Annotated in this window: 56 protein-coding genes, 2 pseudogenes and 1 other annotated feature (2 of these 59 running past the window's edge); of the genes and pseudogenes, 51 read left to right on the top strand and 7 right to left on the bottom strand. The window is 43.9% G+C overall.

Annotated elements, in window-relative coordinates; all coding sequences use genetic code 11:
- The 9 genes from K1J09_RS05535 to trpA form a co-directional block, all read left to right on the top strand.
- A protein-coding gene (locus tag K1J09_RS05535; RefSeq protein ID WP_223323279.1) for a VanZ family protein crosses the window boundary here: on the top strand, window positions 1-263 show its 3' portion. It extends 277 nt beyond the left edge of the window; the window shows 263 of its 540 coding nt (coding positions 278-540); its start codon lies beyond the left edge, outside the window; the stop codon is at window positions 261-263.
- 75 nt (window positions 264-338) lie between these two features.
- Window positions 339-568: a binding site (T-box leader), on the top strand.
- A 62-nt stretch (window positions 569-630) separates the two neighbouring features.
- Window positions 631-1812 carry a tryptophan synthase subunit beta gene (gene trpB, locus K1J09_RS05540; protein ID WP_223323281.1) on the top strand — a complete coding sequence of 394 codons (1182 nt, stop codon included), beginning with the start codon at window positions 631-633 and terminating at the stop codon, window positions 1810-1812.
- A 402-nt stretch (window positions 1813-2214) separates the two neighbouring features.
- Window positions 2215-3573 carry an anthranilate synthase component I gene (trpE, locus tag K1J09_RS05545; protein ID WP_223323283.1) on the top strand — a complete coding sequence of 453 codons (1359 nt, stop codon included), beginning with the start codon at window positions 2215-2217 and terminating at the stop codon, window positions 3571-3573.
- A complete protein-coding gene (locus K1J09_RS05550) occupies window positions 3570-4133 on the top strand; it encodes an aminodeoxychorismate/anthranilate synthase component II (protein WP_223323285.1) in 564 nt (187 codons plus the stop codon). Before trpE ends, K1J09_RS05550 begins: the two co-directional genes overlap by 4 nt.
- Window positions 4134-4143: 10 nt before the next feature.
- Window positions 4144-5148 carry an anthranilate phosphoribosyltransferase gene (gene trpD, locus K1J09_RS05555; RefSeq protein WP_223323287.1) on the top strand — a complete coding sequence of 335 codons (1005 nt, stop codon included), beginning with the start codon at window positions 4144-4146 and terminating at the stop codon, window positions 5146-5148.
- Window positions 5145-5912: an indole-3-glycerol phosphate synthase TrpC gene (gene trpC, locus K1J09_RS05560; protein ID WP_223323288.1), complete on the top strand. Its 768-nt coding sequence runs from the start codon at window positions 5145-5147 to the stop codon at window positions 5910-5912. Before trpD ends, trpC begins: the two co-directional genes overlap by 4 nt.
- The gene (locus K1J09_RS05565) at window positions 5899-6486 is read left to right on the top strand and encodes a phosphoribosylanthranilate isomerase (RefSeq protein WP_223323290.1); all 588 of its coding nucleotides are present in this window, start codon (window positions 5899-5901) and stop codon (window positions 6484-6486) included. Before trpC ends, K1J09_RS05565 begins: the two co-directional genes overlap by 14 nt.
- Window positions 6476-7699 carry a tryptophan synthase subunit beta gene (gene trpB, locus K1J09_RS05570; protein WP_002896202.1) on the top strand — a complete coding sequence of 408 codons (1224 nt, stop codon included), beginning with the start codon at window positions 6476-6478 and terminating at the stop codon, window positions 7697-7699. Before K1J09_RS05565 ends, trpB (K1J09_RS05570) begins: the two co-directional genes overlap by 11 nt.
- Window positions 7692-8471, top strand: coding sequence for a tryptophan synthase subunit alpha (gene trpA, locus K1J09_RS05575; protein WP_223323292.1), 780 nt, complete (start codon window positions 7692-7694; stop codon window positions 8469-8471). Before trpB (K1J09_RS05570) ends, trpA begins: the two co-directional genes overlap by 8 nt.
- 205 nt (window positions 8472-8676) lie before the next feature.
- Here the strand turns inward: trpA and K1J09_RS05585 are convergent, their stop codons facing one another.
- Window positions 8677-9576, bottom strand: coding sequence for a helix-turn-helix transcriptional regulator (locus K1J09_RS05585; protein ID WP_002911953.1), 900 nt, complete (start codon window positions 9574-9576; stop codon window positions 8677-8679).
- Window positions 9577-9654: 78 nt separating this feature from the next.
- Between K1J09_RS05585 and K1J09_RS05590 the strand changes: the two genes are divergently transcribed.
- A complete protein-coding gene (locus tag K1J09_RS05590) occupies window positions 9655-10104 on the top strand; it encodes an effector binding domain-containing protein (RefSeq protein WP_011836639.1) in 450 nt (149 codons plus the stop codon).
- On the opposite strand, the gene K1J09_RS05595 is transcribed toward K1J09_RS05590, so the two are convergent.
- Window positions 10098-10760 (bottom strand): prepilin peptidase, encoded by a 663-nt coding sequence (locus K1J09_RS05595; RefSeq protein ID WP_223323294.1) that lies wholly within the window; start codon window positions 10758-10760, stop codon window positions 10098-10100. The genes K1J09_RS05590 and K1J09_RS05595 overlap by 7 nt on opposite strands.
- A gap of 166 nt (window positions 10761-10926) precedes the next feature.
- Here K1J09_RS05595 and K1J09_RS05600 point away from each other — a divergent pair, with 166 nt between their 5' ends.
- The 4 genes from K1J09_RS05600 (at window position 10927) to K1J09_RS05615 (ending at window position 12452) form a co-directional block, all read left to right on the top strand.
- Window positions 10927-11442 (top strand): Dps family protein, encoded by a 516-nt coding sequence (locus K1J09_RS05600; RefSeq protein ID WP_125377714.1) that lies wholly within the window; start codon window positions 10927-10929, stop codon window positions 11440-11442.
- Between the two features lie 92 nt (window positions 11443-11534).
- The gene (locus tag K1J09_RS05605; RefSeq protein ID WP_002898045.1) at window positions 11535-11753 is read left to right on the top strand and encodes a YqgQ family protein; all 219 of its coding nucleotides are present in this window, start codon (window positions 11535-11537) and stop codon (window positions 11751-11753) included.
- A gap of 1 nt (window position 11754) precedes the next feature.
- The gene (locus tag K1J09_RS05610) at window positions 11755-12135 is read left to right on the top strand and encodes a rhodanese-like domain-containing protein (RefSeq protein ID WP_223323296.1); all 381 of its coding nucleotides are present in this window, start codon (window positions 11755-11757) and stop codon (window positions 12133-12135) included.
- A gap of 89 nt (window positions 12136-12224) precedes the next feature.
- Window positions 12225-12452 (top strand): hypothetical protein, encoded by a 228-nt coding sequence (locus K1J09_RS05615; RefSeq protein ID WP_011836642.1) that lies wholly within the window; start codon window positions 12225-12227, stop codon window positions 12450-12452.
- Between the two features lie 74 nt (window positions 12453-12526).
- On the opposite strand, the gene K1J09_RS05620 is transcribed toward K1J09_RS05615, so the two are convergent.
- Window positions 12527-13252 carry a 16S rRNA pseudouridine(516) synthase gene (locus tag K1J09_RS05620; protein ID WP_223323298.1) on the bottom strand — a complete coding sequence of 242 codons (726 nt, stop codon included), beginning with the start codon at window positions 13250-13252 and terminating at the stop codon, window positions 12527-12529.
- Window positions 13253-13432: 180 nt separating this feature from the next.
- Here K1J09_RS05620 and typA point away from each other — a divergent pair, with 180 nt between their 5' ends.
- The 13 genes from typA to ileS all read left to right on the top strand — a co-directional run bounded on the left by typA (window position 13433) and on the right by ileS (window position 28422).
- Window positions 13433-15280 carry a translational GTPase TypA gene (gene typA / locus K1J09_RS05625; protein WP_002932699.1) on the top strand — a complete coding sequence of 616 codons (1848 nt, stop codon included), beginning with the start codon at window positions 13433-13435 and terminating at the stop codon, window positions 15278-15280.
- A gap of 23 nt (window positions 15281-15303) precedes the next feature.
- Window positions 15304-15573: a DUF3165 family protein gene (locus K1J09_RS05630; protein ID WP_002898040.1), complete on the top strand. Its 270-nt coding sequence runs from the start codon at window positions 15304-15306 to the stop codon at window positions 15571-15573.
- A gap of 230 nt (window positions 15574-15803) precedes the next feature.
- Entirely contained in the window at window positions 15804-17156 is a 1353-nt protein-coding gene (murD, locus tag K1J09_RS05635; RefSeq protein ID WP_223323300.1) for a UDP-N-acetylmuramoyl-L-alanine--D-glutamate ligase, read from the top strand.
- A gap of 1 nt (window position 17157) precedes the next feature.
- Window positions 17158-18228 carry a UDP-N-acetylglucosamine--N-acetylmuramyl-(pentapeptide) pyrophosphoryl-undecaprenol N-acetylglucosamine transferase gene (locus tag K1J09_RS05640; RefSeq protein ID WP_223323302.1) on the top strand — a complete coding sequence of 357 codons (1071 nt, stop codon included), beginning with the start codon at window positions 17158-17160 and terminating at the stop codon, window positions 18226-18228.
- On the top strand, window positions 18225-19430 hold the full coding sequence (locus tag K1J09_RS05645) for a cell division protein FtsQ/DivIB (protein ID WP_223323304.1): 1206 nt from the start codon (window positions 18225-18227) through the stop codon (window positions 19428-19430). The genes K1J09_RS05640 and K1J09_RS05645 overlap by 4 nt, the downstream gene beginning before the upstream one ends.
- Before the next feature lie 121 nt (window positions 19431-19551).
- The gene (ftsA, locus tag K1J09_RS05650) at window positions 19552-20910 is read left to right on the top strand and encodes a cell division protein FtsA (protein ID WP_223323306.1); all 1359 of its coding nucleotides are present in this window, start codon (window positions 19552-19554) and stop codon (window positions 20908-20910) included.
- A gap of 16 nt (window positions 20911-20926) precedes the next feature.
- Window positions 20927-22204 carry a cell division protein FtsZ gene (gene ftsZ, locus K1J09_RS05655; protein ID WP_002900919.1) on the top strand — a complete coding sequence of 426 codons (1278 nt, stop codon included), beginning with the start codon at window positions 20927-20929 and terminating at the stop codon, window positions 22202-22204.
- Between the two features lie 8 nt (window positions 22205-22212).
- Window positions 22213-22884: a YggS family pyridoxal phosphate-dependent enzyme gene (locus K1J09_RS05660; RefSeq protein ID WP_002900917.1), complete on the top strand. Its 672-nt coding sequence runs from the start codon at window positions 22213-22215 to the stop codon at window positions 22882-22884.
- Window positions 22885-22893: 9 nt separating this feature from the next.
- The gene (locus K1J09_RS05665; protein WP_223323308.1) at window positions 22894-23481 is read left to right on the top strand and encodes a cell division protein SepF; all 588 of its coding nucleotides are present in this window, start codon (window positions 22894-22896) and stop codon (window positions 23479-23481) included.
- 5 nt (window positions 23482-23486) lie between these two features.
- The gene (locus K1J09_RS05670) at window positions 23487-23762 is read left to right on the top strand and encodes a YggT family protein (RefSeq protein WP_002896162.1); all 276 of its coding nucleotides are present in this window, start codon (window positions 23487-23489) and stop codon (window positions 23760-23762) included.
- Window positions 23759-24544 (top strand): YlmH family RNA-binding protein, encoded by a 786-nt coding sequence (locus K1J09_RS05675; RefSeq protein WP_223323310.1) that lies wholly within the window; start codon window positions 23759-23761, stop codon window positions 24542-24544. The genes K1J09_RS05670 and K1J09_RS05675 overlap by 4 nt, the downstream gene beginning before the upstream one ends.
- A gap of 9 nt (window positions 24545-24553) precedes the next feature.
- Window positions 24554-25348, top strand: a complete 795-nt coding sequence (locus K1J09_RS05680; protein WP_002907042.1) for a DivIVA domain-containing protein — start codon at window positions 24554-24556, stop codon at window positions 25346-25348.
- Between the two features lie 281 nt (window positions 25349-25629).
- Window positions 25630-28422, top strand: coding sequence for an isoleucine--tRNA ligase (gene ileS / locus K1J09_RS05685; RefSeq protein ID WP_223323312.1), 2793 nt, complete (start codon window positions 25630-25632; stop codon window positions 28420-28422).
- Window positions 28423-28562: 140 nt separating this feature from the next.
- On the opposite strand, the gene K1J09_RS05690 is transcribed toward ileS, so the two are convergent.
- Complete coding sequence (locus K1J09_RS05690) at window positions 28563-29018, bottom strand: MarR family winged helix-turn-helix transcriptional regulator (RefSeq protein WP_223323314.1); 456 nt, start codon at window positions 29016-29018, stop codon at window positions 28563-28565.
- A 22-nt stretch (window positions 29019-29040) separates the two neighbouring features.
- Here K1J09_RS05690 and K1J09_RS05695 point away from each other — a divergent pair, with 22 nt between their 5' ends.
- Window positions 29041-29475 carry a GNAT family N-acetyltransferase gene (locus K1J09_RS05695; protein ID WP_223323316.1) on the top strand — a complete coding sequence of 145 codons (435 nt, stop codon included), beginning with the start codon at window positions 29041-29043 and terminating at the stop codon, window positions 29473-29475.
- Between the two features lie 25 nt (window positions 29476-29500).
- Here the strand turns inward: K1J09_RS05695 and K1J09_RS05700 are convergent, their stop codons facing one another.
- Together K1J09_RS05700 and K1J09_RS05705 are read right to left on the bottom strand one after the other, a co-directional pair.
- Window positions 29501-29803, bottom strand: coding sequence for a DUF1827 family protein (locus tag K1J09_RS05700; RefSeq protein ID WP_002919443.1), 303 nt, complete (start codon window positions 29801-29803; stop codon window positions 29501-29503).
- 67 nt (window positions 29804-29870) lie between these two features.
- Window positions 29871-30320 (bottom strand): annotated as a pseudogene (locus tag K1J09_RS05705) (NUDIX domain-containing protein).
- Window positions 30321-30545: 225 nt separating this feature from the next.
- On the opposite strand from K1J09_RS05705, the gene K1J09_RS05710 reads away from it, so the two are divergent.
- Both K1J09_RS05710 and K1J09_RS05715 read left to right on the top strand, forming a co-directional pair.
- Entirely contained in the window at window positions 30546-31445 is a 900-nt protein-coding gene (locus tag K1J09_RS05710) for a helix-turn-helix transcriptional regulator (protein ID WP_223323317.1), read from the top strand.
- A gap of 59 nt (window positions 31446-31504) precedes the next feature.
- On the top strand, window positions 31505-32119 hold the full coding sequence (locus K1J09_RS05715) for a GyrI-like domain-containing protein (RefSeq protein ID WP_223323318.1): 615 nt from the start codon (window positions 31505-31507) through the stop codon (window positions 32117-32119).
- 48 nt (window positions 32120-32167) lie between these two features.
- Here K1J09_RS05715 and K1J09_RS05720 read toward each other — a convergent pair whose 3' ends face one another.
- A complete protein-coding gene (locus K1J09_RS05720) occupies window positions 32168-34438 on the bottom strand; it encodes an ATP-dependent Clp protease ATP-binding subunit (protein WP_223323319.1) in 2271 nt (756 codons plus the stop codon).
- Window positions 34439-34688: 250 nt separating this feature from the next.
- On the opposite strand from K1J09_RS05720, the gene K1J09_RS05725 reads away from it, so the two are divergent.
- The 21 genes and pseudogenes from K1J09_RS05725 to K1J09_RS05820 all read left to right on the top strand — a co-directional run.
- A complete protein-coding gene (locus K1J09_RS05725; RefSeq protein ID WP_002896146.1) occupies window positions 34689-34919 on the top strand; it encodes a DUF1797 family protein in 231 nt (76 codons plus the stop codon).
- Between the two features lie 189 nt (window positions 34920-35108).
- Window positions 35109-35963, top strand: a complete 855-nt coding sequence (locus K1J09_RS05730) for a bifunctional methylenetetrahydrofolate dehydrogenase/methenyltetrahydrofolate cyclohydrolase (RefSeq protein WP_223323320.1) — start codon at window positions 35109-35111, stop codon at window positions 35961-35963.
- Window positions 35960-36733 (top strand): HAD hydrolase family protein, encoded by a 774-nt coding sequence (locus K1J09_RS05735; RefSeq protein ID WP_223323321.1) that lies wholly within the window; start codon window positions 35960-35962, stop codon window positions 36731-36733. Before K1J09_RS05730 ends, K1J09_RS05735 begins: the two co-directional genes overlap by 4 nt.
- Before the next feature lie 107 nt (window positions 36734-36840).
- Window positions 36841-37683 (top strand): NAD(P)H-hydrate dehydratase, encoded by an 843-nt coding sequence (locus tag K1J09_RS05740; protein WP_223323322.1) that lies wholly within the window; start codon window positions 36841-36843, stop codon window positions 37681-37683.
- Window positions 37659-37896 (top strand): annotated as a pseudogene (locus K1J09_RS11850) (initiator RepB protein). The gene K1J09_RS05740 and the pseudogene K1J09_RS11850 overlap by 25 nt, the downstream one beginning before the upstream one ends.
- Window positions 37841-39181 carry an exodeoxyribonuclease VII large subunit gene (xseA, locus tag K1J09_RS05745; protein WP_223323323.1) on the top strand — a complete coding sequence of 447 codons (1341 nt, stop codon included), beginning with the start codon at window positions 37841-37843 and terminating at the stop codon, window positions 39179-39181. Before K1J09_RS11850 ends, xseA begins: the two are co-directional and overlap by 56 nt.
- Complete coding sequence (locus K1J09_RS05750; RefSeq protein ID WP_223323324.1) at window positions 39159-39371, top strand: exodeoxyribonuclease VII small subunit; 213 nt, start codon at window positions 39159-39161, stop codon at window positions 39369-39371. The genes xseA and K1J09_RS05750 overlap by 23 nt, the downstream gene beginning before the upstream one ends.
- Window positions 39368-40243 carry a polyprenyl synthetase family protein gene (locus tag K1J09_RS05755; RefSeq protein WP_223323325.1) on the top strand — a complete coding sequence of 292 codons (876 nt, stop codon included), beginning with the start codon at window positions 39368-39370 and terminating at the stop codon, window positions 40241-40243. Before K1J09_RS05750 ends, K1J09_RS05755 begins: the two co-directional genes overlap by 4 nt.
- Window positions 40236-41051: a TlyA family RNA methyltransferase gene (locus tag K1J09_RS05760; protein WP_223323326.1), complete on the top strand. Its 816-nt coding sequence runs from the start codon at window positions 40236-40238 to the stop codon at window positions 41049-41051. The genes K1J09_RS05755 and K1J09_RS05760 overlap by 8 nt, the downstream gene beginning before the upstream one ends.
- Entirely contained in the window at window positions 41044-41475 is a 432-nt protein-coding gene (locus K1J09_RS05765; protein WP_002915680.1) for an arginine repressor, read from the top strand. Before K1J09_RS05760 ends, K1J09_RS05765 begins: the two co-directional genes overlap by 8 nt.
- An 8-nt stretch (window positions 41476-41483) precedes the next feature.
- Window positions 41484-43142 carry a DNA repair protein RecN gene (recN, locus tag K1J09_RS05770; protein ID WP_223323327.1) on the top strand — a complete coding sequence of 553 codons (1659 nt, stop codon included), beginning with the start codon at window positions 41484-41486 and terminating at the stop codon, window positions 43140-43142.
- 52 nt (window positions 43143-43194) lie between these two features.
- A complete protein-coding gene (locus K1J09_RS05775) occupies window positions 43195-43923 on the top strand; it encodes a metallophosphoesterase (RefSeq protein WP_125330588.1) in 729 nt (242 codons plus the stop codon).
- Between the two features lie 282 nt (window positions 43924-44205).
- Window positions 44206-45039, top strand: coding sequence for a DegV family protein (locus tag K1J09_RS05780; RefSeq protein WP_223323328.1), 834 nt, complete (start codon window positions 44206-44208; stop codon window positions 45037-45039).
- 112 nt (window positions 45040-45151) lie between these two features.
- Entirely contained in the window at window positions 45152-45427 is a 276-nt protein-coding gene (locus K1J09_RS05785) for an HU family DNA-binding protein (RefSeq protein ID WP_002896125.1), read from the top strand.
- A gap of 332 nt (window positions 45428-45759) precedes the next feature.
- Window positions 45760-50331 (top strand): LPXTG-anchored SHIRT domain periscope protein, encoded by a 4572-nt coding sequence (locus tag K1J09_RS05790; RefSeq protein ID WP_223323329.1) that lies wholly within the window; start codon window positions 45760-45762, stop codon window positions 50329-50331.
- A gap of 223 nt (window positions 50332-50554) precedes the next feature.
- Window positions 50555-50998: a Fur family transcriptional regulator gene (locus tag K1J09_RS05795; protein ID WP_223323330.1), complete on the top strand. Its 444-nt coding sequence runs from the start codon at window positions 50555-50557 to the stop codon at window positions 50996-50998.
- A 467-nt stretch (window positions 50999-51465) separates the two neighbouring features.
- Window positions 51466-52206, top strand: coding sequence for a hypothetical protein (locus K1J09_RS05800; RefSeq protein ID WP_223323331.1), 741 nt, complete (start codon window positions 51466-51468; stop codon window positions 52204-52206).
- A gap of 149 nt (window positions 52207-52355) precedes the next feature.
- Window positions 52356-53048, top strand: a complete 693-nt coding sequence (locus K1J09_RS05805) for a phosphoglycerate mutase (protein WP_016466134.1) — start codon at window positions 52356-52358, stop codon at window positions 53046-53048.
- Window positions 53049-53257: 209 nt separating this feature from the next.
- Window positions 53258-55324: a penicillin-binding protein PBP2B gene (gene pbp2b / locus K1J09_RS05810; RefSeq protein ID WP_223323332.1), complete on the top strand. Its 2067-nt coding sequence runs from the start codon at window positions 53258-53260 to the stop codon at window positions 55322-55324.
- Window positions 55325-55427: 103 nt separating this feature from the next.
- Entirely contained in the window at window positions 55428-56024 is a 597-nt protein-coding gene (gene recR / locus K1J09_RS05815; protein ID WP_002897999.1) for a recombination mediator RecR, read from the top strand.
- Between the two features lie 218 nt (window positions 56025-56242).
- Window positions 56243-56594 carry the 5' end (the start) of a D-alanine--D-alanine ligase gene (locus K1J09_RS05820; protein WP_223323333.1) on the top strand. The gene runs 695 nt beyond the window's last position, so the window shows 352 of its 1047 coding nt (coding positions 1-352); the start codon lies at window positions 56243-56245; the stop codon falls past the right edge of the window.

Below are 56594 nucleotides of genomic sequence, written 5' to 3' on the forward strand. Positions count from 1 at the left end.
TGCTGTCGCCCTTAATTTTTCAATTGCTTTGGCTCTTTCCGAAATTGCGGAAGACAAAAAAGGTTGTCTGGCTGAGCTTTGGGATGAGTCTGTCTATTGAAGTGACTCAGATTCTGCTGGACCTTCTTATCAACGCCAATCGAGTCTTTGAGATTGATGATCTCTGGACCAATACTTTGGGTGGTTATCTGGCTTGGCGGGCTTTTCAGCTTGGTCAAAAAATCTGGAAAAATCGTCAAGACGACGTTTTCAAGGCAGATTAGTGAAGAAAACGTTCGGATTTAGAAGAAAAAAGGAAATTTTTTCTTGACAAGAAAAAAGGAAAGGCCTATAATAAAATAAATCATCAGAAAAGTAATAATTTTTTCTACTTTCAGGGAGCCTGTGGTTGGTGGAAACAGGTAGTGGAGGATTGTGAAGTGGGCTGATGCAAAAAATGAATTTGAAGCAATAAAAATTCGGTGAGCACACCTTACAGTGCAGCTTGTTGTTAGACAAGACAGAGATATGGAGGCAGTCTATACTTTTCTCCATAATTGAGGTGGCACCGCGATTTTACGCCCTCACACAGATTTTTTTCTGTGTGTGGGCTTTTATTTTGTTTGAAAATAAAGAAATGAGGAAATCAAGATGACAGAAACTAAAGGATATTTTGGACAATTCGGCGGCTCCTTTGTACCGGAGCCTATCCAAGCCTTGCTGGATGAATTGGAAGCTACTTTTGAGAAGTATAAGGATGATCCAGAATTTTTGAATGAATACCGGCATTATTTGGAGGATTATTCAGGCCGGGAAACTCCGCTCTACTTTGCAGAAAGCCTGACCCAGCACCTGGGCGGAGCGAAGATTTATCTGAAGCGGGAAGATCTCAATCATCTGGGCTCTCACAAGCTCAATAATGTTTTGGGGCAGATTCTTCTGGCTAAGCGCATGGGCAAGACCCGGGTCATTGCTGAAACTGGAGCTGGTCAGCATGGTGTGGCAACTGCGGCAGCTGCAGCTAAGTTTGGTATGAAGTGCGATGTTTACATGGGTGCAGAGGATGTAGAGCGCCAGCGCCTCAATGTCTTTCGCATGGAAATGATGGGTGCGACTGTTCATGCAGTGGAAACAGGCACCAAAACCCTTAAGGATGCTGTGGATGCAGCCTTTGGAGCTTGGATGAGCGATTTGGAAGCCTTCTATGTTTTGGGTTCGGCTGTCGGACCTCACCCCTATCCGACGATTGTCCATGAGTTCCAAAAGGTGATCAGTGAAGAATCTCGTCGGCAGATTTTGGATAAGGAAGGCCGCTTGCCAGACTATGTCATTGCCTGTGTAGGCGGTGGTTCCAATGCTATCGGTGCTTTCTCTCAGTATGTGGCGGATGAAGAAGTCAAGTTGGTTGGTGTTGAAGCGGCTGGACGGGGTCTTGACACAGACCAGCATGCGGCGACCATGACCAAGGGAAGTGTCGGAGTAGTGGATGGTATGAAGACTTACGCTGTCTTTGCTGAAGATGGTCAGGTGGCGCCGGTTTACTCTATTTCAGCAGGCTTGGACTATCCTGGAGTTGGTCCCGAACATGCTTTCTTTAAAGATTCTGGTCGAGTAGAATACGTAGCAGCGACAGATGATGAAGCTGTGGACGCTTTGCTTCTCTTGACACAAAAGGAAGGTATTTTGCCGGCAATCGAAAGTTCTCATGCTATTGCTGAAGCCATCAAGCGGGCTCCGCAATTGTCATCCGACCAAATCATCATTATCAGTGTATCTGGTCGTGGAGACAAGGATGTGGCAGCCATTGCCGACTATCTAGAAAAACGAAAATAAACTCCCCAGCAGAAGAGTAGTAACATCCCTCCTTTCAGAGAGTCTGTGGTTGCTGTAAACAGGCAGGAGAAGTTATGAAATGGACTGCTGGAGACAATATTTTGTCCTTTAGTTGATCTTTTATTACTTTGTTAGCTTATTTTGCTATGACTCGGTGTGCTGCCTTCTACTAAAAGGGATCTAAATGACTGTAAATAGGTAAATGAGATGTGGAGCCTAAAAACTCCATAACTGAGGTGGCACCGCGATAACACGCCCTCACAGGATGAACTGTGTGGGCGTTTTTCTGTAGTTCTGGGGCAAGTTATGACAGTGGACAGGTGCTATCTGTTCTTGTGAATACAGTCATGGCTAGCAGATCGCTCCTCCTTAAACGCTTCCAATTAAATAGAAAGAAACATTATGCAAAAGATTTTACCAGCTGATATTTTATCGCCGATTCTGGCTTACATGCGGATTCAGGGCGACCACAAGGTGATTTTGGAAAGTATTCCGAGAGATAGCGAGACGGCTCGCTTTTCTATCCTAGCCTATAATCCAGTCTTTGAAATCCGCTATGAAAATGGCCTGTTAACAAAGAACGGGCAAGTAATTGAGGCAGATCCATTGGACTATCTGCATGAGTTAGCCGTAAAAAAAGATCATCATTCAGACCTGCCTTTTGGAGGCGGAGCCATTGGTTTTGTCGGCTATGATATGATTTCCCTCTATGAAGAAATTGGCCAGATTCCAGCTGATGTGATTGGGACGCCGGATATGCACTTTTTCGTCTATGAGAGTTACATGGTTTTTGACCATAAAAAAGACAAGGTCTATATCCTTGAGGAGGCACTCTACAGTGATAGAAGCGAAGCTGATTTGGCTGCTAGTCTGGAGCGTATCATGGCAGAGTTGGCGCAGCCTGCGGCAGATGAATTTTCACCGCTGGAACTGTCCAGTTTGAACTTTCAGAGTCATATCGAGCAGACAGCTTTTGAAAAAATGGTGGAAGAAGCGCGCAGCTTGATTCGGCAGGGAGACATGTTCCAATGTGTGCTCAGTCAGCGTTTTTCAGCAGAGTATTCTGGTAGGCCACTGGATTACTATCGCAATCTGCGCGTGACCAATCCTTCCAACTATCTCTACTTTTATGACTTCGGGGATTATCAGATTATCGGAGCTAGCCCAGAAAGTTTGGTCTCTGTCAAGCAGGGTCAGGTTACGACCAATCCTATTGCTGGGACCAGACCGCGCGGGCAGGATGAAAGAGAAGATAAAGCCTTGGCAGAGGAGTTGCTGGCTGACGAGAAGGAAGTGGCGGAGCACCGTATGTTAGTTGATTTGGGGCGTAATGATATCGGTAAAATTGCTCAGAATAACAGCGTGGAAGTCACTAAATACATGGAAGTAGAGTATTTCCGCTATGTCATGCACCTGACCAGTGTGGTCCGTGGTCAGCTTCTGCCTCAACTGACAGCTATGGATGCGCTCAAGTCGACCTTGCCAGCCGGCACCGTCTCGGGTGCACCTAAGATTCGAGCTATGAACCGCATTTATGAGCTGGAGCAGGAAAAACGTGGCGTTTATGCGGGGGCTATTGGCTATCTGTCTGCGACAGGGGATATGGATTTTGCCATTGCTATTCGGACCATGGTTTTGAAAAATGGCAGAGCTTACGTTCAAGCTGGAGCGGGTATTGTTTATGATTCGATCCCTACTAATGAATACCAAGAAACCATCAACAAGGCCAAATCAATGACCAAGATAGGAGAAATGCAATGATTTTACTAATTGATAATTATGATTCTTTTACTTACAATCTAGCCCAGTATATTGGCAATTTCGCAGAAGTTAGGGTCTTGCGAAATGATGATGCAGACCTTTATCAAGCGGCAGAAGAAGCGGATGCTTTGGTGCTGTCTCCAGGTCCAGGCTGGCCAGCAGATGCAGGACAGATGGAAGATCTTATTCGCGATTTTGCTGGTAAGAAGCCGATTTTGGGGATTTGCTTAGGGCACCAAGCCATTGCAGAAGTATTTGGCGGAAAGTTAGGCTTGGCTCCCAAAGTCATGCATGGCAAGCAAAGTATTCTGCGCTTTGAGGGGAAATCTCCTATCTATGAAGGAATAGAGGATGGGCAGCCGGTCATGCGCTATCATTCGATTTTGATTGAAGAGATGCCAGAGGACTTTGAAGTGACAGCTCGGGCGGCTGATGATAACTCGATCATGGCTATCCAGCACAAGAGCCTGCCCATTTATGGTTTTCAGTATCATCCAGAAAGTATTGGCACGCCGGACGGCTTGTCGTCTATCAAGAATTTCATCGATTTAGTAAAATAAAGGAGGATGTATGAAAGAGATAATTGCAAAACTAGCTGATTTTAAGGATTTAAGCAGCGCTGAGATGACAGATGTTATTGAGCGTATTGTCACTGGACGGGTGACAGAGTCTCAAATTGTAGCTTTCTTGCTGGGGCTTAAGATGAAGGGGGAGACGATTGAGGAACGAACTGCTTTGGCTCAGGTAATGCGAGGCCATGCTAAGCAGATTCCAACCACTATTCGCACTGCAATGGACAATTGCGGTACCGGTGGAGACAAGTCTTTCAGCTTCAATATTTCGACTACGGCAGCTTTTATACTGGCAGGTGGCGGGATTAAGATGGCCAAGCACGGCAATCGCTCCATTTCTTCTAAGTCAGGCTCAGCTGATGTGTTAGAAGCTCTGGGTATCAATCTAGACTTGGACGCTGCTAGCTTGGGCAAGGTTTTTGAGCAGACAGGTATCGTCTTTCTCTTTGCAAAGAATATGCACCCAGCCATGAAATACATCATGCCAGCCCGTCTTAGCCTTGGCATTCCCACTATCATGAATCTAACTGGTCCGCTCATCCATCCCATGAGTCTAGAAACTCAGCTTTTGGGGACTAGCCGACCAGATATGCTAGAGAGCACGGCAGAGGTCTTGAAAAATATGGGCCGTAAGCGTGCAGTAGTCGTGTCGGGACCGGATGGTCTTGACGAGGCGGGTCTTCATGGTCGTACCCAGTATGCTCTGCTCTCAGATGGACAAATCAGCCTGCACAGCTTTCTGCCGTCAGATATTGGCATGGAAGAGATAGCTCTTGAAGCGATTCGTGGGGGCAATGCCAAGGAAAATGCAGAAATTCTGCTATCTGTCCTGCAAAATCAAGCCAGTCCCTATCTGGAAACGACAGTTCTGAATGCTGGATTGGGCTTCTACGCTAATGGAAAATCAGATAGCATAGAAGAAGGAATAGCTTTGGCCCGCCAAGTGATCGCTAGTGGCGCAGCCTATGAAAAACTCAAGCAACTACAGGAGTATCAAAAATGAGCAAAGAATTTCTCCCAACCATTCTTAAGCAAAAAGAGCAGGAAGTGGCGGCCATGTCTTATGAAGAGCTGCAACCCCTGCGCTCGACCTATTCCCTCTATGAGTATCTCAAAAGCCATCCTCAAGAGCTGCAGCTGATTGCTGAGGTTAAAAAAGCCAGTCCAAGTCTGGGAGATATTAATCTCGGTGTGGATATTGTGGAGCAGGCTCGCACCTATGAACGATGTGGTGCAGCCATGATTTCGGTCCTGACAGATGAGATTTTTTTCAAAGGACATCTGGATTACCTGAGAGAGATTTCCAGTCAAGTCACGATTCCGACCCTCAATAAGGACTTTATCATTGATAAAAAACAGATTGTTCGCGCCCGCAATGCAGGAGCGACGGTTATTCTTCTGATTGTAGCTGCCTTGCCTGAAAAGCGGCTGCAAGAACTTTATGATTTTGCGACAGGTTTAGGCTTAGAAGTTCTGGTCGAAACCCATAATCTGGCGGAGCTGGAAACTGCCCATAGAATAGGAGCTCGGATTATCGGTGTCAATAACCGCAATCTAGTCACTTTTGAGACAGATATCAATACAAGTCTCCAGCTGTCTGCCCATTTCAAAGATGACAGAGTTTACGTATCAGAGTCAGCGATTTTCAGCAAGGAAGATGCTGAGCTGGTAGCTCCTTATTTCCATGCGATTTTAGTTGGAACAGCCCTGATGCAGGCTGAGGATGTGGTAGAAAAAATTAAGGAGCTGAAAATTGACAAAGGTTAAGATTTGCGGCTTATCAACGGCCAGCGCTGTGGAAACGGCATGCCAGGCTGGTGCAGATTACATTGGATTTGTCTTTGCTGAGAGCCGTCGGAGGGTTAGTTTAGAGCAAGCTCAGGAGCTAGCTGCCTTGGTGCCGCCTGCTGTCCGAAAGGTAGGAGTTTTCGTCTCTCCGAGCTTGGCAGAGCTGCGGGAAGCTATTTCAGTGGCAAATCTAGATTTGGTGCAGATTCATGGCGATTTTAATGAAGATCTTCTGACTGAGATCGGCCGGCCGGTTATTCGAGCTTATCAGGTCAAGGGTGCGTTAAAAGGAGTCAGCCAACAAGCGGACTACCTGCTCTTTGATGCACCACTTGCTGGTAGTGGTCAGACCTTTGACTGGCAAGCTTTTGATAAAGGTCAAATCCATCAGCCCTTCTTTATCGCCGGTGGTTTGAATGCAGGAAATGTTCGAGAAGCTATTCAGCACTTCGCTCCTTACGCAGTTGATGTCTCAAGCGGGGTCGAAACTGACGGCCAGAAGGACTTAGAAAAGATAAAAGAATTTATAGAAAGAGTGAAACATGGCATATAATCAACCCAATCAAGAAGGATTTTACGGTGAGTTTGGTGGGCGTTTTGTTCCCGAAACGCTGATGACAGCAGTTTTGGAATTGGATAAAGCCTACCGTGAGAGTAAAAAAGACCCAGCCTTTCAGGCTGAGCTGGACGAGTTGCTGAAGCAGTATGTAGGGCGAGAAAATCCTCTCTATTTTGCTAAAAATCTGACAGCCTATGCTGGCGGTGCTAAGATTTATCTGAAGCGGGAAGATCTCAACCATACTGGGGCCCATAAAATCAATAATGCCCTAGGGCAGGTTCTGCTAGCTAAGAGAATGGGCAAGAAGAAAATCATTGCAGAGACTGGTGCGGGTCAGCATGGAGTAGCTACAGCCACTGCTGCAGCCCTTTTCAACATGGACTGTACTATCTATATGGGCGAAGAGGATGTCAAGCGCCAAGCCCTTAATGTCTTTCGGATGGAACTTCTGGGAGCCAAGGTAGAGTCTGTGACCGATGGCTCTCGAGTCCTCAAGGATGCAGTCAATGCTGCCTTGCGAGCTTGGGTGGCTCAGGTCGATGATACTCACTATATTATGGGCTCAGCTTTAGGACCCCATCCTTTCCCAGAGATTGTCCGTGACTATCAGAGTGTGATTGGGCGTGAGGCCAAGCGCCAGTTTGCTGAGCAAAATGCAGGGGCATTACCAGATGCTTTAGTGGCCTGCGTTGGCGGTGGCTCCAATGCTATTGGACTCTTTTATCCCTTTGTAGACGATAGCTCAGTGGCTATGTATGGAACAGAAGCAGCTGGGCGGGGCGTGGATACAGATGAACACGCTGCGACCTTAACCAAGGGCCGGCCGGGTGTTTTACACGGTGCTTTGATGGATGTCTTGCAGGATGAGCAAGGGCAGATTCTGGAAGCTTTCTCTATCTCTGCCGGGTTGGACTATCCAGGTATCGGTCCCGAACATTCTCATTTTAATGCTATCCAGCGCGCCACTTATGTTCCAGTAACGGATGAAGAAGCCTTGGAAGCCTTTCAGCTCCTGTCTCGTATCGAAGGGATTATCCCTGCTCTAGAGTCTAGCCACGCTATTGCTTACGCAGTTAAGCTGGCTAAGGAGTTGGGACCAGATAAATCAATGATTGTCTGTCTATCCGGCCGTGGTGACAAGGATGTCGTTCAGGTAAAGGAACGCTTGGAAAAAGAAGCGGCTCAAAAAGGAGGTGCCCATGACTAAAACACTCACTCAGCATTTAGAAACCATCAAAAGAGAAGGCAAGGGAATTTTCCTTCCTTATATCATGGCTGGTGATCACGAGAAAGGTTTAGCAGGATTACCAGAAACCATCTCGTTTTTGGAAAACTTGGGTGTGTCAGCCATTGAAATCGGCCTGCCATTTTCAGACCCTGTTGCAGATGGGCCGGTTATTGAAGAAGCCGGTCTGAGAAGTCTGGGTCACCATACTTCGGCCAAGTCTTTAATCGCAAGCTTGCAGAAGTTGGACACTCAGCTGCCTCTCATCATCATGACCTACTTCAATCCTATCTTCCAGTACGGTCTCAAAGATTTTATCAAGGATTTGGCTAGGACGCCGGTTAAGGGATTGATTATTCCGGATCTGCCCTACGAGCATAGGGACTTTATCCTACCTCTGCTGGAAGATTCAGATATCGCTCTAGTTCCTTTAGTGAGCCTTACGACTGGACTAGAACGTCAGCAGGAGCTAATTAAGGAGGCAGAAGGTTTTATCTACGCTGTAGCCATCAACGGTGTAACGGGTAAGAGCGGAAGCTACCGCAATGATTTGGACCAGCATTTGAGCAAGCTCCATGATATTGCTGAGATTCCAGTGCTGACAGGTTTTGGCGTTTCAACTTTAGAGGATGTTGATCGCTTCAATCAAGTCTCAGACGGAGTCATTGTCGGATCTAAGATTGTCAAAGCTCTTCATGAAAAGGACGCCAGTATAGCGGCCTTTATCCAAGAAGCAGCAGCTTATAAGAAATAATCACCACCACACCAAACAAAAGACAAGGTACAAATGCTAGCCTGTCTTTTTTCTTTTTAAAGCAGAAGCAGGCGAGGCCAGAGAAGCTAGCGATTTGGATAAGAACTAGAGCCTGACCCATGTTCTTGAATTTTATCACCATAAAAAAGTAAGTTTCGTATAATTCATTTTTAAGAAATGTTTGATTTTTGATGTTGATTGAATATTAGTTTGGATATTGCTTATGAATGGTATCTATATAGCTGGTGAAATGTTTCAAGAAATGCTTAGGAGATATAACAGTGATGTATTTTCCAAAAGCAAGCAAGGTATTGTATCCCCAATCATTGTCGTTTAAAGGATAAGTAATCTCGTAAATATTGCTATTAATAGGTTTTATGGCATTATAGCCTAAGAGTTCCACAAATCGATCAAGGACAATTTTCTGGACATGTAGGATGACAGGTACTTTGTTTTCATTCATCCATGTACCACCATCATAGGGAAGTGGTGTAAAATGTCTTTTTGAAAAAGTATCAGAGAGAGTAAGTTCACTAATTCTAGCAACTTTAAAAACAGAAAAACGCGCTTTATCAGTATCGTAGGCATCCATATACCAACTCCGGTCCTTATAGACAATACGGTAAGGCTCACAATTTTTTTGACTCACCAGTCCTTGTGAATTAATATAGGAAAATTTTATTTTTACTCTACCTCTGATAGCTTCCAATAACTTAAAAATCAAAGTTCGTATTTCCAAGTTCCCTTGAGATAGAGACAAATCAATTTCGAAATCAGAGTATGTATTGGTAGCATTTAATTTCAATATAGCATTGAAAGTAGAGGTATCTTCCAATACTTGATAGCGACTTTTTAAACCGGATTCGATTGAAAGTCGTTCGGATTGAGTCAAGGGAGGTTTATCAGTTTGAAAGTCTTCCATAAGAAAAATTCCTCCGTTTTTTCCTTTCATTACATAGAGAGGAATGCCTGCAAGAGATAAATCATCAATATCTCTCATAATAGTTCGGGTGCTGACTTTAAAAAGTTCTGATAGTTCTTTAGCTGTTGTTTTTCGTTGATTTACTAAATGAGAAATGATTCCCATTTGACGGTCAATTTTCATGATTTTCTCCTTAAATATGACAGATAGATGTCATATTACTTTTGTTATGATTATACCATAAAGAAAGGAGTTCATATAATGAAACATCAAACCAAACCATCGTTTACCCTGATTGGCAGGAGTATTTTGATAGAAGGAACTACGGTTCATGAACAGCACTATTCTAAAGAGAAGACCGCGTTCTATGCTCAGTTGTTTAAAGAAGGAATGCTGGGGAAATTGATGCCCCATTCTCTAGACAAAAAAGGCTATGCTTTGATTGTTCCTCATAAAGATGGTATTCAATACTACGCAGGAGTTGCGGCAAAGAATGCTGTGGCAGACTACGAAAGCATTCTCGTCCCAGAGAAAGATTATTTAGTAAGTTCAGCCAGTGGTGATAAATCAAGACTCCTGTTTGACCAATTGGAGGATAACTTTTTTGAGGAAGAAAGCAGTTCCCTTTACCAAGATGGAATTATCTTAGAAATACTTTTAAACGGGAATCCTATGGATGCAGAAGTTGAGCTTTGGGTTCCAGTTCAGTAAAAGAGTAGGGATTTATAAGAAATAATCACCACCACACCAAACAAAAGACAGGGGACAAATGCCAGCCTGTCTTTTTTCTTTTTAAAGCAAAAACAGGCGAGACCAGCGAAGCTAGCGATTTGGATAAGAATGAGAATTTCCGTCAGACTGAAAATGGCTGAGCAGGAAGCAAGGAATAGAAAGTCGCCAGCTCCAATACGAAGATTACAAAAGAAGGCTAGAAGTCCTAAGGCTAAAAAGAAGAGCATGAGAAGATTGATGCTTGCTGTCACCATCAGCAAGAGCTGAAAAATTAACCAGACCATCAAGGGATACTGTTGTTCTCTTTGATCGTAGATAGCTAAGGTTAAGCCCATGGTGACTACCAATAATTGACTAATGGAAAGAATGCCCAGGGAAGTTGCCAGAAAAAGACCGCCCAAGAGACATTCAAAAAATAAATAGCGTAAGGGAATCTCGTCCCCACAGAAGCGGCAACGAAGAAGATTTAAGATTTGAGAAAAAATAGGAATCAAATCACGCGGTGCTAATCTTTTCCCGCAGGAATTGCAATGACTAGCGGGAGTGATGATAGACTGCTCTGGGAAGCGGTCGGTGATTAAGCCTAGGAATGAGGCAAAGGCAGTGCCGACGATAAAAAAGTATAGATGAATCATACTTATTTATTCGTAATTTTAAACGGGAAAATTCTGAAATTTTGCAACTTTTCTAATAAAGTCTTTTTTTGAATCTTTTGTCTTGACTTTCTTATTTAGAAGCATTATAATTAAATCATAATCTAAAAAGATTAGAATCATTATAAATAAAAACGAGGTAAATACAATGACACAAGTAAAAAATGGTGCAGCAACTGACGTAGCAACTTTCAGCAATCAAAAGGCTTTGCCAAAGACTAAGGCTATCCTTAATCAAGTAGTGGCAGATCTTTATACAGCTCATATCGCTCTTCACCAAGTTCACTGGTATATGCGTGGCGCAGGTTTCATGGTTTGGCATCCAAAAATGGATGAATACATGGAAACTTTGGATACAACCTTGGATGAAGTCAGCGAGCGCTTGATTACACTGGGAGGCAAGCCTTATTCTACGTTGACCGAGTTTATCCAACACAGCAAGATTGAAGAAAAAGCTGGTGAGTTCAGCAAGAATGTAGAAGAAAGTCTGGCGCGTGTGATTGAGATTTTCCGTTATCTGACAGGTCTTTACCAAGATGCTTTGGATGTAACAGACGAAGAAGGGGACGATGTAACCAATGATATCTTTGTCGGTGCCAAGGCTGACCTTGAAAAGACTATCTGGATGTTGACAGCTGAAATTGGTCAAGCACCAGGTTTATAAAAAATGATCCATGCCAAGCAGAAAGGAAACAGGCTTTCCTTTCTGCTTTTTTCATCTTGAAAAGCGCTAGAAAATCTGATAAAATATAGCTCATGAAAACCCTGTATGATGTTCAGCAATTTCTTAAAAGTTTCGGAATCATTATCTATATGGGCAAACGCCTTTACGATATTGAAATGATGAAAATCGAGCTGAAGAGAATTTACGACGCCGGTCTAATGGATAAGCTAGCTTATTTTGAGGCAGAGGCTGTCTTGCGCCGAGAACATCGCTTAGAGTTAGAATATTTAGAAAAGAAAAAGGAGACTTGAGATGACAATTTGGATTTTGTGGGCGGTACTTTTGGGAATACTTGGCTGGATGGGCTTTAATTATCTGCGCCTTCGTCAGGCAGCAAAAATCGTAGATAACGGAGAATTTGAAGGCTTGATTCGCCAAGGTCAGTTGGTTGATCTGCGGGATCCATCAGATTTTCACCGGAAGCATATCTTAGGCGCTCGCAATATTCCATCTCAGCAGCTCAAGGATAGTGTCGGTGCACTTCGTAAGGACAAGGCTGTTCTCCTCTATGAAAATAGTCGTGGTCAGCGCGTAACCAATGCAGCTCTGTATCTGAAAAAACAAGGATTTAAAGAAATTTATATTCTTTCTTATGGGTTGGATTCTTGGAATGGCAAGGTGAAAGCTAGTTAACATAAATCAAAAATTTGTCGCATTATATATACAAAGCTGGTTTCTTATGTTATAATAAATTAATATTAATTTTAAGGAGTTTTTAGAACATGCAAGAAAAGAAAAAATCCTCTCTTGTTTTAGGCATCCTATCCATTATTTTTAGTCTTTTGTTTGCTTTGATTGGACTTATTCTAGGAATCGTTGGTTTGGTTTTGGCAAGTTCACATCAAAAAGAGACCCAAATGGATTATAAAACAGAAAAGATTTTGAATATCATTGGTATTGTTATCTCTGTAATTAACATGATTGCAGGGGTTATGTTAACTCTGAGCTAATTTGACTTTTTAAAAAGATGCTATTTATATTACAATGTAAAGTAAGATCGAGACATTATTGTCTGGATCTTTTTTTACCGACTTTTCTCCAAATATTCTTTAATAATCTCTAATTCTTCTTGGTTCAAAGCACGGTAATCGCCTTTTGCTAGGTCTGGGTCTAATGTAAAATCTCCGAATTGAATTCGCTTGAGATAGGTGACCTTGACACCAACTGCCAGAAACATCTTTTTAATCTGGTGGAATTTCCCCTCAGAAATCTTGACGGTAGCACGGCTCAGACTGGAGCTGGTAGAGAGGATAGAAAGCTGGGCAGGCTGACAGATGGTACCGTCTAAAAAGCGAATGCCTTCTTGAAAGGCAATTTTGTCCTGAGGGGTCAAAGGTCCATTGACTTCTACATAGTAAGTTTTTTCGACATGATATTGAGGGTGCAGCAGCTGAAATCCCAAAGGACCATTGTCGGTAATCAGAAGAAGGCCTTCGGTATCTCTATCCAGCCGTCCGATAGAGTAAAGATTTTCTTTCTCTATCTCCTTGTCCAGCAAATCCAGAACGGTCAATTTTTCAGCGTCACGATTGGCAGTGACAGCACCTGCGGGTTTATTCAGCATGTAGTAACGGTGGGCAGGGCCGCTGACATGCTTTCCTTGAAAATTAATCTGCTGCAGGCCAGTATCAACGTTTTGGCTGAGTTTGCAGGCGGGCTTACCATCCACTAAAATCTGTTTTTGTAAAAGGCTTTGTTTCATCTTTTTTCGGCTGATATGATTGGCAGCCAGCAGTTGGTCGATGCGCATCTGTTTTCCTTATTTTTTTCTAAATCATATCATAAATTTTCAGGATGGGAAATGCAAATCCTCATGGAGCTCCCATATTTTTTAATGAAAACATTTACACTTATCAAAGCCGTGTTTTTTGCCTGCGTCTGTGGTATAATTGTTCAGTTAGAAATAAAATTTAAAAATTCAGAGGAAATCATGACAAAATTAAGAGAAGATATCCGTAACATTGCGATTATCGCCCACGTTGACCACGGGAAAACAACCCTCGTTGACGAATTATTGAAGCAGTCTGAAACTCTTGATGCTCGTACAGAGTTGGCAGAGCGTGCTATGGACTCAAACGATATCGAAAAAGAGCGCGGTATTACGATCCTTGCTAAAAATACAGCCGTTGCTTACAATGGAACTCGTATCAATATCATGGACACACCAGGACACGCGGACTTCGGTGGAGAAGTTGAGCGTATCATGAAAATGGTTGACGGTGTTGTTTTGGTGGTAGATGCCTACGAAGGAACCATGCCACAAACTCGTTTCGTATTGAAAAAGGCCTTAGAACAAGACCTTGTCCCAATTGTTGTTGTCAACAAAATCGACAAACCATCAGCTCGTCCAGCAGAAGTAGTGGACGAAGTATTGGAACTCTTTATCGAGCTTGGTGCAGATGATGATCAGCTTGATTTCCCAGTTGTTTATGCTTCAGCTATCAACGGAACTTCTTCATTGTCAGACGATCCAGCTGATCAAGAAAAAACAATGGCACCAATCTTTGATACCATTATCGACCATATCCCTGCTCCAGTGGACAACTCAGATGAGCCTTTGCAGTTCCAAGTCTCACTCTTGGACTACAATGACTTCGTAGGTCGTATCGGTATCGGGCGTGTCTTCCGTGGTACTGTTAAGGTTGGGGACCAAGTTACCCTTTCTAAACTAGATGGCACCACCAAGAACTTCCGTGTCACAAAACTCTTTGGTTTCTTTGGTTTGGAACGTCGTGAAATCAATGAAGCCAAAGCAGGTGACTTGATTGCTGTTTCAGGTATGGAAGATATCTTTGTTGGTGAAACGATTACTCCAACAGATGCCATTGAACCTCTTCCAATCCTTCACATCGATGAACCAACACTTCAAATGACCTTCTTGGTAAACAACTCACCATTTGCTGGTCGCGAAGGGAAATGGGTAACTTCTCGTAAGGTTGAAGAACGCTTGCAAGCTGAACTGCAAACAGACGTATCCCTTCGTGTTGATCCAACAGATTCACCAGATAAGTGGACCGTTTCAGGTCGTGGCGAATTGCACTTGTCAATCCTGATCGAAACCATGCGTCGTGAAGGATATGAGTTGCAAGTATCTCGTCCAGAAGTTATCGTAAAAGAAATCGATGGCGTTAAGTGCGAGCCATTTGAGCGCGTCCAAATCGATACTCCAGAAGAATACCAAGGATCTGTTATCCAAAGTCTTTCTGAACGTAAGGGTGAAATGTTGGATATGATTTCAACTGGTAATGGTCAAACTCGTTTGGTCTTCCTAGTTCCAGCGCGTGGATTGATTGGTTACTCTACAGAGTTCTTATCCATGACTCGTGGTTACGGGATTATGAACCATACCTTTGATCAATACTTGCCACTCATCCCAGGTGAAATCGGAGGCCGTCACCGTGGTGCTCTAGTATCTATCGATGCTGGTAAGGCTACAACCTACTCTATCATGTCTATCGAAGAGCGCGGAACTATCTTTGTCAACCCAGGTACTGAGGTTTACGAAGGAATGATCATCGGCGAAAACTCTCGTGAGAATGACTTAACTGTTAATATCACTAAAGCCAAGCAGATGACCAATGTTCGTTCGGCAACCAAGGATCAGACAGCAGTTATCAAGACACCTCGTATCTTGACCTTGGAAGAATCTTTGGAATTCTTGAATGACGATGAATACATGGAAGTAACGCCAGAATCTATTCGTCTGCGTAAGCAAATTTTGAACAAACAAGAACGCGAAAAAGCCAATAAAAAGAAAAAATCAGCTGCAGCTGAATAAGCAAAAGGGAAAGGAGCAGCAAGATGGTTTATCTTATCATTGGGATTTTAATCCTCTTTTTCTACATTTTTGCTGTTCCATCCAGTATTAAAGGGACTGTTAATGCTGTGACTATGGTTTTACTGATTGTGGCCTTGATTATCTTATTTGGCTTAGGCATTTTTAAAATTTTCCAGTTGCCGGCTGAATATTTTGTAGGTTTCGGCCTATCCGTAGTGACCGTCTTGGCTTTGCGGGATATTAATCGTCTCAAGCCGCCTAAAAAATCAAAAAAGAATTTTGATGAAGAATAATAAATGAGCAAGAACTTAGAAGGTCGGATAGATGTTTTGAGATCTTGCTTTTTTGTTAATTTATATTTTTACAAAAACAATAGGTTTATGTTACAAAATATTTCAAATAGATGAAAACATATCATTTTTTTCAAAACTTGCTTACAGTCGAAAATAAAAGACTCCTATGTCTTTTTTATTTTCACAAAAAAAGGTAAAATAGAGTGAAGTATGAATGGAAGAGGTTGCTTATGAAAAAAATAGCAAATTTTGCCAATAAGAAGGTCTTGGTCCTGGGATTGGCCAAGTCGGGTGAGTCAGCAGCTCGCCTTTTAGATAAATTAGGAGCCATCGTGACAGTTAACGACGGGAAACCTTTCGAGGAAAATCCTGCTGCCCAATCTTTGCTAGAAGAAGGTATTAAAGTGGTGACAGGAGGTCATCCCTTGGAGTTGCTGGACGAAGACTTTGAATTGATGGTGAAAAATCCAGGTATTCCTTATGACAATGCCATGGTCGTTCGAGCTCTGGAGAAGAAGATTCCAGTTATCACTGAAGTAGAGTTGGCTTATCTAATTTCAGAAGCACCGATTATTGGTATTACGGGTTCAAATGGTAAGACGACGACCACAACCATGATTGCGCAAGTCTTGACGGCTGGCGGTCAAAACGGTTTATTGTCTGGTAATATCGGTTTTCCTGCTAGTCAAGTAGCCCAAACAGCCAGCAGCAAAGATACGCTGGTCATGGAATTGTCTTCTTTCCAATTGATGGGGATTGAGGCTTTTCATCCACAAATAGCTGTTATTACCAACCTCATGCCGACTCATTTGGATTATCACGGATCTGTTGAGGACTATGCAGCTGCCAAGTGGAATATCCAGAAAAACATGACAGCTGATAATTATCTGGTTTTGAATTTCAATCAAGATTGGGCAAAGGAAATGGCTAGTCAAACTCAGGCTACTGTTGTCCCTTTTTCAACAACTGAAAAGGTGGATGGTGCCTATTTAGAGGGTGATGTCTTGACCTTCCGTGGAGAAGAGATTATGCAGGCGGCTGAAATCGGCGTTCCTGGCAGTCATAATGTCGAAAATGCTCTGGCTACGATTGCAGTAGCCAAACTTCGTGGCATTGACAATCAGACGATCAAAGAAGTCTTGTCAGCTTTTGGGGGTGTTAAGCACCGACTCCAGTATGTGGGGCGTGTAAATGAGGTTGCTTTTTATAATGACAGTAAGTCTACCAATATCTTGGCAACCCAGAAAGCCTTGTCTGGTTTTGACAATAGCAAGGTGATTCTGATTGCAGGTGGCTTGGACCGTGGCAATGAATTTGACGAGTTAGTGCCTGACCTCAAAGGACTCAAGAAAATGGTAATCTTAGGACAATCAGCTGCGCGTGTAAAGAGGGCAGCTGATCAGGCTGGTGTTTCTTATCTAGATGCGACTGATGTCCGGGATGCAGCTCATAAGGCCTTTGCGCAAGCGGAGCCAGGAGACATTGTCTTGCTTAGTCCTGCCAATGCCAGCTGGGATATGTATAGTAATTTTGAAGTCCGTGGCGATGAATTTCTCGCTGCATTTGAAGAATTAAAAGGTTAAGATGAAAAAGATTGTATTTACAGGCGGAGGAACGGTCGGGCATGTAACCCTCAACCTTCTCCTGATTCCGAAATTTATCAAAGAAGGCTGGCAGGTCCACTATATTGGCGATAAGCATGGTATTGAGTACCAGGAAATCCAAAAGTCAGGACTGGACGTGACCTTTCATTCGGTAGCTACGGGCAAGCTTCGCCGCTACTTTTCTTGGCAAAATCTGCTGGATGGTTTTAAGGTCGTCTGGGGCATTTTCCAGTCGCTGGGTATTATGCTCAAAGTACGGCCGCAGGCTCTCTTTTCTAAGGGAGGCTTTGTATCCGTTCCGCCCGTGATTGCAGCCCGACTGTCCGGAGTGCCCGTCTATGTTCATGAGTCGGATCTATCCATTGGCTTGGCCAATAAAATTGCCTATAGGTGTGCGACCAAGATGTATGCGACCTTTGAGCAACCTTCCAGTCTGACCAAGATTGAGCATGTAGGAGCTGTGACCAAGGTCAGCAGTCAAGAGTCAGTCCTACCGCAGGAGCTAGAAGAAATCCGTCAGTATTTTGATAAAGAACTGCCAACCCTGCTTTTTGTCGGTGGTTCTGCTGGTGCTAAGGTTTTTAATGACTTTGTCAGCCAGAATCAAGCTGCGCTGACCGAACGCTACAACGTTATCAATCTGACAGGCGATGCAAGTTTGGATGTTCTGTCTGAACGTCTCTTTCGCAGAGCCTATGTGACCGACATCTACCAGCCTTTGATGGACTTGGCAGATGTAGTGGTGACACGCGGCGGTTCCAATACAATCTTTGAGCTCTTGGCCATGGCTAAGCTGCATATTATCGTTCCTCTGGGACGCGAAGCCAGCCGCGGCGATCAGATTGAAAATGCCGATTATTTTGTGAAAAAGGGATATGCCAAGCAATTGGCAGAGGAACAGCTGGATATGAGCAATTTACAGGCAACACTTGATGACCTTTTGGCGAACCAGGCTTCTTATCATCAAGCTATGAAAAATTCTCAGGAAATCAAGTCTGTAGATGAATTTTATGCTTTATTGAAGGCGGATATTGACAAAGGAAAGAAATGAGCAAGAAAAACCACGATGAGCCAAAGGAAGAGGTAAGTGAGCCCCTCTCTGAATGGCAGAAACGAAACAAAGAATATCTTGAAAAGAAGGCTCAGGAAGAGGCCAGCAAACAAAAGAAACTGGAAGAAGAGGAAGCAAAAGAAGCTGAAGACTCAATCGAAGGCGGAGAAATAGCTGAAGAGACGGAAGAAGATGACTCATCTTATGAAGAGGAAGAAACAGAATATTTGGAAGATGACTCATCTGAACCTGAGCTAGAGACTGAATTGAGCGAGAAAGAGCGCAAAAAACTGGAGAAACTTCAGAAAAAGGCAGAAAAAGAAGCTGCTAAGGTGCATATCTCGAGGATTCATGTTTATCGAGCGCTGCCGGTTTTGCTGGGCAGTGGGTTGATTTTTCTCCTTTCAGTCTATTTTTTGACGCCACTGGCGACCATGAAGACTATCAAATTTTCAGGGAATCAAATGGTCAGTCAGGAAGACCTGCTCAAAAGCAGTAAGATTGATGAGAAGGACTATACTTTAACAACCTTTATCAATGGCGGCAATCATATCCGCAATATGAAAGCTTCTAGTCCTTGGATTAACAACCTGGAGATGGCTTATCAGTTTCCGATTACTTTTCAGGTAAAGGTCAAGGAGTACGGAGTTCTGGCCTATCTGCATGAGGGTGGTCAGTATTATCCTATTCTGACAAATGGGGAGATTATTTCGGACCCAACTGCTGCAAATTCTATGCCGGAAACCCATATTTCGATAGAGTTTTCAGATAAAAAATTGATTAAGGAATTTGCTCTTCAAATTGAAAAGGTACCGGCTTCGGTTAGGAAAAATATTAAGACAGTTCAGTTGACTCCAAGCAAGGTGACACCGGATTTGGTTACGCTGACCATGCATGATGGCAACAAAGTCTTGGTACCAATTTCGCATATTGCCAAAAAACTACCATATTACAAGGGAATCCAATCGCAGCTGGAAGAGGGTGTACCTAGTGTTGTAGATATGGAAGCAGGGATTTTTAGTTATGTTGAAGGAGCTCAAAACGAGTCGTCTTCTTCTGACGAAGAAAAGCAGAAAGCAGAAGAGGAATCGACGGGACAGCCAACAGAACAAGCGGCTGGGCAGGTGACAGAAAGTCAGGAACAAGAACCTGCAGAGCCGCAAAATTCGACAGAAAACCCGGTAAATAACGAAAATCGCTAAATTATATGTAGAAAAACTGCACATTTTCATTTTCTTTATGTTATAATAAAGCTTGGATAACTCTAATTTTTAGCGTTATTAGTATAGACCGGAAACATGGAAGATAGAGAGGACTGATGTAATGGCTAGAGACGGCTTTTTTACTGGATTAGATATAGGAACTAGCTCAATTAAAGTGTTGGTGGCAGAGCACATCAACGATGAAATGAATGTTATTGGGGTCAGCAACGCAAAAAGTGCTGGCGTTAAAGATGGAATTATTGTTGATATTGAGGCTGCTGCTGCTGCCATTAAGACAGCTATTTCTCAAGCAGAAGAAAAGGCAGGCATTTCAATTGGTTTAGTTAATGTCGGACTTCCGGCTAATCTCTTACAGATTGAGCCTACTCAGGGTATGATTCCTGTGACTAGTGATTCTAAGGAAATCACAGATACAGATGTAGAGAATGTTGTTAGATCTGCTTTGACTAAGAGTATGACTCCTGACCGCGAAGTGATTACTTTCATCCCAGAAGAGTTTGTAGTGGATGGTTTCCAAGGGATTCGTGACCCACGCGGCATGATGGGGATTCGCTTAGAAATGCGTGGTCTTCTCTACACTGGACCACGGACTATTCTCCACAACCTCCGCAAGACAGTGGAGCGCGCGGGAGTTCAGCTTGAGAACGTAATTATCTCCCCATTGGCAATGACTAAGTCAATCTTGAACGAAGGGGAACGTGAGTTTGGTGCAACTGTTATTGATATGGGCGGCGGCCAAACTACAGTGGCTTCTGTTAAAGGTCAAGAGCTTCAATATACGAATATATACCAAGAAGGTGGCGACTATGTAACCAAGGACATCTCCAAGGTTTTGAAGACTTCGCAAAAGTTAGCTGAAAGTCTCAAGTTTAACTATGGTTCTGCTTATGTTCCTGAAGCTGGGACAGAGTCCTTCCAAGTAGAAGTGATTGGAGAGATTGAGCCGGTTGAAGTAACTGAAAAGTATCTGGCTGAAATTATTTCTGCTCGTATCCAACATATTTTTGAGCAAATCAAACGCGATTTGGATAGAAGGCATCTCCTCGAGTTGCCAGGCGGCATTGTGATTATTGGTGGAGCAGCTATTCTTCCAGGAGTGGTTGAGCTGGCTCAGGAAGTGTTTGGCGTGAATGTCAAGCTTTATGTGCCAAATCAAATCGGCATTCGCAATCCAGCCTTTGCACATGTTATCAGTCTGTCAGAGTATGCCGGAAGCTTAACAGATGTGGATATGCTGGCTCAGGTTGCTGTTCATGGTGATGAACAACTGCGCCATCGACCTGTATCCTTTGAGCGTCCTGCTCAGTCAGTACCACGCTTTGAACCTCAACCAGCTGATGAGATTCCTGAGGAGCCGGTCCAAGAAGTTCCAGTTGCCAGTGCTGATGTGCCAAATCAAGAACCAAAAACTGGTATTACAGATCGGATGCGCAACCTAATTGGCAAAATGTTTGATTAAGGAGAATACAGAGAATATGACATTTTCATTTGACGCTGCTGCTGCACAAGGCGCAGTAATTAAAGTTATTGGTGTCGGTGGAGGTGGCGGTAATGCCATCAACCGAATGATTGATGAAGGTGTTGCTGGCGTTGAATTCATCGCAGCAAATACAGATGTTCAAGCTCTTAGCAGTGCCAAAGCTGAAACAGTTATTCAGCTCGGGCCTAAGCTGACTCGCGGACTCGGTGCCGGAGGTCAGCCTGAAGTAGGTCGTAAGGCTGCTGAAGAAAGCGAAGAAGTCCTGACCGAAGCTCTGCAAGGAGCAGATATGGTCTTCATCACTGCTGGTATGGGTGGTGGATCTGGGACAGGAGCTGCTCCAGTGATTGCTCGTATCGCAAAAAATGTTGGTGCTCTGACTGTCGCTGTAGTTACACGTCCTTTCGGTTTCGAAGGAAGCAAGCGCGGAACTTTTGCGGTAGAGGGAATCAACGAACTTCGAGAGCATGTAGACACACTCTTGATTATCTCAAATAACAACCTGCTTGAAATTGTAGATAAGAAGACTCCGCTTCTTGAAGCACTCAGTGAAGCAGATAATGTTCTTCGCCAAGGTGTCCAAGGGATTACTGACTTGATTACCAGCCCAGGACTAATTAACCTTGACTTTGCCGACGTGAAAACAGTTATGGCAGACAAGGGTAATGCCTTGATGGGAATTGGTGTTGGTAGCGGTGAAGAACGCGTTATCGAAGCTGCTCGCAAAGCTATCTACTCACCTCTTTTGGAAACAACTATTGATGGTGCAGAGGACGTAATTGTCAATGTTACTGGTGGCTTAGATATGACTTTGATTGAAGCTGAAGAAGCTTCAGAAATTGTCAACCAAGCAGCAGGTCATGGTGTGAACATCTGGCTCGGTACAGCTATTGATGAGTCTATGAAGGATGAAATCCGTGTGACTGTTGTAGCTACTGGTGTCCGTCAGGACAAGGTTGAAAAGGTCAGCGGCATTCGTCAGACCCAGCAGCCTACTGGTCCAAGCCGTCCGCAGCAAGTTGAGCCAAATCGCGAAGTTCGCTCAGGACAGTTTGAACGAAACTTTGATATGACCGAAACGGTTGATATTCCTGCTCCAAGCCGTCAAAGAACGGATGCGCCTAAAGGTTCAGCCTTTGGTGATTGGGATCTTCGCCGTGAAGCGATTGTTCGTCAGGCAGAACCAAGTTCCTCAGCCCGCGTGGAGCGCTATGCAGAAACTAATGAAGATGATGATGAGTTGGAAACACCTCCATTCTTCAGAAATCGTTAATCTAAATCATGAATTTGCAGAATAATAAAGAGCTGGTCTTTCAATCCGTCGCTCAGGCGGCGGAGCAAGCCCAGCGTTTGAAAGATTCAGTAAATATCATTGCAGTTACCAAATATGTTGACTGCGAAACTACTCAGGAGCTTGTTCGTACAGGTATTCAGCATATCGGAGAAAATCGGGTAGATAAATTTCTAGATAAATACCATGCTCTGAAAGATGAGAATCTGACCTGGCACCTGATCGGCAGTTTGCAGAGGAGAAAAGTCAAGGATGTGATTAACTATGTTGATTACTTTCACGCTTTAGATTCTGTAAAATTGGCCAAGGAGATTGACAAACGGGCTGAACATGTGATTAAATGTTTTCTGCAGGTGAATATTTCTAAAGAAGAGAGCAAGCATGGCTTTTTGATTGAAGAACTTGAAGTTGTCCTGCCTGAACTTGAAAAATTAGAGAATGTTCAAATTGTGGGATTGATGACAATGGCTCCGTTTGAAGCTAGTCATGAGGAGCTGAACCAAATTTTTGAAAAGGCTCATCAACTACAAAAAGAATTAAAAAAGAAACAGTTAAATAATATGCCCTTTTCTGAATTAAGCATGGGAATGAGCCGTGATTATCCAGAAGCAATTGCCCATGGCTCGACCTATGTCAGAATTGGTACAGCATTTTTTAAATAGGAAAGAAATATGTCATTAAAAGATAGATTTGATAAATTTATAGATTATTTTACAGAAGATGGAGATGAGACTGAGCTTCAGGAGCAGACAGTCAGCAGACCTGCAGCGCCTGCCAAACAGAAGCCTGAGTTGGTTCAGCCTAAACCAGTCAGAGAGACTAAGCCAGCTCCTCGTCCGGCTGCTGCGGCTAAGCCACAGCCTAAACCACAGCCTCAACAGAAATCTTCGACTGAGAATATTACCAGACTGCATGCACGTCAGCAGGAATTGGCTCAGCACCGTGCAAATGCGGATGAGAAAATTACGATTGATGTTCGTTATCCGAGGCGATATGAGGAAGCGACTGAAATTGTTGACCTGCTTTTGGCCAATGAAAGCATCCTGATTGACTTCCAGTATATGACTGAGGTACAGGCTCGACGTTGTTTAGACTACCTAGACGGTGCTCGTTATGTTTTGGCTGGAAATTTGAAAAAAGTTGCAAGCACTATGTATTTGCTGACTCCGATTAATGTAGTGGTAAATGTGGAAGATATCCGCCTGCCAAACGATGTTGAAATCAGCGAATTCGACTTTGATATGAAGCGCAGTAGATAAGAGATATGTTATATTTTGTAATTCGTGCCATCTCTAATCTTTTCGATCTTTATAGCATTGCCTTGATTGTCTATGCACTTCTATCTTGGTTTCCAGGAGCCTATCAAACCAAATTCGGAGAGTTTCTAACACGAATTGTAGAACCGTATTTAAAACTTTTCCGCCGTCTTCCCTTGCAGTTTGCAGGGCTGGACTTTACCGTTTGGGTTGCAATTCTGGCTTTAAACCTTTTAAATCGTGTGGTCTTTTATTTAATAAGCGTCTTACTAATGTTATTATGATGAAAGATTTATATCAACACTTTTCGCATGAGGATCGAGAGTTTATTGATAGGAATCTGGAGTTGCTTCAGCGGGTTCAAGATACCTATGCGTTTGAAACAACGTCTTTTCTGAATCCCCATCAGGTCTCAATCCTGAAGAATATTGGCAAGCAATATGATGTGCAAGTCTTTGCTAGTTCGGATTATTTTCCAAGTGAATTGGCAAGAGTTCTTGTGGCGCCTTCTTATTACCAACTGAATATGGATGATTTTGAATTGAGCTTGCTGGAAATTTCCTATGCAAGCAAATTTTATAAAATCAGTCATTCGCAGATTATGGGAACCTTGCTCAATCAATTGGGGATTGAAAGACGAACCTTTGGCGATATTCTTGTAGTTGGAGACCGTGCTCAGCTCTTTGTAGATAAAAGACTAGCCCAGTATTTTATAGATCATGTCTCTAAAATTGCAAAGATGCCTGTCAAATTAAAGGAAGTATCTTTTGCAGAGCAGCTGAAAGAACAGAAGCAGGCTGTTACCAGAGAAATTTTAGCATCTAGTCTTCGATTGGACAAGTTGGTAGCCAGCACCTTTAAGTTATCAAGAAGCCAGGCTGCTCAGCTGATTTCTGGCAAGCATGTAAAAATGAACTATGCTGTTAATGACAATCCCAGCCAGCAGGTCGGGCTTGAAGACTTGATTAGCGTTAGACGATTTGGAAGATTTAAGGTTTTAAGAGAAAATGGCCTTTCCAAGAATGGAAAACATAAGTTAACCGTTGAATTATTAGCTAGTAAATGAGGAGGAACTATGACACTTACAGCATTAGAAATTAAAGATAAATCCTTTGGAACCAAATTTAGAGGCTATGATGTTGAAGAGGTAGATGAATTCCTTGACATCGTTGTCCGCGATTATGAGGACTTGGTTCGTGAAAACCACGAAAAAGAAGCAAAAATTCGCAATCTGGAAGAACGTCTGACTTATTTTGATGAGATGAAAGACTCTCTCAGCCAGTCTGTCTTGATTGCTCAGGATACGGCTGAGCGCGTTAAAGTTGCTGCCAACGAACGGTCTACAAATATTGTCCGTCAGGCAGAGCAGGATGCACAGCATTTGTTGGATGGAGCTAAGTACAAGGCTGATGAAATTTTGCGCCAGGCAGCTGACAATGCTAAGAAAGTAGCCATTGAAACAGAAGAACTGAAAAACAAAACACGTGTCTTCCATCAACGTTTGAAATCAACCATTGAGAGCCAGCTCAGCATTGTGGATTCGTCTGAGTGGGAAGAAATCCTGCGTCCGACAGCTACATATCTGCAGACCAGTGATGAAGCTTTCAAGGAAGTTGTATCTGAGGTTCTGGGAGAAGAAGCAGTTGTCCGTGAGGAAGAAGTGGATGTGACTCGTCAATTTTCTCCAGAAGAAATGGCTGAGCTGCAAGAGCGCATTGAAGCTGCTAACCGTGAATTAGCTGCGACCCAAGCTTTTTCTCCGCTCAGTGATGAAGATATAGAAGCTCACGCAGCTGAGGAAAACTCAGAAGCTGACCATCACGATGATGATACAAATGGGGAACAAAAAGTTCCAGTAAATATTTTATAATTTTAAAGAAGATAAGATTGTAAAAACACAGACCAAGCAAAATACTTTCAGCGAGCAGATGATGGTGAGAGATCTGCAGTCCATCTTGCTTGGGCTATCATTTTACAGAACTTTCGTCTGAAATCAGTAGGATGAGACGGCGGTCCACGTTACGGACAAAGAGGGGCGAGAGGAGCATCATGCTATTGTCTTGCCTAAACAAAGGTGGTACCGCGAATTTTCGTCCTTTTTGGAGAAGATTGCGGTTTTTAATTTGTATTTTAAAAATAAAGAGGAATAGAATGAAACTGAAAGAAACACTTAACCTTGGAAAAACTGCTTTTCCTATGCGGGCCGGTCTTCCAAATAAGGAGCCAATCTGGCAGAAGGAATGGGATGAAGCTAAGCTTTATCAGCGTCGTCAGGAACTGAACGAAGGCAAGCCGCACTTTATCTTGCATGATGGGCCTCCCTATGCTAACGGTAATATTCACGTCGGCCATGCCATGAATAAAATTTCCAAAGATATCATTGTTCGCTCAAAATCTATGGCTGGCTATTATGCACCTTACATTCCAGGTTGGGATACGCATGGTCTTCCGATTGAGCAGGTCTTGGCAAAGCAAGGCATTAAGCGCAAAGAGCTGGACTTGGTAGAGTACCTCAATATGTGTCGGGACTATGCTCTCAGCCAAGTCGAAAAGCAAAAAGAAGATTTCAAGCGTTTGGGTGTTTCTGGTGATTGGGAAAATCCTTATGTAACCTTGACACCAGATTATGAAGCCGCTCAGATTCGCGTCTTTGGTGAAATGGCTAAGAAGGGCTACATCTACCGTGGTGCTAAGCCAGTTTACTGGTCTTGGTCTTCTGAGTCAGCTTTGGCTGAAGCAGAAATTGAATACCATGATTTGGTTTCTACCTCTCTCTACTATGCTAACCGTGTCAAAGATGGCAAAGGAGTCTTGGACACAGATACTTACATCGTCGTATGGACAACAACTCCATTTACTATTACAGCCTCCCGTGGTTTGACTGTTGGAGCAGATATTGATTACGTAGTCGTTCAACCAGCTGGTGAATCTCGTAAGTTTGTGGTTGCTTCAGAATTGTTGAATAGTCTGTCAGAGAAATTTGGCTGGACTGATGTTCAAGTTTTGGATACCTACCGTGGTCAAGAATTAAACCACATCGTGACAGTTCACCCATGGGATACGGCTGTAGATGAACTTGTTATCCTAGGTGACCATGTTACGACAGACTCTGGTACAGGTATTGTCCATACTGCGCCTGGTTTTGGTGAGGATGACTACCATGTCGGTGTAGCCAATGGACTGGAAGTTGCTGTGACAGTCAATGAGCGCGGTATCATGATGGAAAATGCTGGTCCTGACTTTGAAGGCCAGTTCTATGATAAGGTTGTGCCAACGGTTATTGAAAAGCTTGGTGATTTGCTCCTTGCTCAGGAAGAAATTTCTCACTCTTATCCATTTGACTGGCGTACTAAGAAGCCAATCATCTGGCGGGCAGTACCACAGTGGTTTGCATCTGTTTCTAAATTCCGTCAAGAAATCTTGGATCAAATTGACAAGGTTAAATTCCATTCTGAATGGGGGAAAGTACGCCTCTACAATATGATTCGTGACCGTGGTGACTGGGTTATCTCTCGTCAGCGGGCTTGGGGAGTTCCACTTCCAATCTTCTATGCCGAAGACGGAACACCAATCATGACAGCAGAAACCATCGAACACGTGGCTCAGCTTTTTGAGGAGCACGGCTCTATCGTCTGGTGGAAGCGTGAAGCAAAAGACCTCTTACCAGAAGGATTTACTCATCCAGGTTCTCCAAATGGCGAATTTACCAAGGAAACGGACATCATGGACGTTTGGTTTGACTCAGGTTCATCATGGAATGGGGTAGTGGTCAACCGTCCGGAATTGATTTACCCGGCTGATCTTTATCTAGAAGGTTCAGACCAATACCGTGGTTGGTTCAACTCATCTCTTATCACATCAGTTGCTAACCATGGCGTGGCTCCTTACAAACAAATCTTGTCACAAGGTTTTGCCTTAGATGGCAAGGGTGAAAAGATGTCTAAATCCCTTGGAAATACGATTGCTCCAAGCGATGTGGAAAAACAATTTGGTGCGGAAATCTTGCGTCTCTGGGTAACCAGTGTAGACTCTAGCAACGACGTTCGTATCTCCATGGATATCTTGAGCCAAGTTTCTGAAACCTACCGTAAGATTCGGAATACCTTGCGTTTTTTGATTGCCAATACCTCTGACTTTAATCCAGCTGAGGATGCCGTAACTTACGAAGATCTTCGCTCCGTTGATAAATACATGACTATCCGCTTCAATCAATTAGTAGAGACTATTCGCAAGGCTTATGCAGACTTTGAGTTTCTGACTATTTATAAAGCGATTGTCAACTTTGTGACCGTTGACTTGTCTGCTTTCTATCTGGACTTTGCCAAAGATGTCGTCTATATCGAAGCAGCTAAATCATTGGAACGACGTCAGATGCAGACTGTTTTCTATGACATTTTGGTCAAGGTTACCAAGCTGTTGACACCGATTCTGCCACACACAGCAGAAGAAATTTGGTCTTACCTAGAGCATGAAGAGGAAGAATTTGTTCAGTTATCTGAATTGCCTGAAGCTCAGACTTTCCCAAATCAAGAAGAAATTTTGGACACTTGGTCTGCCTTTATGGACTTCCGCAGTCAAGCTCAGAAAGCCTTAGAAGAAGCCCGCAATGAGAAGGTTATCGGAAAATCGCTGGAAGCGCACCTGACTGTCTATCCGAATGAAGTCATCAAGACCTTGCTGGAAGCGGTCAACAGCGATGTGGCTCAGCTTCTTATCGTTTCACAATTAACGATTGCTGAAGGACCTGCTCCAGAAGGCGCTCTAGTCTTTGAAGATGTAGCTTTTGTCGTAGAGCATGCGCAGGGGCAAGTCTGTGATCGCTGCCGCCGCATTGACACAACAGTTAAAGAGCGCAGCTATCAAGCTCTTGTCTGTGACCACTGTGCAGAAATTTTAGAAGAAAATTTTGCTCAAGCTGTCTCAGAAGGCTTTGAGAGCAAGTAAGTTTCCAAAATAAAAAATGGCTTTGCCCTTTAGTGGTAAGCCATTTTTTAGATAGATGGATTGATTTGAAAATTTGTTAAATTAAAACTAAATTAGAAAACACAAACAGTTGCGTTTGCAACTGTTTTCTGTTATACTACTTATAACTTAGGAATGTCTATTTTAGCTAGAATATTTTGGAGCTGAAAGAGCTCAGAGGAAGTCAGTTGCTGCAGAGCTTGACTGACGTAGGTGTTTTCAAAGCCAATCAGCTGGTCATAGAGTTTGAGAGCCTGACTGCTAGGATAGAGCTCTTTGAACTTCTTATTTTGAGCTTTGGTCTTTTTGATAATCAAGCCCCTATCTTCCAGCTTTCCTAGGGATCGGCTGAGGGTAGTCTTGTCAATCTGCACCATCTCTGCCAGTTGTGATTGGCTGAGGCCTTCATTTTCGACGATGCGAATGAGCAGTAGAAACAAATTATTGTCTAGGCCGTAGTTACTAGCTTTTTGATTCATTTTCATCATGGCTTGTCTGGAAATAAGGCCCATTTGCCGAAAAAGTTGACGGTAATCCATAGGAACTCCTTGATAGTTGCATTTGCACTTATTATACATTAAAAAGATAGAGGAAACAAGTATGTGGTCTAGGAAAAAATTAACAGAGCTGAACCCGATAGAATTTTATCAAATCTTAAAACTGCGCATTGACACCTTTGTGGTGGAGCAGGAGCGCATCTATCATGAACTGGATGAGAAAGACCTAGAAGCAATGCATGTTTACCATGCTAATGAACAAGGGGAAATTGATGCTTATGCTCGGGTCTTTGAAGAGGGAGAGCATTTAGTCTTTGGTCGAGTAGTCACAGCTCGGTCTGTACGAGGACAGGGCTTAGGAGGACAGCTTATCAGAGAGATCTTACAATTATGTGCTGAAAAATGGCCAGGAAAGGAAATTGAAATAGAGGCTCAGGAGCAGGTGGCTGCTCTCTATGAAAAATATGGTTTCAAGGCAGTTGGCCAGCCCTTCATTTTTGAATCGACGCCTCACATTACCATGATCTATAAACAATAAAAAAACTAAGGCCAGGCCTTAGTTTTTACTGTTTAACAGGAATGGAAATTTCGATTAGATTATTAGCGTAAATCGTTCGGATAGCAGCTTTATCAATAGCGTTTGCATCAATTTTTCTCTTCAAGAAAAATTCTCTAATTTTTTCGATTTCCTGTTCGCGTACAGCACGGTGCATGTTTGAAATCAAAATTTCATAGTGAAGAGGAGCTTGTGTAAAAACAACATCGCTGTTTCCAGCAGAATAAACTTCGACTAATATCGCATCGGTGCTTTCCAATTGGCTTTTGACAAGGTCAGCATGACTGTTTGTTGTATTAATAAGCTTCATACGATTTCCTCCTGCTTTATACCTGCTATTATTATAACATGTTTGCTATAAATTGTGAATGATTTCTTTAAGCTTTAAGCGCATTTTTCCAAGCTTGGATACCCCATTTATGGCTGCCACGTTTAAGTGTTTCGATAGCTTCATCGACTGGGAACCAGGCAAGCTGATTGAAATCTTCCAACGGTTTTTGGACTTCTTGGAAAGAAGTAACCTCATACAGATAGGCTGGGTTGTAAAAATAGGTATCACGATGGCGAGAGTAAAAATATTCATCAGCTTGTCCAAGATAGTGTCCAAGCTGGGCTGTGAATCAAAGTTCTTCCATCAGCTCGCGTTCAAGGGCAGTCTGATGTTTTTCCCCTTCTTCAATCTCTCCACCGGGCAGAAACCAAGCCCCATTAGGCGCCTGGACCAAAATAATCTTTTCTTTCTTTTCATCTGGGATGACAGCATAGACTCCGTAGCGGGTCACATATTCTACATTTGCTTCCTTTTCACCAAAGGTTGGATTTGTCATTCTAATATCCTCAATCTCTAGTCAGTTTACTATCTATCATAATGGACTAAGGACCAGCTGTCAAGAATTTACTCGGTTTATTGAACAGAAAAAGAATGATAGTCCTTGAAATAAATCCCTTTCAAATAATAAATTCCTTCCTCTGACCGTTTAAAAAAACTCTTCTTTATAGGAATGGTAAAACATTTATAGAAGAAATTGTTATAATAGTAGCGAGGTGGTTTTATGACAGAAAGCAGACTTTTTAAAATCTTATATCTTCTTTTAGAGCAAGGCCGCACAACAGCTCCCGAATTAGCCTCACTATTTGAAGTATCTATTCGGACCATCTATCGAGATGTAGACAAGCTGAGTTTGGCAGGAATCCCCATCTATTGCAGCCCGGGCAAGGGCGGGGGCATTTTTCTGATGAAGGATTTTGTCTTAGACAAGGCCTTGTTTTCAGAGTCTGAGAGGGATGAGCTATTAGCCGCTCTTCAAGGCTTCCAGATTTTAACAGATGGCGAGCAAATAGAGACCTTAGCTAAGCTGCAGTCTTTGTTTCAAGTTCAGGCGACTTCTTGGCTAGAGGTGGATTTCACTGACTGGCGCAAGAAAGCAGATCAGAAAGAACTGTTTGATATCATTAAGCAGGCAATCTTGCAAAGAAGAGTCTTGTCATTTTCTTATTTGAATGGGCGTGGAGAAAGAGAGCAGCGCAAGATAGAGGCACTGAAGTTAGTATTTAAAAGTCAAAACTGGTATGTTGCTGGTTTTTGTCGTTTAAGACAAGCTCCGCGCTTTTTTAAACTCAACAGAATGAGAGACTGTCAGATGTTAGAGGAACGATTTAAGCAGAGAGTCTTGGATGAGAAATTTAGTCCTGAAGAACGGCTGGGAGATACTGTAAAAGTCTTCTTGAAATTTGACGGGAAGCATGCCTTTCGGGTGTACGAGGAGTTTTCAGAAGCAGAGATAGAGGAGAGTGATGGGAGACTTTATGTCCAAACGCATTTGCCGAGTCACGATAGTCTTTATGCCTACTTGCTATCCTTTTTGGATGGAGTTGAAATCATGGAGCCGCCTCGGTTACGGGAAGAATTCAAAGAAAAGTTAAAAGATATTACCGATATTTATAAAAGCTGACAGAGGTTGTCAGCTTTTCTTTGCTATACTGTTTGTAGTAAAGAAAGGAGGGCTCTCTCATGAAATATGAATGGAGAAAAGCCAATCGAGAAATATATCAAATCAAGTCTGAACCCTGTCTCATAGATCTTCCTGCCCAGTCTTTTATCATGATTGACGGCAAGGGCAATCCTAATGCTGCTGACTTTTCGGAACGAGTTGGTGCTCTGTACAGCTTAGCCTATGCTATCAAGATGAACTACAAAAAGACAGCGGCCGAGCAAGAATTTACTGATTTTACAGTTTATCCCTTGGAAGGACTTTGGCAGCAAGAGCAAGCAGGAGAACTGATTAAAGAAGAATTGATCTATACTATTATGATTGGGCAGCCAGACTTTATCACTGGAGAGATGGTGAAAAAGGCTCTGGAACAAGTTCGTGTCAAAAAGCCTAATCCTCTCTATGACGAGATTCGCTTTGAAGAAATGACGGAGGGACCGTGTGTTGCCATGCTGCATCTTGGTCCTTTTGACCAAGAACCTCAATCCTTCGCTAAAATGGATACCTTTTGCCAGAATCACCAGCTGACACGGATTTCAAACACTCATAGGGAAATCTATCTCAATAATCTGAATCGGACAGACCCTAGCAAGCTGAAAACAATTCTGCGCTACAAGGTTCAGAAAGATCAATAAAGAAATAGAGCAGAAAACTAACTGTTTTCTGCTCTATTTTATCGACATTTATTTTTCTTCTTGTGATGAATTAACGGACTCTGTGCTTTCAGTTTTCTTGGCTGACTTGATGAGAATCTTGCCATTGCTGGTCATGATAGCTTTGAGCTCTTTTTCGCTTGGATTTTCCAGATAAAAGTCAGTAATAGCATCTTCGATATGGTCCTGAATGGTACGGCGCAGTGGGCGAGCCCCCATTTTTGGATCGTAGCCCAGGTCAACCAATTTTTCTTTGACTTTCTCTGTAACATCCAGATGAATGTCGTTGGTTGTCAAACGTTGATTGACATCGTCCAGCATCAGGTTGACGATTTGCAGCAGATTGTCCTTGCTAAGCGCCTGGAATTCGATAATGCCGTCAAAGCGGTTCATAAACTCAGGACTGAAGAAGTTGCCCAATTCACCCAAAACGGAATTGGTGCGGCCTTCACGCGCTGCTCCAAAGCCAACGCTGGCTTCAGCTTTGCCAGTTCCAGCATTGGATGTCATGATGATAATGGTGTCCTTGAAGCTGACAGTCCGGCCTTGACCATCGGTCAGGCGGCCATCATCTAGAACCTGCAGGAACATGTGCATAACATCGGGATGGGCCTTTTCCACCTCATCCAGTAGAATGAGTGAGTAAGGATTGCGGCGAACGCGCTCAGTCAATTGACCAGCTTCATCATAGCCGACATAGCCCGGAGGTGCACCGACCAGCTTGGCCACGCTGTGTTTCTCCATGTATTCACTCATATCAAAGCGAATCATGCTGTCAGCCGAGCCAAAGAGCTCAATGGCTAGTTGCTTAGACAGCTCAGTCTTACCGACACCAGTTGGTCCGACAAAGAGGAAGCTGCCGATTGGGCGATTAGGACTTCCTAGTCCGACCCGGTTGCGACGGATGGCCTTGGCAATCTTATCCACAGCATCGTCTTGGCCGATGACATGGGCCTTTAGGTCACTAGAGAGATTAACTAGTTGAGACTGTTCTTTTTCTTTGAGGTCGCCAACTGGGATATTGGTCTTTTGCTCTACGATGTGCTCAATCGTTTTCTCGCTAATAATCGGAGTATCCTTATCCAGTACACTTGTCTGCTGGAGTTCCTTGTACTTGGCAATCTGGTCCCGGAAGTAAGCTGCTTTCTCGAAATCTTCGTCACGGGTTGCTTGAGCCTTGAGGTTTTCGGCCTCAATCAGACGTTGGTCAATGACCTTGGGGTCAACGAAGTTGAGGGTCAGATTCATCTTAGAACCGGCCTCATCCAAGAGGTCAATAGCCTTGTCTGGCAGGAAGCGGTCTTGGATGTAGCGGTTGGAGAGAAGCGCAGCAGCTTCAATAGCCGCATCTGTGTACTTGACGTGATGGTAGTCTTCGTATTTTTTCTGAATTCCTTTGAGGATGGTAATCGTTTCCTCTACCGTCGGCTCGTCTACCTTAACGGGCTGCATGCGGCGCTCCAGTGCAGCATCCTTCTCAATGATACGGTATTCATTGAGAGTGGTTGCTCCGACCATCTGGAGCTCACCGCGAGCCAGAGCTGGTTTGAGGATGTTCCCAGCGTCCATATTGCCATCGCCAGCAGAGCCTGCTCCGACAATTTCATGGATTTCATCAATAAAGAGAATGACATCCTGACGAGAACGAATCTCATCAATGAGCTTCTGCATTCTCTCCTCAAATTGGCCACGGATACCAGTTCCCTGTACTAAGCTGACAACGTCTAGGCGGATAACTTCCTTGCCTTGGAGTTTATGAGGCACATCGCCATCAACAATTTTCTGGGCCAGGCCTTCCACCACGGCTGTTTTTCCGACTCCGGGCTCCCCTATGAGAACAGGATTATTTTTGGTGCGGCGGTTGAGGATTTCAATGACACGGACGATTTCTTCATCACGGCCAATAACAGGATCAATCTCGCCTCGGCGAGCCAACTCAGTCACGTTGATACCAAACTCTTCCAGCAGGCCTTTTGGCTTTTGCGGACTTGGCTGAGGCTGACCACCCTTGCTTGGATTGGAGCCGTAGCCGCCACCGCCTCCATAGGCTCCGCCAGATTGGGTAGGAGGAGTAGCTGGTTCCTGAGACTGTTGAAAATTGCTGAGGCCGTTGAAGAAGTCATCGATAGGATCTGTTCCGTGATTGTTGGCATTAGTAATTCCGCCGAACAAGGAATGTTCAGGGTCTGTTTTCATGATTTGGTAGCAGTTTTGGCACAAATCCACCTGCTGTTTGTGGCCATTTACGTTGGTATAAAGGTGAATCGTAGATTCATTGATTTTACAATTTTGGCAAAGCATGCAGATACCTCTTTTCTTTTAGTGTGCAAGCTATTTAATAGAAATAATTAAAGGTCAAAAATAGTCAAAGTTTTATAGTTTCATTATATCAGTATTCTCGAACTTTGCAAGAATTTACTACAAAATCTTCCCTTAGACCGAGCAGAATGAAAACAAATTCTTGAAAAATTACAAAAAATTGGCTTTTAGTGGTATTTCAGTCGCTATTTATGGTAAAATAAGAGGGAACTAAGTAAATAGGAGAAACAAAATGGAATCACATTTAGTTAGAATTATCAACCGCTTAGAAGCTATGGCTAAGGATGGCGGAAATTTGAAACGTAATTTTGAGCGTGAAGGAGTGGTTGTAGCAGAAGTAGCTTACAGTTACGACGAAGAAAATGGCTCTGTCTTCACCTTGCGTGATGTTGCAGCGCGTGAGACCTATACTTTCGACAGCATCGATTTGATTGCAATGGAAATTTATGAATTACTCTACTAAAAAGCACTTAGCTGCTTTTTATTTTTACCCTTTTTATCTTATTTTGAAAAAGATTTGGTAGGTCTGAAAATTTTACCACTAGGTGCCAATGAAACCACGCTTTATAACCTTGTATAAGAAAAAGTTATAGGCTGAGCACAGATTTTTTTGGTATAATGAAAAAGATAATGAAAAAGAAATGAGAATGACATGGCGCAGATTATTGATGGTAGAGGTTTGGCAGAGAAACTTCAGAAAAAATTAGCCGAAAAAACGGCTCGCCTCAAAGAAAAGACAGGTCAGGTACCGGGCTTGGTAGTGATTGTGGTAGGAAATAATCCAGCCAGTCAAATCTACGTGCGTAATAAAGAGCGCTCGGCCTTGGCCGCTGGCTTTCGGAGTAAGGTAGAACGTCTGCCAGAAGAAACCAGCCAGGAAGAGCTCTTGAGCTTGATTGAAACTTATAATCAAAATCCTGATTGGCATGGGATTTTGGTCCAGCTGCCCTTGCCTGAACATATTGATGATGAAGCTGTGCTTCTAGCCATTGATCCAGACAAGGATGTTGATGGCTTTCATCCGCTTAATATGGGCAAGCTATGGAGCGGCCATCCGGTTATGATTCCGGCAACTCCTGCAGGCATTATGGCTATGTTCCATGAATATGGCGTTGAACTGGAAGGCAAGCGAGCAGTCGTCATCGGGCGGAGTAATATTGTCGGTAAGCCCATGGCTCAGCTGCTTTTAGCTAAGAATGCGACGGTAACTCTGACACATTCACGGACCCACAATCTAGCTAAGACTGCTAAGCGGGCAGATATTTTGGTGGTGGCCATCGGTCGTGGACATTTTGTGACCAAGGACTTTGTCAAGGAAGGAGCTGTTGTCATTGATGTCGGTATGAACCGAGATAAAAATGGCAAGCTGATTGGCGACGTTAAGTTTGATGAAGTGTCTGAACTTGCCAGTCTGATTACCCCTGTACCTGGAGGTGTTGGACCTATGACCATTACCATGCTGATGGAGCAGACCTACCAAGCCTTTAAACGGAGTCTTGAATCATGAAATTTGTTTTTGATTTGGATGGGACCTTGTCCTTTGATTATATGACGATTGATGAGGAGATTAAGCAGGTCCTGCTAACGGCTCCTCAGTTTGGGCATGAAGTTTTGTTTGCTTCGGCGCGTTCCTATCGAGATTGTCTGGGACTATTAGGCCCGGAATTGAGCCAGCAGATAGTGATTGGCCTGAACGGCGGAGTAGCTTATCAGAATGGACAGCTGATGTTTGAGCGTCAGCTGCATCAGTCAAGTTATCAAGCCATTCTAGACACTTGTTTGACCTATAATTTGCCTTTTTTCGTCGATAATACTTTTGACTACAGCGGCCAGATTTTAGAAAAAATCCCTTTTATTGCCAGTGTAGATCCTCTCAAGCGGGCAAGACAGCTGGAACTAACTGAACTCCAGCATCCTATTAAGCTTGTTATTTACATGGGGAATCATGAGCAGCTCTTAAACGATTTACAGGCTCGTTTTGCAAACTTGCCTAATCTAAGTCTAGACTATCATGAACATGAGAAATGTTTTTATATCAATCCGGCTGAAACCAATAAAGCTTCAACTGTAAAGGAACTCTGCGGTTCGGATTATGTGGCTTTTGGTAATGATCAAAATGATATCCAGCTCTTTAAGAATTCTCTCTACGCTGTGCAGGTTGGGGATTTCTCAGGCTTGAGCGATTATGCGGACGAGCAGGTCGCCTTTCAGGAAAATTTACCCAAGGCAGTCGCAGCAAGAATCTTACAAAAATTTGCAGATTTCCGAAGAAAATAACTTTCTTGCGATATGAGGCACCTGTTTAGGTGCCTTTTAGTGTATAATGAAGATAGGTTTGGTCGTCTTGAGACCGGTGCAGGATGAAGTTGGTCTAGGAGAATATCATGGTAAAAAATCCTGAAAATATTTTAAAAAAAGTCATTAGGGAACGTCCCTTGGATAGTCACAAGGGCGATTACGGTCGTCTTTTATTGATTGGGGGGACCTATCCATATGGAGGTGCCATTATCATGGCAGCTTTAGCAGCAGTCAATAGTGGAGCAGGTCTGGTGACTGTTGCTACAGATAGAGAAAATATCGCCCCTCTGCACAGTCATTTGCCGGAGGCCATGGCCTTTGACTTAGAGGAACAAGACCGATTGACAGAGCAACTGACCAAATCAGATCTAGTCTTGATTGGTCCTGGCTTGGCGGAGAATCAACTAGGTCTAGATATCCTACAAATGGTAGTCCAGACTGTGGCAGAACAGCAGATACTTATCATGGATGGCGGAGCCATTTCTCTCTTTAGCAAAGCAGCTTTGCCATTTCCAAAAGCCCAAACAGTTTTTACCCCTCACCAAAAGGAGTGGGAAGGTTTATCGGATTTGAACTTGTCAGAACAGGTAGCAGTAGCCAATCAGGCGGCGGTCAATCAACTGCCTCTGGACAGTATTGTCGTGCAGAAAAAGCATGGGACGACCATCTATCAAAGCGGGCAAGAGCAGGTCTTTGAGCTGACAGTAGGCGGACCTTATCAGGCAACTGGCGGAATGGGGGATACGCTGGCTGGTATGATTGCCGCTTTTGCGGGTCAGTTCAAGTCAAGCAGTCTCTTTGAGCGAGTGGCGGCTGCAACTCTTCTTCACTCCCTTATCGCAGATGAACTGAGTCATGAAGCTTATGTCGTCCTGCCAACGGCAATCAGTAGAGCCATTCCAAGGTGGATGAAGGAGATGAGTCAGTAGACTTTTTCTTGAGGTTTTAAGTCAGCTGGGGTTCTCTTGTAGAAGCCCAGTTTTTTTCTTGCTTTTCAGGGGATTTTTGGACTTTGTAATCGGTTTTTTATGCAGTTTTTTGTTATAATAAAAGTTACGGAAAAACTAGAAAAGAAAGGGAAAGGACATGCCAGAATATTTGTCGGTTTCGACCTTGACCAAGTATCTGAAGATGAAGTTTGAGCGAGATCCTTATTTGGAGCGGGTCTATCTGACTGGCCAGGTGTCCAATTTCCGCCGGCGCCCCAATCACCAGTATTTTTCATTAAAGGATGAGAAGGCCGTCATTCAGGTTACGATTTGGTCTGGTGTCTACCAGAAGCTAGGCTTTGAGCTAGAAGAAGGTATGAAAATCAATGTCATTGGCCGGGTGCAGCTCTATGAGCCGAGCGGTTCCTATTCTATCATCATTGAAAAAGCGGAGCCGGATGGTATCGGTGCCTTGGCTATCCAGTTTGAACAGCTCAAGAAAAAACTGGGAGAAGAGGGGCTTTTTCAAGATAAATTCAAGCAGGCCTTACCTCAATTTCCTAAGAAAATCGGCGTCGTAACCAGTCCCAGCGGAGCGGTTATTCGGGATATTATCACGACGGTCAGCCGTCGCTTTCCGGGAGTGGAGATTGTCCTTTATCCGACAAAAGTGCAGGGAGATGGGGCTGCAGCTCAGGTTGCTGACCACATCAGACTGGCCAATGAGCGGTCGGATTTGGATGTACTGATTATTGGTCGAGGTGGTGGTTCTATCGAAGATCTCTGGGCTTTCAACGAAGAGGAAACAGTTCGGGCTATTTTTGAGTCTCGGATTCCTGTTATTTCTAGTGTCGGCCATGAGACAGATACGACTTTGGCGGACTTTGTAGCAGATCGCAGAGCTGCGACTCCAACGGCTGCGGCTGAGCTAGCAACACCGGTCACCAAGCTGGATCTGCTGGGGCATTTGCAGCAGCAGGAAAACCGCATGTCACGAGCGATTTCCAATCGCCTGAGCTATTATCGAGAGCGACTGAATAAACTGACCCAGTCGGTTATCTTCCGACAGCCAGAGCGGCTTTACGATGGCCATCTGCAGAAGTTAGACCAGCTCAACCTGCGACTCAAGCAAAAAATTCGCGAATATTATAGTGAAGAGCAACAGCGGGTCAAAATCTTGCAGCATCGTTTGGAAACATTGAATCCGCTCAGTCGCATTCAGCGTTTTCAAGAGCAGACTGCCCAGCTGGAGCGTTTGCTGCGCAGCAACATGGCAGTCATTTATGATAATAAGGTAGCTCAAGTCAGGAGATTGTCCGAGGCCTTGCTTATGCTGGATACCAGTCGAATCGTGGCGCGTGGCTATGCTATTGTCCAAAAGAATCAAAAGGTTGTCGAGTCAAGTGCAGGCATTGAAGAAAAAGATGAGCTGACCCTGCTTATGCGGGATGGGCAGCTGGAAGTAGAGGTAAAACATGTCCAAAGAAAAGAAATTTGAAGAAAATTTAGCAGACTTGGAAGTCATTGTCCAAAAGCTGGAAAATGGTGATGTAGCCTTGGAAGAGGCGATTGCAGAATTCCAAAAGGGGATGAAGCTTTCAAAGGAACTGCAAAAAACCTTAGATCAAGCAGAGAAGACACTTGTTAAGGTCATGCAAGAAGATGGTACAGAAACGGAAATGGAATGACAAGAAACGAGAAACTAGAAAAGATTGGTCAGACGATTGAGGATTTTTATAAGTCTCAGCAAGTGTCGCCGGATTTATCAGAAGTTATTTTGTACTCGGTGCAGGCTGGAGGCAAGCGAATTCGTCCCTTACTGTTATTGGAGTTGATTCAAGCTTTTGGCCTAGAGCTGGCTGAGGCCCACTATCAGGTCGCGGCGGCTCTTGAGATGATTCACACTGGCAGCCTTATCCATGATGATTTGCCGGCTATGGATGATGACGACTATCGCCGCGGCCGCTTGACTAGCCATAAGAAGTTTGGAGAGGATATGGCTATTTTGGCGGGTGATTCTCTCTTTTTGGACCCCTATGGACTATTGGCAAGGACTGAGCTGCCTAGTCAGGTCAAGGTGGAATTAATTTCTGAGTTGTCTCTGGCAGCAGGGAGCTTTGGTATGGTCGCAGGACAAGTTCTGGACATGCAAGGCGAAGGCCAAGCAATTAGTTTAGAAGATTTAAAAACCATCCATGCCAATAAGACTGGTAAGCTACTGACCTATCCTTTTGTCGCAGCTGGTTTGATTGTTCAGGCTCAGCAGTCTGTTCAAGACAAGCTTCGTAGGATTGGAGAACTCTTGGGCTTGGCCTTTCAAGTGCGGGATGATATTTTGGATGTGACGGCCAGCTTTGAAGAGCTGGGTAAAACCCCGCAGAAAGATTTAGCTGCGGCCAAGTCGACTTATCCAGCCTTTCTGGGACTGGATGGAGCTAAGAGCTTTTTCAATCAGACCCTTGATGAAGCTGTGCTTATTCTGTCAGACTTGGAAGAGAAGACAGAGTTTTCAGGCGGAAAAATTCAAAAGATAATAGAAAGTTTGAGATTGAATGGCTAAGGAAAGAGTAGATGTGCTGGCCTACAGACAAGGGCTCTTTGAGACCAGAGAGCAGGCTAAGCGTGGTGTGATGGCTGGACTAGTCATTGCTGCAGCCAATGGCCAGCGCTTTGACAAGCCAGGTGAAAAGATTGACACAACAACAGAGCTACGCTTAAAAGGCGAGAAACTCAGATATGTCAGCCGTGGCGGTCTCAAGCTAGAAAAGGCTTTGCAAGTCTTTGATATTTCGGTCACTGATCGAGTGACCTTGGATATCGGAGCTTCGACTGGCGGTTTTACAGATGTCATGCTGCAGCACGGAGCTAAGCTGGTCTATGCAGTAGATGTTGGTACTAATCAGCTGGCTTGGAAGCTCAGGCAGGATGAGCGGGTTGTTAGCATGGAGCAGTATAATTTTCGCTATGCCCAAAGGACTGACTTTGAGCAGGAGCCGAGCTTTGCCAGTATTGACGTCAGCTTTATATCGCTGAGTTTGATTTTGCCAGCTCTGCGTGAGATTTTGGCTCAGGATGGCCTAGTGGTCGCCTTGATCAAGCCCCAGTTCGAAGCGGGCCGCGAGCAGATTGGTAAAAAAGGGATTGTCAAGGATAAAAAGGTCCATCTGGCAGTTCTGGAAAAGGTCACAGCATTTATGATGGAGGCTGGCTTTTCTGTCAAGGGAATGGATTTTTCGCCTATTCAGGGCGGTCAGGGCAATGTAGAATTTCTGGCCTATTTAGAAAAGAGCACAGATCCGCAGTCTCTTGATTCAGTAATGATGACAGCTGTTGTAGAGGCAGCACACAAGGAATTTAAGGATGAATAAGAAGGATAGATTAGAAAAGATTAGACGCTTTGTCAGTGACTATGACATTGGCACACAGGAGGAAATTGTAGAACATCTCAGGGAGTCTGGGATTACAGCGACCCAGGCTACGGTCTCTAGGGATATCAAGGAGCTGGGCATTGTCAAGATACCGCTCAAGGACAACACCTATATCTACGAGCTACCTAAGACCATGACCAGCAGTCTGGGTTTGGCAGAAAATAATATCCTGTCCTGTCAGGTTTTGGGAAATATGATCAATCTCAGTCTGGTTCCGGGGAGCACAGCACTGGTCAAGCGCCATCTTAGAAATGAATTCGCTGAGGATATTTTCAGTATCTTGGCAGACAACGACAGTATTTTGATGGTTATGATGACAGAGGAAGCAGCTGCAAGGATTGCAACCATCATTCACCATTGGTAGGAAAGCCTATGTTATTAGAAATTTCGATTAAAAATTTTGCCATTATTGAGGAGATTTCCCTTAATTTTGAGCAAGGTATGACAGTTTTGACCGGGGAAACCGGAGCCGGCAAGTCTATTATTATTGATGCGATGAACATGATGCTGGGCAGCCGTGCTACGACGGATGTTATTCGTCATGGGGCATCCAAATCTGAGATAGAGGGACTTTTTTCGCTGGAAAATAGCAGAGCTTTGCGAGAGATTTTTGAGGAGCAGGGCTGGGAGCTGACCGATGAGCTGATTATCCGTCGGGAAATTCTGCAAAACGGCCGTAGTGTCAGCCGTATCAATGGCCAGATGGTTAATTTGTCTGTTCTAAAGGCTGTTGGTCAGCATTTGGTGGATATCCATGGTCAGCACGATCAGGAAGAGCTGATGAGACCCCAGCTTCATATTGCCATGTTAGACGAGTTTGGAACAGCAGACTTTTTGCATCTCAAAGGCCTCTATCAGGAGACCTTTGACCGCTATCGAAGCCTGCGTAAGCAAGTCCTGACTTTGCAGAAAAATCAGCAGGAGCATAAGGCCAGGATTGAGATGCTGGAGTTTCAGATGGCGGAGATTGAGAGCGCAGCCCTCAAAAGCGGTGAAGATACTGCCCTGCATCAGGAGCGAGATCGTTTGCTCAACCACAAGCTCATTGCCGATACGCTGACGAACGCCTATACCATGCTGGATAATGAAGATTTTTCCAGTCTGACCAATGTCCGTTCAGCTATGAACGACCTTGAGTCTATCGAGGATTACGATCCAGCCTACAAGGAGCTTTCCGGCAGCTTGTCAGAGACTTATTATGTCTTGGAAGATGTCAGCAAGCGCCTAGAGGACATTTTAGATGGACTGGACTTTGACGGAGATCGGCTGCTGCAGGTGGAGAGTCGCTTAGACTTGATTAACAGCATCACACGTAAATACGGCGGCCAAGTAGATGATGTGCTGGATTACTTTGCTCAGATTTCCAAAGAATACAGCCTTTTAACTGGAAGTAACTTGTCCTCGGAGGATATGGACCGAGAGCTGAAGGCCTTGGAGAGAGAGCTGGTAGAGCTGGCCCAGGAGCTGAGTCAGGCTCGTCACGGCCTAGCAGCACAGCTGGAAGCAGAAATCAAGCAAGAGTTACAGGATCTCTACATGGAAAAGGCGCGCTTTAAAGTGCAGTTCAGTAAGGGCAAGTTCAACCGTGAAGGCAATGAACAAGTAGAGTTTTACATCTCGGCAAATCCAGGCGAGGATTTCAAACCTTTGGTGAAGGTTGCGTCTGGCGGCGAGCTCTCCCGTCTCATGTTGGCAATCAAGTCTGCCTTTTCTCGTAAGGAAGGCAAGACCAGTATTGTCTTTGACGAAGTGGATACGGGCGTTTCTGGTCGAGTGGCCCAGGCTATTGCTCAGAAGATTTACAAGATTGGCTCCAATGGCCAAGTCTTGGCTATTTCCCATCTGCCGCAGGTCATTGCGATTGCCGATTATCAGTTCTTTATTGAGAAGATTTCGGATGAGAATTCGACCGTCTCAACGGTTCGCCTGTTGACAGCTGACGAGCGGGTTCAGGAAGTCGCTAAGATGCTGGCTGGCGAAGATGTGACGGAGGCTGCTTTGACTCAGGCCAGAGAATTATTAAAGAAATAAACAAGCGAGGCTGAGACACTAGTGTTTCGGTCTCCTTTAGGAGGTGACGCGTATGACAGAATATTTTGCAATCGGTGATGTCCATGGCAAGGCTGATATGCTAGATGAGCTGCTCCAGCACTGGGACGGTCGCAGCCAACTAGTCTTTCTAGGCGACTTGATAGATCGTGGCGAGGACAGCCGAGCAGTTTTGGAGCGGGTCAAGGACCTAGTGGATCAGAAAGGAGCTGTTTGTCTGTCTGGCAATCATGAGTATATGTTTCTGACCTGGCTGGACAATCCTGAAAAGTCTTATGACCACTACCGACGCAATGGTGGAGATACGACGATCAATTCGCTTTTAGGCCGACCTCTCAATGCTCCTGTAGATGGACTAGCAGACGCGGAACATGTCAAGACGGAGGCGGCAGATTTAGTAGATTTTATTCGTCAGATTCCTTTCCTGTTGGAGACAGAACAGTACATTTTTGTCCATGCCGGCCTAGATTTGGAGCTGAAAGACTGGCGAGAAACCAGTGATTATCAAAAAGTTTGGATTCGCGCTCCTTTTCACGAAGGCAGTAATCAGACTGGCAAAACGATTGTCTTTGGCCATACACCGACATTTTACCTCTTGCATAAGGCACCGGGAACTGATCAGCTATGGATGACTGAGGATGGCAAGATTGGAATGGATGGCGGAGCTGTCTATGGAGGAGTACTCCACGGAGTTGTCTTTGGTCATAATGGCATCATAGAGCGGTATGCCATAAAAAATGATGGTTTGGTAGCCGAAGACTGAAAAAGATTGGGAAAATCCAATCTTTTTTTGCTGAGTTTCTCTTTGAAAACCAGCTTTTTCCCAAAATTTTCCCCAATAAAGCTAAAAAAGCTGCATGTAAACACTTTTTCATCTAATTTTAAAGAAGCGCAAAAAGATTAAAAAACTAAAACAAGCAGATTAAATTTAGGAAACGCTTGGCCTGAGCTGTGATTTTAGCGAATATTCCCCCACAAAACCATAAAAATTTGGTATAATGTAGTGTAATAACAAGTTAAAATTTAGATACAGAGTAGGAAATCTATGACAAAAATAAAAATCGTAACAGACTCATCTGTAACCATTGAACCAGAGGTTGCTAAGGAATTAGACATTACAATTGTGCCTCTCTCTGTTATGGTGGACGGGGTGGTCTATTCGGATGCAGACCTAGAGGAAGGTGAGTTTCTTCGTCTCATGCAGTCTAGTCGAAATCTTCCTAAAACCAGCCAGCCGCCTGTCGGAGTCTTTGCTGATGTTTTTGAGCATTTGGCAGAGGATGGAGCACAGATTATCTCCATTCACATGTCTCACGCCTTGTCAGGGACTGTCGAAGCAGCTCGTCAGGGAGCGACTTTGGCTAATGCTGATGTGACGGTTGTTGACAGCTCTTTTACTGATCAGGCTATGAAGTTCCAGGTCACCGAAGCAGCTAAAATGGCTAAAGAAGGAGCTAGCCTAGATGAGATTCTAGCTAAAATCGAGGAAGTGAAAGAAAAGACAGAGCTCTACATCGGTCTCTCCACCTTAGAAAATCTGGTTAAAGGAGGCCGTATTGGCCGAGTTTCTGGTCTGATTAGCTCCCTGCTCAATATTCGTGTCATCATGCAAATGAAGGACCATCAGCTGGAGCCCATTGTCAAGGGCAGGGGCGCTAAGACCTTTAAAAAATGGTTGGATGATTTGACAGCAAGTCTTCAAAATAAGCAAGTGGTTGAGATTGGAATTTCCTATGCAGGCGATCCAGAATTGGCCCAGGAAATGAAGGAAAGTTTACAGCCGTATGTCAAGAAACCTATTTCAGTGCTGGAAACAGGGTCCATTATTCAGACACATACAGGGGAAAATGCTTGGGCTGTGCTGATTCGTTACGAATAAAACCATAATAATTTAGAAAATAGCGGCTTAGTACTTGACCTGAAAGCTATTTTTAGATATGATAATATTTGTTAGGGTTATCAACCCAGAAAAAATTTGGAGGATTTGTTAAATGGCTAACAAACAAGATTTGATCGCAAAAGTAGCAGAAGCTACAGAATTGACTAAAAAAGATTCAGCAGCAGCAGTTGATGCTGTATTCGCAGCTGTAACTGAGTACCTTTCAAAAGGTGAAAAAGTTCAACTGATCGGTTTTGGTAACTTTGAAGTTCGTGAGCGTGCAGCACGTAAAGGCCGCAACCCACAAACTGGTAAAGAAATCAAAATCGCAGCTTCTAAAGTACCAGCTTTCAAAGCAGGTAAAGCTCTTAAAGACGCTGTAAAATAATTTTGGTTATTAAAACCTGACACATTTGCCTCTGGCGAGTATGTCAGGTTTTTCTTTTTGCTATCAGTTCTTGAGTTTAGCAAAGAAAGTTGGCTCTTCGAGAAAGTTAATTTATGAACTTCCTTGGAGTTTTTATTTTGCAAAGAAGTGAAGGAGATTGTCTCTAATCAAAAGAGAATGATAAAGGACAAACATTTTTAAAGACTTAAAATAAAAAGTTGAAAATTTTAGCAAAAGCGCTTTTAAATCATAAGTCTTTATGATAAAATGAAGGGAACATTTCTTTTTGCGTAATGATTGCGAGATCATTGAAAAAGTTTAGGAGGTAAGAAATGAAATGGAAACCACTTCAGGGCTCACTGCGCCCTGATAATCCTTTTGGCAACAAATTTCGCTTGCTGATGGGATTATTTGTTGTGCTTTTTTCAATCTTTTTGCTCCCCATTCAGACATTGTCTGCCTTGGAGGAGCTGAAGGATGGAACGGATTTGTCCAAGTTGAATATTCATAAGTTTGACTTGAATGTTAACAATGTCAGTGTTCTTTCTAAGTCAGAGGCGATTGAACAGGTTCATCTGACTAATCCAAACTATGAGTATCTGGGAGCAGTCTACCCTGGAGAAATGGAAAATTTTACCATCAAGGTAGACAAGTCTCAAAAAGCAGATCAGGTCTTTAATAAGCCGCTTTCTCTTAAGTTCTCTAATGTTGGAACGGCTTATGGAAAACAAGTAGATGCCTATCTGACTTTTAATAAGGTAACACTCCACTATCTGAACTCATCTACAGCAGAAGCTCAGATGAATGATGCTCAAAAAGATGCAGTAGAATTTTTCTCTATTTCAGAGTTGTGGGAAAGAAGCGCTTTTGAGATTGGGAATATCCCATATGTGGATACTGCTCATAATAACATTATGAACAAAGCTTTCTGGGTGGAGGCTGATGTTACAGCAGAGCTACGCTATGCGGATGGTTCGGATACAGATTTGAAGTTGGTTATGAAACCGACTGACATTGATGTAGTTGACGGCTTTGGTCTAAAAGAGTCTTTCTATATTAATGATTATAAAAATGCTGTTGATAAGCGCTTGATGAACAATGCCAATGCTTTGAATCAAACAGATCAGAGCGGTCGGACAATTTGGGAAGCAACGACTTCAACTAGCGGTGCTGCTAATGAAAACAACATCTCTGGTTTGGCCGTTCGTTCTGCAGATAACACGTTGAATTTCGGTTATTTATCAACAGAAGCTTGCTCGGCAGTCTTTGGTCTTTATATTGAAAAAGTTGATCCCAAGCCAGTCTTAGAAGTGGATCCAGTTAAGATTCCAGCTAAGGAAGGTCAAGAGGTGACTTATAAGGGAACCTTCAAGATTCCAGTTCCTGGTAAGGATATTTTGGCTACCCCGACTACTATTGAGATGACTGAAACCTTTGACGAGCGTCTGGATTACAAGGAGCTCAAGGTTGAGGCTGGCGGTAATGCCTTGCAGGAAGGTCGTGATTACACGATTGAAAAGAAAGGCCAGACCGTTACGGTCAAGATGACACCTGAGTATGTTAAAGCAAATTCTTCTCAGGATATTGTCATTACCTACAAGACTGCAACCAATCAAAAGGTAGCAGAAAAGGGTGCTGCAACGATTGCAAATACCGTGACTTTAAAAGTAGATAATCTTTCAGCACCATCTAATCAAGTTACTACTGACTTGCTCTATGAAAAGAAACATGAATTTGTCAGTGGCACTGCTGGTAAGGAACTCCCGCAGGAAATCAAAGACCTAACACCAGAAACAGAAAAGAATCTGGAGAATGGCACTAAGGCCACGCCGACACAACCGGCTAAGACGGAAGTGCAGACCGCCGATGGCACTTGGACCTTTAAGTCTTACGACAAGGCAGAAGAGACGATTAACGGAGCAGATGCGCACTTTGTTGGTACCTGGGAATTCACCCCAAATCCAACTTATAAGACGACACACGAGTTCGTTAGTGGTACAGCAGGTAAGGAATTGCCACAAGAAGTGAAATCCTTGCTTCCATCCGACAAGCCTGATTTAGCAGATGGCACTAAGGCCACTCCAACCCAGCCGATGAAGACAGAAGTGAAGACCGCTGATGGTACTTGGACCTTCAAGTCTTACGACAAGGCAGAAGAGACGATTAATGGAGCGGATGCACACTTTGTTGGAACATGGGACTTTACACCAGCGCCAACTTATAAGGTGACCCATGAGTTCGTCAGTGGTACAGCAGGTAAGGAATTGCCACAAGCAGTGAAAGATTTGCTTCCAAGCGATAAATCTGATTTGGCAGATGGCACCAAGGCTACTCCAACACAACCAGTCAAGACGGAAGTGAAGACCGCTGATGGCACTTGGATCTTCAAGTCTTACGATAAGGCTGAAGAAACTATCAATGGAGCGGACGCTCACTTTGTCGGCACTTGGGACTTTACTCCAGCGCCAACCTATAAGGCTACCCACGAGTTTGTTAGTGGTACAGCTGGTAAAGACTTACCACAAGCAGTGAAGGATTTGCTTCCAGCAGACAAGCCTGATTTGGCCGACGGTACGAGAGCTACTTCAACGCAGCCAGTGAAGACAGAAGTGAAGACCGCTGATGGCACTTGGACCTTTAAGTCTTACGACAAGGCAGAAGAGACGATTAACGGAGCAGATGCGCACTTTGTTGGTACCTGGGACTTCACCCCAAATCCAACTTATAAGGCTACCCACGAGTTCGTTAGTGGTACAGCAGGTAAGGAATTGCCACAAGAAGTGAAATCCTTGCTTCCATCCGACAAGCCTGATTTAGCAGATGGCACTAAGACCACTCCAACACAGCCAACAAAGACAGAAGTGCAGACCACTGATGGTACTTGGACTTTCAAGTCTTATGATAAGACAGAAGAGATGATCAATGGATCGGACGCTCACTTTGTTGGTACATGGGACTTTACTCCAGTGCCAACATATAAGGCTACTCATGAGTTCGTCAGTGGGACAGCAGGTAAAGAACTGCCACAAGCAGTGAAGGATTTACTTCCAGCCGACAAGCCTGATTTGGCAGATGGAACTAAGGCCACTCCAACCCAGCCAACTAAGACGGAAGTGCAGACCGCAGACGGTACTTGGACCTTCAAGTCATACGATAAGAACGAAGAGACTATCAATGGAGCGGATGCGCACTTTGTCGGCACTTGGGACTTTACTCCAGCGCCAACCTATAAGGCTACTCACGAGTTCGTTAGTGGCACAGCAGGTAAGAAATTGCCACAAGCAGTGAAATCCTTGCTTCCAAGCGATAAATCTGATTTAGCCGACGGTACGAAAGCCACTCCAACACAACCAGTGAAGACAGAAGTGAAAACCGCTGATGGCACTTGGACTTTCAAGTCATACGATAAGAACGAAGAGACCATCAATGGAGCAGATGTGAAGTTCGTCGGCACTTGGAACTTCACCCCCAATCCAACTTATAAGGCTACTCATGAGTTCGTCAGTGGAACAGCAGGTAAGGAATTGCCACAAGAAGTTAAAGACTTGCTTCCAGCCGACAAGCCTGATTTGGCAGATGGCACTAAGACAACTCCAACGCAACCATCGAAGACAGAAGTGAAGGTAGCAGACGGTACTTGGACCTTCAAGTCTTACGATAAGGCTGAAGAGACCATCAATGGAGCGGATGCACACTTTGTTGGTACATGGGAATTCACAGCAACTCCATCATCAACTTATAAAGCAGTGCATGAGTTCGTCAGCGGTACAGCAGGTAAGGAACTTCCACAAGAAGTGAAAGCTTTGCTTCCAACTGATAAATCTGATTTGGCCGACGGCACTAAGACCACTCCGACACAACCAGTCAAGACAGAAGTTGAAACATCTGATGGCACTTGGAGCTTCCAGTCATATGACAAGAACGAAGCAACTATTAATGGTGCAGATGCTAAATTTGTTGGAACTTGGACGTTTGTGGCGAAGCCTAGTCCGGCACCAACCTACAAGGCTACACATGAATTTGTCAGCGGTACAGCAGGTAAAGAATTGCCACAAGAAGTGAAAGCTTTGCTTCCAAGCGATAAATCTGATTTGGCAGACGGCACTAAGGCCACTCCAACCCAGCCATCAAAGACAGAAGTGAAAACAACCGAAGGTACATGGACCTTTAAGTCTTACGATAAGGCAGAAGAGACTATCAATGGAGCGGACGCTCGCTTTGTTGGAACATGGGACTTTACTCCAGCGCCAACTTATAAGGCTACTCACGAGTTCGTTAGTGGAACAGCAGGTAAAGAATTGCCGCAAGCAGTGAAAGATATACTTCCAAGCGACCAAGCAAACTTGTCAGATGGTACTAAAGCTACTCCAACACAGCCAGTCAAGACGGAAGTGAAGACAGCCGATGGCAGCTGGAGCTTCCAGTCATATGACAAGAACGAAGCAACTATTAATGGTGCAGATGTTCACTTTGTCGGTACTTGGACTTTCGCATCTGACTCAACTACGCTTACTGGCAGTGTGATCTGGATTGACAATGATAACGCTGCAGGTCGCCGACCAAAGAGTGTCCTTGTTCACTTACTCGCAGATGGACAGGATACAGGCATCAGCGTAACTGTTGATGAGGCGATGGGCTGGAAATACAGCTTTGAAAATCTGCCACGCTTCAAGGATGGAAAAGAAATCATCTATAGTGTCCGCGAGGACGAAGTGGAAGGCTACAGCAATCAAGCTGAAGGCATGAATGTAACCAACCGCTTGCTTGTAGATGCTCAAGTTAAAGAGATTGGCAAGAAACGAATTCTGCCTAAGACCGGCCAAGATACATCTATCTGGATGCTGATTCTTGGATTCTTGACTTTTGGAGGAGCAGTTGGCTTGACCAAACGTCAGCGTGACTAAGATTAAGCTTCAGTAAAAAGTTTTGAAAATCTAGAATATATGAAAAGTCTGTTATCTCAACTTTTGTTGGGAATAGCAGGCTTTTTATTTTTGGCAGGAAAATCAAGGCACTGATAGAATTAAAAAATTTTAGGTCTTATTTACAATCATTCTTAATAGCCAAGTAAGCCTAGTCATGGTATAATGGTAATGACTTAGATGAGAGGCTATAACGGAGCAAATAATGAAACAAGAACATCAGCATGATTTTGACCAAGTAATTGGCCATTTGCGCGCCAAGGGCGTGCGTATTACAGAAACGCGGAAGGCGGTAATTGACTATATTATCCAAAGTCACGACCATCCTAGCGCTGAAATGATATATCAGGACTTGAAGCCCAATTTTCCTAATATGAGTCTGGCAACAGTCTATAATAATCTCAAGGTTCTGATTGATGAGGGTTTTGTCGCTGAGCTCAAGGTTCGCAATAATACGACGACCTACTTTGACTTTATGGGCCATCAGCACCTCAATGTCATCTGTGAAAAATGCGGTCGTATCGCTGATATGGAGCTGGAACTTCCGGATGTGAAGCATGAGGCTGAAGTGCAGACTGGCTACCACATCACCCAAAGCCAAACGACTGTCTATGGCCTATGCCCCCAATGCCAGCAGGAGGCGGTGTGACTGCGAGGATGATTAGCAGCTTTTTGGAGCCTAAAGACGGACAAAGTTGTGACTCGCTTTGCAAATTCAATCTGCAACTTCAAAGCAGCAATTTGAGCAATCAGCTATTGCGTTAAGATTCTATTCCTAATAAAAGGTAAGGCTAGAACTTATGTCTCTTAGCCTTTTTCTATGTGTTTTAGCGAGGCTTGTTCGCAGGATATCATCTGAGCTTAGAGACGTTGGTACCTAGTCAAGTACAGCACTTAGCAAGATCAGATATTTCAAGTACAACCCCTTATATACTTATGCTATTATTTTACAGGCCAATTCTCTTTTGATATAATGAAAGCAGAATAAAGCCTTGTACAAAGAGATTCAAAGAGTTCTGAAGGATTTACAATATAGGTAAATTCGCCATAAGTCTGTAGTATCGAAATCTTTAAGGGGTATTACTTTGTGGGTAGGTTTGATTTTTAGGAGGTCTTATGTTCTGGAGAAGAGATTGGGAGGAAGAGATATCAGGAAGCAGAGAATCGCCTTTTTTGGAATGCCGTCATCTTCTTTTTGAAGGGGAATCGGACTATCCTATTTGTCCTTCCTGTGGCAAGCTAATAAAGGAAAATCTTCCTCAAAACAGTGTGGATCGCTCACGTCTTTTTCTGATTTATCAAAAAGTGAAGCGACTCTGGATTATGAAATGGAAACTTATCATAATCACCTTAATTGCATTTATATCTTATAGTTTTCCAATAGATTTTAGTAATTGGCTTTTGAGGAATGGAGACTATGGTTTTAGAGACTTTTTTCCGATTACACCTCATACACCGCTAGTATCTGACTTTACCCATATTGCTTATCTTCCTCTTTTTATCTTCTTTTTTACTGGAGAGCGTTCTAGGCGTTTCACTAGCTTTTCTTTGGGTTTCGTTCGTTTTCATAAAATCATCTATTCCTTACCTGTGCAGCTAGCTTTTTTCTTGGCAGTATTTGCTGGGATTAATCAAGTAATGCCAGGTGTCTACAAGGTGATTGGAGATAATTACATATCAAAGTATGATTACCTAACTTCGGATCAGCACGTCAGGGGTGTAGAACTTTTCATTTTTGTCAATATGCTCTCCATCTGGATTGTATCTGGCTTGCTGCTTATTTATCAGTTGATAGACAGGAGACGGACTTGGTGGCTCAAGGAAGCTAATGAGGCTTATCTGTCTGGTGGGTGCTAAGGTAAAGGTTTCTGCTAGGAAATACAAAAGCGCTTTCTTGCTGAAAAAGGTCTGATTTGACGAAATAGGCTAGCTTTTTAGGCGAAAATTTTGTAAAATAGAATAGATAAACGGGGACTGCCTCGGAAAATAAAAGGAGAATCCATCTAATGGTAAAATTAGTTTTTGCTCGCCACGGTGAGTCTGAATGGAACAAAGCGAACCTTTTCACTGGTTGGGCTGATGTTGACTTGTCTGAAAAAGGTACTCAGCAAGCAATCGACGCTGGTAAACTGATTAAAGAAGCTGGTATCGAGTTTGACCAAGCTTACACTTCAGTATTGAAGCGTGCGATTAAGACAACTAACCTTGCTTTGGAAGCGTCTGATCAGCTTTGGGTACCAGTTGAAAAATCATGGCGTTTGAACGAGCGTCACTATGGCGGTCTGACTGGTAAAAATAAGGCAGAAGCAGCTGAGCAATTTGGTGATGAGCAAGTGCATATCTGGCGTCGTTCATACGATGTATTGCCTCCAGCAATGCCACGTGATGATGAGTACTCAGCACACACTGACCGTCGTTACGCTTCACTTGACGACTCAGTTATTCCAGATGCTGAAAACTTGAAAGTGACTTTGGAACGTGCTCTTCCATTCTGGGAAGACAAGATTGCTCCAGCTTTGAAAGATGGCAAAAATGTCTTTGTAGGTGCACACGGTAACTCTATCCGTGCCCTTGTGAAGCACATCAAACAACTGTCTGACGATGAAATCATGGACGTGGAAATTCCAAACTTCCCACCATTGGTATTCGAATTCGACGAAAAATTGAACGTAGTAAAAGAATACTACCTTGGAAAATAAGCTTAAAGGAATCTGAGATTATTCTCAGGTTCTTTGCTTTTCCAGAGAGGAAGGACAAGGATTGCTGGAAGCCTAGCCGGCAAGTCTTTTCTGTTCCGAGGTTTAGCGGATTTCCTCTTAACTCGTCCACATTTTCAGATTTTCTATCAGTTTTGAGACATTCATCGAGCTGGATTTATGGTAAAATAAAGGTCAGAACTTTTACTAGAATGAGAGAGAAGATGGCAAGGAAGAAGAGAAAATTTGACAGTCATTCCATCACCAGAAGGCTTTATCTGCTGTTTGGAATCGTGATGTTTTTGTTTTTAGCCTTGATTGCCCGTCTGGGCTATATGCAGGTGGTCAATCAGGACTTTTATACGGATAAGTTGGCCAAGGCCAGTAAGACCAAGATTACCACTAGCTCAGTGCGTGGGCAGATTTATGATGCTACCGGCAAACCCTTGGTGGAAAATACGACCAAGCAGGTGGTGACCTATACACGGGATAACCGGCTGACGGCTGGAGAGATTCGAGCGACAGCTCAAAAGCTCCTGACCTATGTCAGTGTCAGCGATACAGAGGTGACAGATCGCCAAGAGGTGGACTATTATTTGGCGGACAGTGCAGTCTATCAGGAAGTAGTTGAAAAGCTGCCCAAGGACAAGAAATTTGATACAGATGGCAATCGCTTGCCCGAGTCCAAAATCTATAAGGCGGCAGCTGAGAGCATTGACCCTAAGCAGCTGGGCTATACGGATGAGGAAAAAAAGGCTATTGTTCTCTTTAGTCAGATGAATGCAATTTCCAACTTTGCGACGGGAACCATCCAGACAGATCCGCTGACAACAGAGCAGGTGGCTGTACTAGCTTCCAGCAGCAAGGAACTGCCAGGTATCAGTGTCTCAACGGGCTGGGACCGTAAGGTCTTGGATACCTCGCTGGCTTCTATCGTGGGTAATATCTCGACAGAAAAGACTGGGTTACCAGCTGAGGAAGTGGATGATTACCTGAAAAAAGGCTACTCTCTCAATGACCGGGTGGGGACCTCCTATTTGGAAAAGCAGTATGAGTCAGTCCTGCAAGGCAAGCGAGCTGAGAAGGAGATTCATCTGGACAAAAATGGTAATATGGAGAGTGTGGAAAATATCTCTGACGGCAGTAAGGGAGACAATCTCAAGCTGACGGTGGACTTGAGCTTCCAGCAGGGAGTGGAGGACATTCTCAAAAATGCCTTTAATGCAGAGTTGGCTAGTGGCAATGCGACTTACTCTGAGGGTGTCTATGCTGTAGCTATGGATCCAAATACTGGCGCCGTCTTGGCTATGGCAGGCATCCGTCATGATTTGGAAACGGGAGAAAACTCTGTCGATGCTCTGGGAACCATGACCAATGTCTTTGTTCCGGGATCTGTGGTCAAGGCTGCAACATTGACCTCGGGCTGGGAGAATAATGCCATTAGCGGCAACCAAGTCCTGACAGACCAACCGATTAGCTTTGGCGGTACGGACAGTATCACTTCTTGGTTTACCCAGTATGGTTCACGTGCCATCACAGCCCAAGAAGCCTTGGAATACTCTTCCAATACCTATATGGTGCAGGTAGCGCTGAAGATGATGGGGACGCCTTACTCAGCGGATATGAAGCTGGATTTTGATGAGCTGGATCCGTCCATGAAAAAGCTGCGGTCGACCTTTGCAGAGTATGGTCTGGGAACTTCAACAGGGATTGACCTACCAAATGAGTCCACAGGCTATCTTCCAGACAAGTTTACCTTTGCCAACTATCTGACCAATTCTTTTGGCCAGTTTGACAACTATACAACGCTTCAGCTGGCTCAGTATGCCTCAACAGTAGCTAATAACGGCAAGCGTGTGGCTCCGCATATCGTTGAAGGCATTTACGGTAACAGTGACCAAGGAGGACTCGGTGATTTGGTGCAGAAAATTGACACCAAGGAGCTGAACCAGGTTAATATCTCTGACGAGGATATGAGCATTATCAAGCAAGGCTTCTATCAAGTGGTTCATGGCAGCAGTGGCTTTACGACTGGTCGAACCATTTCCCAGGGAGAGATCGTGCCAATCAGTGCCAAGACTGGTACGGCTGAGACCTTTGTGGACAAGGGCAAGAAAGAAGCCATCAATACCAATGTCGTGTCCTATGCACCAAGTGAGAAACCGCAGATTGCGGTGGCGGTGGTGTTCCCTCACAATACGGACCTATCTTCTACTGTCAGCCACAGTATCACTCGTGATATTATCAATCTATACAATCAACAACACCCTATGAATTAGTGCTCAATGAAAATCATCAGCAAACATAGAAAGCTAATGCAGTCAGTGCTCAAATAGAGCAATCTGGTTTGAGGAGATTTTTTGAGAATAGAGAAAGGATTTTATGCTTTACCCAACCCCTATTGCCAAGCTGATTGACAGTTTCTCTAAGCTGCCCGGCATTGGCATCAAAACAGCCACTCGACTGGCTTTTTACACTATTGGCATGAGCGATGACGATGTTAATGAATTTGCCAAGAATCTACTGGCTGCTAAGCGTGAGCTGAGCTACTGCTCTGTCTGTGGCAACCTGACGGACGAAGACCCTTGTGCAATCTGTCAAGACCAGTCGCGCGATCAATCAACTATTTTGATTGTTGAGGACAGCCGGGATGTGTCAGCCATGGAAAATATCCAGGAATACCACGGACTTTATCATGTCCTGCATGGCTTGATTTCGCCTATGAACGGCGTTGGACCGGACGATATCAATCTCAAAAGCCTGATTACTCGTCTGATGGATAGTGAGGTGACAGAGGTTATCGTTGCGACTAATGCGACTGCGGATGGCGAAGCGACTTCCATGTATATCTCACGTGTCCTGAAACCTGCTGGGATTAAGGTGACTCGCCTAGCGCGTGGTTTGGCGGTTGGCTCCGACATTGAGTATGCGGATGAGGTCACGCTGATTCGCGCTATCGAAAATCGGACGGAATTATAAACATAAAGGATTTTTCTGGCTCTAGCTGGCTAGAAGAGTCCTTTTTTCTGTTCAAAAATGCTGGGAATTGTGATATACTAAAACGGACTGATACAGAAGCTCCTGCTTAGAAGAATCGACTAGCTAGGTAGATGCAAAACCAAGCTTTTGAACTTGATTCTTCTCGGGCTGGCAGCTTTTGTAAATCGTACTATTTTTAGAAAATGATAGGAAAAATCATGGCAAAACAAAGATTGATTTTATTGTATGGCGGACGCAGTGCAGAGCGGGAAGTTTCGGTTTTATCAGCTGAGAGCGTCATGCGGGCTGTCAATTATGATAGATTCTCGGTGAAGACTTACTTCATCACCAAGGATGGAGATTTTATCCAAACTCAGGAATTTGAAGCAAAGCCAGCTGCTGATGAGAAACTGATGACAAATGCCACAGTGGATATGTCTCGGAAGATTAAGCCTAGCGATATTTACGAAGATGGAGCAGTGGTCTTTCCAGTTCTGCATGGTCCCATGGGCGAAGATGGTTCTATTCAAGGCTTCCTAGAAGTACTCAAAATGCCTTATGTCGGCTGTA

This window comes from Streptococcus sanguinis (assembly GCF_019928825.1).
Lineage (GTDB): Bacteria > Bacillota > Bacilli > Lactobacillales > Streptococcaceae > Streptococcus > Streptococcus sanguinis_L.

What these genes read in the sequence shown, in the direction of transcription:
- trpB (WP_223323281.1), top strand. Translation starts at nt 631, where the DNA reads ATGACAGAAACTAAAGGATATTTTGGACAATTCGGCGGCTCCTTTGTA.
- trpE (WP_223323283.1), top strand. Translation starts at nt 2,215, where the DNA reads ATGCAAAAGATTTTACCAGCTGATATTTTATCGCCGATTCTGGCTTAC.
- K1J09_RS05550 (WP_223323285.1), top strand. Translation starts at nt 3,570, where the DNA reads ATGATTTTACTAATTGATAATTATGATTCTTTTACTTACAATCTAGCC.
- trpD (WP_223323287.1), top strand. Translation starts at nt 4,144, where the DNA reads ATGAAAGAGATAATTGCAAAACTAGCTGATTTTAAGGATTTAAGCAGC.
- trpC (WP_223323288.1), top strand. Translation starts at nt 5,145, where the DNA reads ATGAGCAAAGAATTTCTCCCAACCATTCTTAAGCAAAAAGAGCAGGAA.
- trpB (WP_002896202.1), top strand. Translation starts at nt 6,476, where the DNA reads ATGGCATATAATCAACCCAATCAAGAAGGATTTTACGGTGAGTTTGGT.
- trpA (WP_223323292.1), top strand. Translation starts at nt 7,692, where the DNA reads ATGACTAAAACACTCACTCAGCATTTAGAAACCATCAAAAGAGAAGGC.
- K1J09_RS05585 (WP_002911953.1), bottom strand. Translation starts at nt 9,576, where the DNA reads ATGAAAATTGACCGTCAAATGGGAATCATTTCTCATTTAGTAAATCAA.
- K1J09_RS05590 (WP_011836639.1), top strand. Translation starts at nt 9,655, where the DNA reads ATGAAACATCAAACCAAACCATCGTTTACCCTGATTGGCAGGAGTATT.
- K1J09_RS05595 (WP_223323294.1), bottom strand. Translation starts at nt 10,760, where the DNA reads ATGATTCATCTATACTTTTTTATCGTCGGCACTGCCTTTGCCTCATTC.
- K1J09_RS05600 (WP_125377714.1), top strand. Translation starts at nt 10,927, where the DNA reads ATGACACAAGTAAAAAATGGTGCAGCAACTGACGTAGCAACTTTCAGC.
- K1J09_RS05605 (WP_002898045.1), top strand. Translation starts at nt 11,535, where the DNA reads ATGAAAACCCTGTATGATGTTCAGCAATTTCTTAAAAGTTTCGGAATC.
- K1J09_RS05610 (WP_223323296.1), top strand. Translation starts at nt 11,755, where the DNA reads ATGACAATTTGGATTTTGTGGGCGGTACTTTTGGGAATACTTGGCTGG.
- K1J09_RS05615 (WP_011836642.1), top strand. Translation starts at nt 12,225, where the DNA reads ATGCAAGAAAAGAAAAAATCCTCTCTTGTTTTAGGCATCCTATCCATT.
- K1J09_RS05620 (WP_223323298.1), bottom strand. Translation starts at nt 13,252, where the DNA reads ATGCGCATCGACCAACTGCTGGCTGCCAATCATATCAGCCGAAAAAAG.
- typA (WP_002932699.1), top strand. Translation starts at nt 13,433, where the DNA reads ATGACAAAATTAAGAGAAGATATCCGTAACATTGCGATTATCGCCCAC.
- K1J09_RS05630 (WP_002898040.1), top strand. Translation starts at nt 15,304, where the DNA reads ATGGTTTATCTTATCATTGGGATTTTAATCCTCTTTTTCTACATTTTT.
- murD (WP_223323300.1), top strand. Translation starts at nt 15,804, where the DNA reads ATGAAAAAAATAGCAAATTTTGCCAATAAGAAGGTCTTGGTCCTGGGA.
- K1J09_RS05640 (WP_223323302.1), top strand. Translation starts at nt 17,158, where the DNA reads ATGAAAAAGATTGTATTTACAGGCGGAGGAACGGTCGGGCATGTAACC.
- K1J09_RS05645 (WP_223323304.1), top strand. Translation starts at nt 18,225, where the DNA reads ATGAGCAAGAAAAACCACGATGAGCCAAAGGAAGAGGTAAGTGAGCCC.
- ftsA (WP_223323306.1), top strand. Translation starts at nt 19,552, where the DNA reads ATGGCTAGAGACGGCTTTTTTACTGGATTAGATATAGGAACTAGCTCA.
- ftsZ (WP_002900919.1), top strand. Translation starts at nt 20,927, where the DNA reads ATGACATTTTCATTTGACGCTGCTGCTGCACAAGGCGCAGTAATTAAA.
- K1J09_RS05660 (WP_002900917.1), top strand. Translation starts at nt 22,213, where the DNA reads ATGAATTTGCAGAATAATAAAGAGCTGGTCTTTCAATCCGTCGCTCAG.
- K1J09_RS05665 (WP_223323308.1), top strand. Translation starts at nt 22,894, where the DNA reads ATGTCATTAAAAGATAGATTTGATAAATTTATAGATTATTTTACAGAA.
- K1J09_RS05670 (WP_002896162.1), top strand. Translation starts at nt 23,487, where the DNA reads ATGTTATATTTTGTAATTCGTGCCATCTCTAATCTTTTCGATCTTTAT.
- K1J09_RS05675 (WP_223323310.1), top strand. Translation starts at nt 23,759, where the DNA reads ATGATGAAAGATTTATATCAACACTTTTCGCATGAGGATCGAGAGTTT.
- K1J09_RS05680 (WP_002907042.1), top strand. Translation starts at nt 24,554, where the DNA reads ATGACACTTACAGCATTAGAAATTAAAGATAAATCCTTTGGAACCAAA.
- ileS (WP_223323312.1), top strand. Translation starts at nt 25,630, where the DNA reads ATGAAACTGAAAGAAACACTTAACCTTGGAAAAACTGCTTTTCCTATG.
- K1J09_RS05690 (WP_223323314.1), bottom strand. Translation starts at nt 29,018, where the DNA reads ATGTATAATAAGTGCAAATGCAACTATCAAGGAGTTCCTATGGATTAC.
- K1J09_RS05695 (WP_223323316.1), top strand. Translation starts at nt 29,041, where the DNA reads ATGTGGTCTAGGAAAAAATTAACAGAGCTGAACCCGATAGAATTTTAT.
- K1J09_RS05700 (WP_002919443.1), bottom strand. Translation starts at nt 29,803, where the DNA reads ATGAAGCTTATTAATACAACAAACAGTCATGCTGACCTTGTCAAAAGC.
- K1J09_RS05710 (WP_223323317.1), top strand. Translation starts at nt 30,546, where the DNA reads ATGACAGAAAGCAGACTTTTTAAAATCTTATATCTTCTTTTAGAGCAA.
- K1J09_RS05715 (WP_223323318.1), top strand. Translation starts at nt 31,505, where the DNA reads ATGAAATATGAATGGAGAAAAGCCAATCGAGAAATATATCAAATCAAG.
- K1J09_RS05720 (WP_223323319.1), bottom strand. Translation starts at nt 34,438, where the DNA reads ATGCTTTGCCAAAATTGTAAAATCAATGAATCTACGATTCACCTTTAT.
- K1J09_RS05725 (WP_002896146.1), top strand. Translation starts at nt 34,689, where the DNA reads ATGGAATCACATTTAGTTAGAATTATCAACCGCTTAGAAGCTATGGCT.
- K1J09_RS05730 (WP_223323320.1), top strand. Translation starts at nt 35,109, where the DNA reads ATGGCGCAGATTATTGATGGTAGAGGTTTGGCAGAGAAACTTCAGAAA.
- K1J09_RS05735 (WP_223323321.1), top strand. Translation starts at nt 35,960, where the DNA reads ATGAAATTTGTTTTTGATTTGGATGGGACCTTGTCCTTTGATTATATG.
- K1J09_RS05740 (WP_223323322.1), top strand. Translation starts at nt 36,841, where the DNA reads ATGGTAAAAAATCCTGAAAATATTTTAAAAAAAGTCATTAGGGAACGT.
- xseA (WP_223323323.1), top strand. Translation starts at nt 37,841, where the DNA reads ATGCCAGAATATTTGTCGGTTTCGACCTTGACCAAGTATCTGAAGATG.
- K1J09_RS05750 (WP_223323324.1), top strand. Translation starts at nt 39,159, where the DNA reads ATGTCCAAAGAAAAGAAATTTGAAGAAAATTTAGCAGACTTGGAAGTC.
- K1J09_RS05755 (WP_223323325.1), top strand. Translation starts at nt 39,368, where the DNA reads ATGACAAGAAACGAGAAACTAGAAAAGATTGGTCAGACGATTGAGGAT.
- K1J09_RS05760 (WP_223323326.1), top strand. Translation starts at nt 40,236, where the DNA reads ATGGCTAAGGAAAGAGTAGATGTGCTGGCCTACAGACAAGGGCTCTTT.
- K1J09_RS05765 (WP_002915680.1), top strand. Translation starts at nt 41,044, where the DNA reads ATGAATAAGAAGGATAGATTAGAAAAGATTAGACGCTTTGTCAGTGAC.
- recN (WP_223323327.1), top strand. Translation starts at nt 41,484, where the DNA reads ATGTTATTAGAAATTTCGATTAAAAATTTTGCCATTATTGAGGAGATT.
- K1J09_RS05775 (WP_125330588.1), top strand. Translation starts at nt 43,195, where the DNA reads ATGACAGAATATTTTGCAATCGGTGATGTCCATGGCAAGGCTGATATG.
- K1J09_RS05780 (WP_223323328.1), top strand. Translation starts at nt 44,206, where the DNA reads ATGACAAAAATAAAAATCGTAACAGACTCATCTGTAACCATTGAACCA.
- K1J09_RS05785 (WP_002896125.1), top strand. Translation starts at nt 45,152, where the DNA reads ATGGCTAACAAACAAGATTTGATCGCAAAAGTAGCAGAAGCTACAGAA.
- K1J09_RS05790 (WP_223323329.1), top strand. Translation starts at nt 45,760, where the DNA reads ATGAAATGGAAACCACTTCAGGGCTCACTGCGCCCTGATAATCCTTTT.
- K1J09_RS05795 (WP_223323330.1), top strand. Translation starts at nt 50,555, where the DNA reads ATGAAACAAGAACATCAGCATGATTTTGACCAAGTAATTGGCCATTTG.
- K1J09_RS05800 (WP_223323331.1), top strand. Translation starts at nt 51,466, where the DNA reads ATGTTCTGGAGAAGAGATTGGGAGGAAGAGATATCAGGAAGCAGAGAA.
- K1J09_RS05805 (WP_016466134.1), top strand. Translation starts at nt 52,356, where the DNA reads ATGGTAAAATTAGTTTTTGCTCGCCACGGTGAGTCTGAATGGAACAAA.
- pbp2b (WP_223323332.1), top strand. Translation starts at nt 53,258, where the DNA reads ATGAGAGAGAAGATGGCAAGGAAGAAGAGAAAATTTGACAGTCATTCC.
- recR (WP_002897999.1), top strand. Translation starts at nt 55,428, where the DNA reads ATGCTTTACCCAACCCCTATTGCCAAGCTGATTGACAGTTTCTCTAAG.